Here is a 57,227-nt window from a genome sequence, read left to right on the forward strand (position 1 = left end):
ATAGTCTAGTGGCGATAGCGAAAAGGTCACACCCGTTCCCATCCCGAACACGGAAGTTAAGCTTTTCAGCGCCGATGGTAGTTAGGGGCTGTCCCCTTGTGAGAGTAGGACGTCGCTAGGCAATCTAAAGAACATCGTAGAGATGTTCTTTTTTTGTGTACAAAATACTTTAATAATAAATAAAGAAGGAATACCCTTTTTAAATTGATTATCTTAATAGTGTTATAAAGCGTGTTTTGCAAATTCTCTATCGAAAATGATCACTATGGAAGAATCATGGCTCATGTTTTTAAGATCCCTATCGGAACGGTTAGCATGAAAGGCTCATGGCTCGTATTTAATAAGGCCCCCTTAAAAGCTTACCATAAACTCTTCATGAAGCTTATTTTTCTTGTTTTAACACGAGATGCTCACTATGAACCCCTCCCAAAGCCCTCATTTTCCATCTATCCTATCTTAAACACTCACAATGAACATCCAATAATAAAAACAATCTACAGGTTTGAGAACGAAAAAAAGGGGGAAAATTAATAACATCTGTTAATTGCAACGAAATATATACTTATGTATAATTAAAGTCAAATATAGTCAAAGTCAGATTTTGGGGGGAGGAGTATTGAGGAATATCTCAGATATTATTGAAGATTATCTTAAAAAGGTTCTAGAAATGAGCGAAAGGGAAATCGTTGAAATAAAAAGAAGTGAAATTGCGGATAAATTCCAATGTGTTCCGTCGCAGATCAATTATGTAATTAATACGAGATTTACAATAGAAAAGGGCTACGCAGTCGAAAGTAAGCGCGGTGGCGGCGGATATATACGAATTATGAAGGTGCAATCTCATGATGACGCTCATTTAATCGAACAATTATTGTCGTTAATTCAAAGTCGATTGGCCCAGAGTAGTGCGGAGGATGTTATTTTTCGTCTTGTTGAAGAGGGGATTATTACTGAGAGGGAAGCAAAAATTATGCTAAGTGTCATTGATCGCTCAGTGCTCTATATTGATCTCCCATTTCGCGATGAACTTCGTGCAAGAATATTAAAAGCTATGTTAACGACTTTAAAATATAAATAAAGCGCGAGCTGGAGAGGTGAAGACATGATATGCCAAGAATGTAATCAAAGGCCGGCAACGCTTCATTTTACAAAAATATTGAATGGAGAGAAGGCTGAGTACCATTTGTGTGAAAAGTGCGCCCAGGAAAAGGGCGAAATGTTCATGTTAAGTGGGGCGCCTGGTTTTTCGATTAATAACTTGTTAGCTGGTTTGCTAAATATTGATGCGACCTTCCAAAAGACGAAGCAAGATCCTTTTAAGCAGGAGGAAATTCTTCAATGTGAGCAGTGTAAAATGACCTTTCAGCAATTTATTAAGGTAGGGAGATTTGGCTGTGCAAATTGTTATCATGCTTTTGGTGAGCAGCTTGATCCAATCTTGAGAAGGCTTCATAGTGGAAATTCGGCTCATCATGGGAAAATTCCAGTAAGAATTGGCGGAAGTATTCATTTAAGAAAAAGCATTGAAGCACTAAAACAAAGCTTAAAGGATTCCATTAATCGTGAGGAATTCGAACAAGCAGCAGAAATAAGAGATGAAATTCGATTACTAGAAAGCAAATTAAGCTCTGGTCATGAGGGAGGGATGTAAGCTTGTCACTAGAACATTTCATTTCTCAAGCTATCAGCTCCTGGATGAGTGCAGAAGGTCCAGACTCAGATATCATATTAAGCTCGAGAATCAGGCTGGCCCGAAATGTAAAGAAATACAAGTTTCCTACATTATTTACGAATGACGAAGCCAAGTCTGTTATTCATATAATAAAAAAGAGGCTAGACGATTTTTCTTTTGCAGGCCTTGAAAATTTAGAGCTATTGTTAATGGATGAGCTTCAGCCACTACAAAAGAGAGTATTAATGGAGAAGCATTTAATTAGTCCTCATCTCGCGGAAAATTCATCATTCGGTGCTTGTGTGTTATCCGAAAATGAGGAATTGAGCATTATGATTAATGAAGAGGATCATATCCGAATTCAATGCCTTTTCCCAGGATTTCAATTATCAGAGGCTTTAAATATGGCCAATCAAGTAGATGACTGGCTTGAAGAGGAAATAGACTATGCATATGATGAGCATGTTGGTTATTTAACAAGCTGCCCGACAAATGTTGGAACAGGATTAAGAGCTTCAGTCATGGTGCATTTACCAGGGCTAGTTCTAACGCAGCAAATGAATCGAATTATTCCAGCTATTAATCAACTTGGATTAGTTGTAAGAGGAATTTACGGTGAAGGCAGCGAAGCTTTAGGGAATATCTTTCAAGTCTCTAATCAAATGACCCTTGGCAAGTCCGAAAAAGATATCGTTGAAGATTTAAAAAGTGTTGTCAGTCAGCTGATCTCACAAGAAAGGTCAGCACGGGAAGCATTAGCAAAAACTTCTAACATACAATTAGAAGACAGAGTCTTCCGCTCTTATGGGATCCTATCAAACTGCCGAATCATTGAATCAAAAGAAGCTGCAAGATGTTTATCAGATGTTCGGCTTGGGATTGATATGAAATATATTAAAAATATTTCTAAAAACATTTTAAATGAATTAATGATCCTTACACAGCCAGGGTTTTTACAACAGTATGCAGGAGGTCCATTAAGGCCTCATGAACGGGATATTCGCAGGGCGTCATTAATAAGAGAAAGAATGAATATGGAAAACGAAGAGACAGGAGGATGAGAATATGATGTTCGGTCGATTTACTGAAAGAGCACAAAAGGTATTAGCATTAGCTCAAGAGGAAGCTATTCGTTTAGGTCATAACAATATTGGAACAGAGCATATTTTACTTGGGCTTGTGCGTGAAGGAGAAGGCATTGCTGCAAAGGCTCTCCATGCATTAGGTTTAGGTTCAGACAAAATTCAAAAAGAAGTAGAGAACTTAATTGGCAGAGGGCAGGATGCAACACAAACGATTCACTACACTCCTAGAGCGAAAAAAGTGATTGAGCTTTCAATGGATGAGGCCCGTAAATTAGGTCATTCCTATGTAGGGACAGAACATATTCTGCTCGGACTTATTCGTGAGGGTGAGGGCGTCGCTGCTAGAGTTCTAAATAATCTTGGCGTAAGCTTGAATAAAGCCCGCCAGCAAGTATTGCAGTTATTAGGAAGCAATGAGTCAGGCGGGCATCAAGGTGGATCTTCGGCAAATGCAAATACGCCAACGCTTGATGGATTAGCGAGAGATTTAACAGCAATTGCCCGTGAAGGAAGCCTAGATCCGGTTATTGGCCGCGGCAAGGAAATTCAGCGTGTCATTGAAGTGTTAAGCCGCCGGACAAAAAACAATCCCGTATTAATTGGGGAACCTGGAGTAGGGAAAACAGCAATTGCCGAGGGCTTAGCGCAGCAAATTATTAATAATGAAGTACCGGAAACACTCCGTGATAAAAGAGTCATGACCCTCGATATGGGTACAGTTGTTGCGGGTACAAAATACCGCGGTGAATTTGAGGATCGTTTAAAGAAAGTTATGGATGAAATTCGCCAAGCGGGAAATATTATTTTATTCATCGATGAGCTTCATACACTCATTGGAGCTGGGGGAGCTGAAGGAGCGATTGATGCTTCAAATATCCTTAAGCCTTCACTAGCTAGAGGAGAATTGCAATGTATCGGTGCAACGACCCTTGATGAATACCGTAAATATATTGAAAAAGATGCAGCACTTGAACGACGTTTTCAGCCAATCAGTGTGGATGAGCCAACTGCTGAAGAATCTATTCAAATTTTACAAGGGCTGCGTGACCGCTATGAAGCTCATCACCGTGTAACGATTACAGATGAGGCGATTGAGGCGGCGGTTAAATTATCTGATCGCTATATATCAGACCGCTTCCTACCAGACAAAGCGATTGATTTAATTGATGAAGCAGGCTCCAAAGTAAGACTGCGTTCCTATACAACTCCTCCTAATTTAAAGGAATTAGAATTAAAGCTAGAGGACGTGCGTAAGGAAAAGGATGCGGCTGTTCAAAGTCAGGAATTTGAAAAGGCTGCCTCTTTAAGGGATACAGAACAGCGTCTTCGCGAACAGCTTGAGGAGACGAAAAAATCATGGAAAGAAAAGCAAGGAAAAGAAAACAGTGAAGTGACAGTCGATGATATTGCAAGTGTAGTTTCAAGCTGGACTAGAATTCCGGTTACAAAGCTAGCAGAAACGGAAACGCAAAAGCTTCTTAATCTTGAAGAGCTTTTACACTCAAGAGTTATCGGCCAAGAGGAAGCTGTCAAAGCAATCTCGAAAGCAGTTCGCCGCGCGCGTGCTGGCTTAAAGGATCCGAAGAGACCAATTGGTTCCTTTGTCTTCCTTGGACCAACAGGGGTAGGGAAAACAGAGCTTGCCCGTGCACTAGCTGAGTCGATGTTTGGCGATGAGGATGCAATGATTCGAATTGATATGTCTGAATACATGGAGAAGCATTCCACATCAAGATTAGTAGGCTCCCCTCCAGGCTATGTTGGATATGAAGAAGGCGGACAATTAACGGAAAAGGTACGTAGAAAACCGTATTCTGTTGTTCTTTTAGATGAAATTGAAAAAGCGCATCCAGATGTATTTAATATTCTATTACAGGTACTAGAGGATGGGCGTTTAACGGATTCGAAAGGAAGAACAGTAGACTTCCGGAATACCGTCTTAATAATGACTTCCAATGTTGGCGCAGAAGCGCTAAGAAGAAATAAATATGTAGGCTTCAATATCCAGGATGGAGAGCAGGATTATAAAGATATGAAAGGAAAAGTAATGGAGGAACTGAAAAAATCATTCCGCCCAGAATTCCTTAACCGTATTGATGAAATCATTGTCTTCCACGCATTAGAGAAGAAGCATCTGGCAGAGATTGTGACGCTTATGTCTGATCAATTAACGAAACGATTAAAAGAGCAAAATATCGATCTTTCATTAACAGATGCTGCGAAAGAAAAAATTGCAGCGGAAGGCTATGACCCAGAATATGGGGCGAGACCGATTCGCAGAGCTATTCAAAAGCATATTGAGGATCGCTTATCTGAAGAGCTTCTGAAAGGTAAGGTACTTACTGGTCAGAGTGTGGTCATTGATGTCCAGGATGGAGAGTTTGTCGTCGAAACGGCAAAAAATAAGCCTGAGGCAACTTTGCAGAAATAGTTGAGCAATAAGGTTTTTTATAAATAAAGTATAACATTTCTCGAATTTGAGAAATGTCTAGCTCTAGCGCCTACCCCCGACGTACAGGACGTACTAGTGTCGACAATGCGACAGGATGTCGCGCTTTTGTCGACCTCGTGGTTTCCTTGTCGGGGGTGAGCACAAAGGAAAGCTTCTGTGATTAATCATCGCAGGAACAATAGTCCTTTGATTGTTCGGAAGACGCTTGCGCTTTTCTATGAGGGTACACGTAAAGAACGTGTGCCTTCTTTGGCTAATTGGAATGTCAACTTTGAAAAACACATATGGTATTTTTAGGACCAAATTAAAAAAGAGGTAGAAACAGGTATGGTTAAAAGGAAAACAAAATTTATGTGTCAGGAATGCGGGTATGAGTCTCCAAAATGGATGGGGAAGTGCCCGGGTTGCGGTGTATGGAATAAGATGGTAGAGGAAGTGGAGAAGCCTACCTCTAGAAGAGGAGCCTTTATTCACTCGCAAGGATCGGCTATTGCTTCTAAAGCAACCCCTATTACTTCTATCGAGACTGTCAGTGAACCACGCATTTATACAGACTTGAATGAACTGAACAGGGTACTTGGAGGAGGTATTGTCAGAGGATCGTTAGTACTGATTGGCGGGGACCCTGGGATCGGAAAATCGACCTTGCTCCTGCAAGTTTCCTCGCAATTAGCTAATAAAAAGCATTCGGTCTTATATATATCTGGCGAGGAATCATTGAGACAGACAAAATTACGTGCAGATCGGTTAGGTGTTTCTTCCGAGCATTTATTAGTCTATTCGGAAACGAGCCTAGACGAAATAAGCCGGACAATTGATAGTGTCAATCCTAGCTTTGTAATCATCGATTCGATCCAGACGATTTTTCATCCAGAAGTCACATCTGCTCCAGGGAGTGTCTCGCAAGTAAGAGAGTGTACAGCAGAACTCATGAGAATTGGAAAAACGAAAGGTATTGCGATTTTCATCGTCGGGCATGTTACAAAGGAAGGCTCTATTGCGGGTCCAAGACTATTAGAACATATGGTCGATACCGTTTTATATTTTGAAGGAGAGCGTCATCATACATACCGAATTTTGCGGGCGGTTAAAAATCGCTTTGGATCTACGAATGAGATGGGAATCTTTGAAATGAAGGAACTCGGTTTGGAGGAAGTGGCGAATCCGTCAGAAATATTTTTAGAGGAACGTTCCCAAGGAGCGGCAGGCTCAACAGTAGTTGCTTCTATGGAAGGAACCCGTCCAGTTCTTGTAGAAATTCAAGCGCTGATTTCCCCAACGAGCTTTGGGAACCCGCGAAGAATGGCGACAGGAATAGATCATAATCGCGTTCCACTTTTAATGGCAGTGCTTGAAAAACGGGTAGGCATGCTTTTGCAAAATCAAGACGCTTATTTAAAAGTAGCGGGCGGAGTAAAGCTGGATGAGCCTGCCATCGATTTAGCGATTGCTGTCAGCATTGCTTCAAGCTTCCGTGACAAGCCTACAAGACCTACTGACTGCATTATAGGAGAAGTAGGTTTAACAGGAGAGGTTCGGAGGGTATCAAGGATAGAGCAGCGTGTACAGGAAGCAGCAAAGCTTGGTTTCGAACGAGTGATTTTACCTGCGAATAATCTTGGAGGATGGTCAGGCCCTAAAGGAATTGAGCTTGTTGGAGTCGGTTCTGTAAGCGAGGCATTAATTGCAACATTAGGAGGATAGAGTATGGAAAACAAAAAGCTTGGTGAAAAAACGATGAGTGAAATTCTGCAGTTTATGGCTCCAGGTACGCCTATACGTGAAGGAATTGACAATGTGTTAAGAGCTAATACAGGCGGTCTAATTGTGCTAGGGAGCAAGGATAAGATTACCCATATCGTTGATGGGGGCTTTGTCATTAATGCTCCATTCTCACCAAGCTATTTGTACGAATTGGCAAAAATGGACGGTGCTATCATATTAAATCAAGACGGCAATAAAATATTGATTGCGAATGCTCAATTAGCTCCGGATCCAACCATTCCTTCTTCAGAAACGGGCATGCGTCACCGAACGGCTGAAAGGGTGGCTAAACAAACAGGGGAGCTCGTAATCGCGATTTCCCAAAGAAGAAATGTAATTACCTTATATAAAAGTCATTTTCGCTATGCGCTTAAAGATATTGGCGTTATTCTTACGAAAGCGAATGTTGCCTTACAAACCCTTGAAAAATATAAGATGGTTTTAGAAGAAGACATAGCCAATTTAAGTGTATTGGAGTTTGAAGAGGTTGTTACATATAATGATCTTTTAAATGTGTTTCATAGCATTGAAATGGTTCTAAGAATAAAGAATGAACTACTTATTTACTTAAGTGAGCTAGGAATTGAAGGAAGATTAATTCGCTTACAGATGAACGAACTATTAGAGGATATTGTGAGAGAAGTGGAGTTAATTATTAAGGACTATGCTCAGTCGAAAGAAGCTCGTACAAAAGAAATCTTTGATAAATTGCAGGAGCTGTCTATTGGAAAAATGGTAGAGGATACGGTCATATTAAAGCTATTAGGATATAACGGCTATGTCCATACGGATGAATATAAATGTCCGCGAGGCTACCGAATGTTATCGAAAATTCCACGATTGCCGCCAATTATTATAGAAAATCTAATCCTTCGATTTAAGGACCTTCCTGCCATTGTGGCCTCATCAGTTGAAGAGTTGGATGAGGTGGAAGGAATTGGAGAAGTGAGAGCTAAAAAGATTAAAGAAGGCCTAAAATTGATCAAAAAACAGCTTTTAGCTGACCGTCCGCTATAAGTGACCATTGAACTATATGGACCGGTGTGATAAAATAGTCGGTTATTTGTTTCATTTGACACTCGATTACCAATGGTGCTACCCTTGTCTGTAAGAGATTCCTTTTTTATGAAGGACAAGAGCTTTATTTTTTCTGACTTCAAAGGTTTCAATTTGTAAAATTTGTTTATAATGAATAAAAGGAGGTGAAGGTATGTTAAAACGTATAGTTCAAGCATGCTTTCTTATTATCGGTATTACGCTTGGGATTTTTCTTATCCCAGAATTATTAACCTTATTATCCCTTGATGACATGACCCTATTAAATAATCCATATTTATCCGCCTTGTTAGGTGCTATTATTTTTTATCTTATTTCTTTTTGGGCGGTTGACTATGTTGTGAATGTTGTCAAATGGGTGGAAGAATCCCTCGTAAAAGCGCCAATAACAGATATTATTTTTGGAAGTGTTGGATTAGTTTTTGGGTTAATTATTGCTTTTTTAATCGGTTATGCTTTAACGACCATTGAAGTACCTGTTTTAAATACAGTGGCTCCTATTGTTCTAACGCTCATTTTTGGTTATTTAGGATTTCAAGTAGGCTTTAAAAAGCGTGATGAGCTATTAACTTTATTTTCAAACAGAAAGAAAAAGAGTGCAGAAGAGGAGTCTGAGGCGGAACCGAAAAATGTATTGAAATTATTGGATACAAGTGTCATTATTGATGGCAGAATCGCCGATATTTGCCAAACGGGGTTTTTGGAAGGAACAATCGTCATCCCGCAGTTTGTGCTAGAGGAGCTCCAGCATATTGCTGATTCTTCCGATGTTTTAAAGCGGAATAGAGGGCGAAGAGGGCTAGATATACTAAATCGTATTCAAAAGGAGCTTTCGATTAAAGTAGAAATCTATGAGGGTGACTTTGAAGAGATTCAGGAAGTAGACAGCAAGCTCGTAAAGTTAGCAAAAGTAACGAACGGGATCGTCGTAACAAATGATTTTAATTTAAATAAAGTTTGTGAATTTCAAGGTGTATCCGTTTTAAATATTAATGATCTAGCCAATGCCGTGAAACCGGTCGTTCTTCCTGGCGAAGAAATGAAGGTACAGGTTATTAAGGACGGGAAAGAGCAAAATCAAGGAATTGCCTATTTGGATGATGGCACAATGATTGTTGTCGAAGATGGGCGCGATTATATCGGCAAGCATATTGATGTACTTGTAACAAGTGTGCTGCAAACCTCTGCTGGCCGAATGATTTTTGCGAAACCGAAGCTATTAGAAAAAGCGTTATAAAGTGAAACTTCATTCAGTGGGAAAGGGATTTTATTCCCCGCTAAATGTTAGTTGAACTTATCACGCTCAAAAAGCCACATCCTCCCAAAAGCTCTGCTTTTGGTCGTGCGATGTATCGCTTCCGTAGTATTCCTTATCCTGTGGCTTTCGCCTGACTAGGACATCCTGTCCGTCGTCGGGCCTTTACGGGCTGTTGGATCTCCCACTTAGAATTTTATGTTTCCGTAACTTATTGAGGTGGGAGTCTTACAGCCCGTTAATCCGCGATAATACTATGACTGGAAATACTTTGTGAGAAATGAGGTTTGAAGATAGGAAGTCGGCTCAGCTGCCGGCTTCCTTCCATCTTACCTCTCACCTCTAGAATGGAGTTTGTTTTGCATGGCTTATCAAGTCATCATTCCTGCTGCGGGCCAAGGAAAAAGAATGGGAGCGGGCAGGAATAAAGTGTTATTAGAACTAAATCAGACGCCGGTTTTTATACATACATTAAAAGTCTTTGAAATGGACGAGGATTGCGAAGGGATTTACCTTGCCATTAATCCGCTAGAACAGGATGAGATGGAGGCGCTTCTTAAGGAGCATCATATAACGAAGGTAATGGCTTTTGCTCCAGGTGGAAGTGAAAGGCAGCATAGCATCTATAATGCATTAAAATGTGTAAAGCAAGAAGGAATTGTCCTTGTTCATGATGCTGCTCGGCCATTTATTGATAAAAAACTTCTCCGTCCTTTAGTAGAAGCGGCAAAAGAAGACGGCGCTGCCATATTAGCCGTACCAGTAAAAGATACAGTAAAAAAAGTTGCTGGAAATATGGTGACAGAAACGGTCGAACGAACCAGCTTGTGGGCTGTTCAAACCCCACAGGCTTTTCGTTTTGCTATTTTATTAGATGCGTATAAACAAGCGGAAGCGGATGATTTCCTTGGTACGGATGATGCCAGTTTAGTGGAGCGCATCGGGAAGAATGTTATCATAGTAGAAGGCCGTTATGACAATATTAAATTAACCACTCCTGAGGACTTATATTTTGCAGAAGCAATCATACACAAACGCCGGAAGGAACAGCAATTTTAATATTTTTGAAAAAGAGGGGACATACATGTTTCGAATTGGACAAGGGTTTGATGTACATCAATTAACGGAAGGGCGTCCGCTGATCATTGGCGGAATTGAAATTCCATATGAAAAAGGATTATTAGGACATTCCGATGCAGATGTTTTATTACATACGGTTGCGGATGCCTGTCTCGGAGCAATCGGTGAAGGCGATATTGGCAGACATTTTCCTGATACTGATCCTGAGTTCAAGGATGCCGATTCAGCCAAACTATTAGAGCATGTTTGGCAGCTTGTGAAGGATAAAGGGTATGAGCTTGTAAACGCCGATTGCACAATTATTGCCCAAAAACCTAAAATGGCTCCTTATGTTGGGCAAATGCGTGAAAGAATCGCTGAGCTATTAGAAACCTCTATCGAAAATATCAATGTGAAAGCTACAACGACAGAAAAACTAGGATTTACTGGCCGGGGTGAAGGAATTGCCTCACAGGTAGCTGTTTTATTACAGAAAAAGAACTGATAAAATAAAGTAGAGGCAAAGTTGTAATTATATTGTTGAGTATAGCTCTATGCGTGCATGCGAACGGGTTTTATTCGGGACGAATAACGTAGAGAGCAGACACGCATTGGGGAGGTTATACGTCAATCAATTGTTTTAACATAGCCAGTTAATAAAAGATCGATTTTTTGAGGAGGACAAGAGCAACATGTCAAATGATATTCGCGTACGTTATGCCCCTAGTCCAACAGGACATTTACATATTGGGAATGCTCGTACAGCCTTATTTAACTATTTATTTGCCAGAAATCAAGGCGGGAAATTTATTATCCGCATTGAGGATACCGACAAGAAACGCAATATTGCAGGTGGAGAAGAAAGCCAGCTTAAGTATTTATCATGGCTTGGCATTGACTGGGACGAAAGCGTTGATAAGGATGGTGGCTTTGGACCTTATCGCCAGTCTGAAAGAAATGAGATTTATGAAAAGTATTATCATGAGTTGCTTGAAAAGGGTCATGCATATAAATGTTACTGTACGGAAGAAGAATTAGAGGCTGACAGAGAAGCTCAAATGGCTAAAGGGGAAACCCCAATATATTCAGGGAAATGCCGTCATTTGTCACCTGAAGAGCGGGCAAAGCTTGAGGCAGAGGACAGACAGCCTAGCATTCGTTTCTTAGTTCCTCAGGGAAAAGTCTATGCTTTTGATGATATGGTCAAAGGGACTGTTTCCTTCGAATCAGATGGAATTGGTGACCACGTTATTATAAAAAAGGATGGCACACCGACATATAATTTTGCTGTAACGGTCGATGACTATTTAATGCAGATTTCCCATGTTTTAAGAGGAGATGACCACATCTCAAATACGCCGAAGCAATTAATGATTTATGATGCATTAGGCTGGGAAGCGCCAATTTTTGGCCATATGACTTTAATTGTCAATGAAAGCCGCAAGAAATTAAGTAAGCGTGATGAATCAATTATTCAATTTATTGAGCAATATGAAGAGCTCGGCTATTTGCCGGAAGCACTGTTTAACTTTATTGGTCTATTAGGCTGGTCACCATCTGGAGAAGAAGAAATCTTCTCGAAGGATGAGTTCATTAATATTTTTGATGCTAATCGTCTTTCGAAATCACCAGCTTTATTTGATAAGCAGAAGCTAACATGGATGAACAATCAATATATGAAAACAATTGATCTTGACAGACTTGTAGCTATTTCACAGCCGCATCTTGTAAAAGCTGGCCGCATTGGAGAGAACTTGTCAGAAGAGGAAACAGAGTGGGTGCGCAGCTTAATTGCTCTTTATCAGGAAAAAATGAGCTTTGGAGCGGAAATTGTTGAGCTGTCTGAAATGTTCTTTACCGAGAAAATGGAAATGGATGAAGAGGCAAAGGCTGTGATCGAAGAGGACCAGGTTCCGGAAGTGCTGTCTGCTTTCTTAACTGAAATTGACAATCTATCGGAGTTTAAAGCAGATGAAATTAAGGCAGCAATGAAGGCTGTTCAAAAATCTACTGGCCATAAAGGGAAAAAGCTCTTTATGCCAATCCGTGTTGCGATTACAGGCCAAACTCACGGGCCAGATCTTCCGCAAGCGATTGCGCTTTTCGGAAAGGAAAAAGTAAAAAATCAATTATTGAGTATTTTAGGTTAACATATTGCTCAAAATGTAATATAGTAATAAATAAATGTAAGTTCAAAAAGGAGGACAAAAAGAGCCGAGAAGTTCAAGCAAGCTGACGCCGAAATTCGACAGCTATTTTCCCCGGACTTTTTGAACAACTTAAATAACTTCATAATTGAAAGTGTAGAAGAGGAAAAGTAAGTTCATGATGCTTTTTAGAGAGAACCATCACCGGCTGAAAGTGGTTTAAGCCTCTCATCGTTCTGAAGTGCCCCTCTGAGCCTCATTTCGAATGGTCATCACTATTTAGTACGCAAGTGCTGGAGTGGGTTTCCTAGTAGGAGTGAGCGGAACTAATCCGTTAACAAGTAAAAGTTGAGGCATATTATTGTGTCTAAACAGAGTGGAACCGCGTGTTAAACGTCTCTGTCATTCGTGACAGGGGCGTTTTTTTATTGGTTAAAAAAGCTTTGGAAATATAAGATTTCCCGGAAAATACTATTCGGAAAAAACTTATTTTGAACAAAGCTAATCCTCTGGCGCAAATACGCCAAAGTGAATTAGATAGAAACAATGACAAAAGGGGAGGGGAATTGGCAGTGTTTAAAAATCTGAAAGAAGATATCGAGGTAATTTTTGAACAGGACCCTGCAGCAAGAAGTTATCTAGAGGTCATCTTAACGTATTCAGGTTTGCATTCTATATGGGCACATCGAATTGCCCATGCGCTCTTTAAAAGAAAGTTTTTCTTTCTCGCTAGAGCCATTTCGCAAATCAGCCGCTTTTTCACGGGGATTGAGATTCATCCAGGTGCAACAATTGGAAGAAGGCTCTTCATTGACCATGGAATGGGTGTCGTAATTGGAGAGACTTGTGAAATAGGCGATAATGTTACCATTTTCCAAGGGGTCACGCTAGGGGGCACAGGGAAAGAAAAAGGAAAGCGCCATCCGACTATTAAGGATAATGCCCTTATTGCTACAGGTGCAAAGGTTCTTGGGTCCATTACAATTGGCGAAAATTCAAAAATTGGAGCGGGGTCTGTTGTTTTACACGAAGTTCCGCCAAATTCAACGGTCGTAGGAATTCCTGGTAGAGTGAAAGTGCAAGATGGGGTAAAAATTAAAAAGGATTTAAATCACAGCGATCTTCCCGATCCAATTGCTGACCGATTTAAAGATTTAGAAAATGAAATTGCTAAATTAAGCTTTGAATTAGAGGAGTTAAGAAAAGAAAGGAGCATGGTTAATGGCCATTCAAATTTATAATACATTAACAAGACAAAAAGAGCCTTTTATTCCTTTAGAAGAAGGAAAGGTTAAAATGTATGTGTGCGGTCCTACGGTTTATAATTATATTCATATAGGAAATGCTAGACCACCTATCGTGTTTGACACAGTGAGAAGATATTTTCAATATCGAGGCTATGATATTAAATATATTTCTAACTTTACAGACGTTGATGATAAATTAATTCGTGCCGCCAATGAGCTCGGGGAAGAGGTACCGGTAATTGCTGAACGCTTTATCGATGCTTATTTTGCTGATGTTTCTGCCCTTGGATGCAAACGTGCAGATGCTCACCCGCGCGTGACAGAAAGTATGGATATTATTATCGAGTTTATCGAAGCTTTAATTGAAAAAGGTTATGCTTATGAGTCAGAGGGTGATGTCTATTACCATACCCGTAAGTTCGAAGAATATGGCAAGCTTTCTCACCAATCGATCGATGAACTTCGCTCAGGTGCCCGTATTGCTGTTGGAGAAAAGAAGGAAGATGCTCTTGATTTTGCCCTGTGGAAGGCAGCGAAAGAAGGAGAAATTTATTGGGATAGCCCATGGGGAACAGGACGGCCTGGCTGGCATATTGAGTGCTCGGCGATGGCCAAAAAATACTTAGGCGAGACGATCGATATTCATGCTGGCGGCCAGGACTTAGCTTTCCCTCACCATGAGAATGAAATTGCTCAATCAGAAGCGGTAAGCGGAAAAACCTTTGCCCGTTATTGGATGCATAACGGTTATATTAATATCAACAATGAAAAAATGTCTAAATCACTTGGCAACTTTATTCTCGTTCACGATATTATTAAAAAGCATGATCCGCAAGTACTGCGATTCTTCATGCTATCTGTTCACTATCGCAATCCAATTAACTACAGTGATGAGTTGCTGGAGAATACGCGTGCGGGACTAGAGAGAATAAAAACGTCTTATCATAACTTGAAGCACCGTCAAGAAACTAGTGCAAACTTAACTGATAATAACGAAGAATGGCTTGAGAAAATTTCAGCACTTCACGAAGAGTTCATCAAAGAGATGGATGATGATTTTAATACAGCTAACGGCATTTCGGTTCTTTTTGAGCTTTCAAAACTAGCCAATTATTATGTAATGGAGAGAAACACTTCAGTAACAGTCATTGAAGCATTTACTAAGGAATTTGAAGATCTTTTCCAAGTGCTTGGACTTACTTTAGAGTCTGAGAAAGAGGAACTGCTCGATGAAGACATCGAACGTTTAATTGGGGAGCGGATTCAAGCTCGGAAGGATCGCAACTTTAAGCGAGCTGACGAAATCCGTGATCAACTGAAAGACATGAACATCATCCTTGAAGATACCCCTCAAGGCATTAGATGGAAAAGAGGCTAAAGAATGCTTCAATACGAAAATAAAATTGATGAAAAACAATTAAACAGCCTCGCCCTTGCATATATGGGCGATGCTGTTTTTGAAGTCTATGTTAGAAGGCATCTGATTCAGCATGGAAAGGTTAGACCGAATCATTTGCATAGAGAAGCCACCTCCTATGTTTCCGCGAAAGCTCAATCTGCGGTTATTCACCAATTATTGGATTCAGATACGCTGTCAGTAGAGGAAGTAGCGGTTGTAAAAAGGGGCAGAAATGCAAAATCAGGCTCTATTCCTAAAAATACAGATGTACAAACATACCGATATAGTACTGCGTTTGAAGCGCTAATTGGCTACCTGCATTTATCAGGGAATGAGGAGCGGCTAGAAGAAATTATACGCGCTGCTTTTCAATTAGTGGAAGAAAAGAAAGGAGGACATTCAAAATGAGTCAAGATTTTATTATGGGAAAAAACCCTGTAATGGAAGCACTGAAATCAGGTCGTGATATTAACAAAATTTTTATAGCAGAAGGTTCCCAAGGTGGACAGATGCAGCAGGTGATTGGGCTTGCCAAAGCTTCCAATGTATTTGTTCAGTTTGTGCCGAAAAAGAAATTAGATCAGATGGTAGAAGGAAATCATCAAGGAGTAGTGGCGCAAGTTGCTGCTTATCAGTACGCAGAAATAGAAGATTTATTCGCTGCTGCCGAAAAAAGAAATGAAGCACCGTTTTTCTTATTGTTAGATGAAATTGAAGATCCGCACAATTTAGGCTCCATCATGAGAACAGCAGATGCTGTAGGAGCTCATGGAATTATTATTCCGAAGCGCAGAGCGGTAGGTTTAACTGCGACAGTTGCTAAAGCTTCAACCGGTGCGATTGAGCATATCCCTGTTGTCCGTGTGACAAATATGGCGAGAACTATTGATGAATTAAAGGAAAAAGGTGTCTGGATTGCGGGGACAGACGCAAAGGGCAGTGAAGATTACCGCCGTTTTGATGGCACACTTCCTTTAGGATTGGTCATTGGAAGTGAAGGAAAAGGAATGGGTAGATTGATTCGGGAAAAATGTGATTTCTTAATTCATTTACCGATGGCTGGCCATGTAACTTCTTTAAATGCATCTGTTGCAGCAGCTCTTTTAATGTATGAGGTTTACCGAAAGCGACATCCTCTTGAGGGATAGAAATGGACATCCTACTTGTCGACGGTTATAACGTCATTGGTGCTTGGCCAGAGTTAAGAGAGCTTAAGAAAAAAGATTTGTCAGCTGCCAGGGACCGATTGATTGAAAAAATGGCAGAGTACCAAGGGTATTCTGGATATCGAGTGATCGTTGTTTTCGATGCCCATTTTGTAAAGGGTACAGAAAAAAAATATAAAGATTCAAAGGTTGAAGTGATTTTTACAAGAACAAATGAGACGGCTGATGAGAGAATTGAAAAACTTGCCATCAGCCTGAATAACATCAAAACACAAGTTCATGTAGCAACTTCCGATTTCACTGAACAATGGGCGATATTTGGCCAAGGCGCTTTAAGAAAATCTTCAAGAGAATTATTAAATGAAATGAATTCAATTGAGGGGAGAATAGAGAAAAGGGTCAAGAAAATTCAAGAAAATAAGCCATTCTCGAAGATTCCGCTTAGTAAAGAAATGGCAGAAATTTTTGAAAAATGGCGCCGCGGGGACCAATGAATGGTTGACGCTGGAAAAAACCCTACTGTATAATATTTCTATCTATGCTTGTGCGGTCGGGGGGATCTTAGTGGATACTGACTTGAAAACAATCGATGAAAATTTAGATTACATGCAGCTTGAAGATGAGGAATTGATTGATTTAGTACACAAAGGTGAAAGCGAAGCGTTGGATTATTTAATTCATAAGTATCGCAACTTTGTGCGGGCCAAAGCAAGATCATACTTTTTAATTGGTGCAGATAAGGAAGACATTGTTCAAGAGGGAATGATTGGCTTATTTAAGGCGATTCGTGACTTTAAAGAGGACAAGCTATCTTCATTTAAAGCGTTTGCAGAACTGTGCATTACAAGGCAAATTATCACAGCCATTAAAACCGCAACAAGACAAAAGCACATTCCGTTGAATTCATATGTGTCACTGGACAAGCCGATCTATGACGAAGAATCGGACCGGACATTGATGGATGTTATTTCGGGTGCGAAAGTAATGGATCCCGAGGAATTGATTATTAATCAAGAGGAGTTCGACCATATTGAAGTGAAAATGTCTGAGCTTCTCAGTGATCTCGAACGAAAGGTGCTTTCCCTATACTTAGATGGACAATCATATCAGGAAATTTCGGAAGAATTAAACAGACATGTGAAGTCCATTGATAATGCTCTGCAACGGGTAAAGAGAAAGCTCGAAAGGTATTTGGAGGTTCGTGAAATCACTTTGTAAGAAGGATAAAATTAGTGCTCACTCTTTCTTCCGGCTTTCACTGTCATTGACATCATGCCATGACCATGATAAAGTTTTAAGGACGTAAATGTATTTTTAGTAGGTGGAATCATGAGGAAAAAAGTTGTACTAGCTTGCGGTGAGTGTGGATCGAGAAATTATTCAACAATGAATAATAAAGACTCCGAACGATTAGAGCTTAAGAAATATTGCAAAACATGCAGTAATCATACAATCCATCGTGAAACAAAGTAATTTTTTGAAATGCATTTCTTTTGTTTACTTAAATAATAGCGATTTGATAGAGATATAATTGTTTTTATCTATAATACATTATTAAATTTACTTAGACCATAAGTAAGTTGGGGGTTACAAAATGCAACGCATCTTGAATTTTTTCCGCGATATTGGACGTGAAATGAGAAAGGTCAGTTGGCCAAAGCGTAAAGAAATGACTACTTATACAATTACTGTTCTTGCAACTGTAGCGTTTTTTGCGATTTTCTTTGGAGTGGTTGACTTAGGTATTTCTGAATTGATTCGTTTAATTCTTGAATAACCCCTGTATTTCCATGGTATAATGGAGAATAACGCAGGAAAACATTTGCAAAGCCCGGAAACGGGTTTTTTATTTGGTTAAAAACAGTATTTTTTTATGGGATATATCGAGTGAGTCCAGGTAAATCTGGCTGCAAATATTCTCGAAGCGCGAATATGAAATATAGGGAGGGAAGGACGCTTTAGTCCCCTTGAATGGAAAAGAATTGGTATGTTGTTCATACGTATTCCGGTTATGAAAATAAAGTAAAGGCAAACCTAGAGAAGCGTGTAGAATCTATGGGTATGCAAGATAAGATCTTCCGCGTAATTGTACCGGAAGAAGAAGAAACTGATTTTAAAAATGGCAAGAAGAAGGTAGTAAAGCGGAAAGTATTCCCTGGATATGTCCTCGTTGAAATTGTAATGACAGACGATTCATGGTATGTCGTTCGCAATACACCAGGTGTTACGGGATTCGTTGGTTCGGCTGGTTCAGGCTCGAAGCCGACACCGTTATTACCTGAAGAAGTCAATGTAATCTTGAAGCGTATGGGTGTCGATGAAAAACGAGTGGATATTAATTTCGAAATCGGTGAAGTTGTTCAGGTGAAAGAAGGTCCATTTGCTAACTTCACAGGGTCAATTGAAGAAATTGACAAAGACAAGGCGAAAATTAAAGTTCTTGTTAATATGTTTGGTCGCGATACTCCTGTAGAGCTTGATTACTCACAGATTGAAAGGATTTAAGAGGAAAAACCTTTAGAGTGTTTAAAGTTAGGAAGTATGTTCTAGCTCTAAAAGCTTCTCTCTCTATTTTTTGAAAAAAACTTGAAATTGACTTTGAAAAGTGATAATATTTCAAAGGTCAGTATGTCTCAATTTTTGAGACCGGACAATGTAGTTTTCTTTATCTTGATATAAAGACTATAAGTTGAGTGGGAGGGGACCCCAACAGTCACTAAGGCCCCAATTACCACATCACGGACTTTAAGGAGGTGTGTCTCGTGGCTAAAAAAGTAATCAAACTTGTAAAGTTACAAATTCCAGCAGGTAAAGCTAACCCTGCGCCACCAGTAGGACCTGCACTAGGTCAAGCGGGTGTTAACATCATGGGATTCTGTAAGGAATTTAACGCACGTACAGCTGAACAAGCTGGCCTAATCATTCCTGTTGAAATTACGGTTTTTGAAGACCGTTCATTTACATTTATTACGAAAACTCCTCCTGCTGCAGTTCTTCTTAAGAAAGCGGCTGGAATCGAGTCTGGTTCTGGTGAACCAAACCGTAATAAAGTAGCAACAGTCAAGCGTGACAAGGTACGCGAGATTGCTGAAACAAAAATGCCTGACCTAAACGCTGCTAGCGTTGAAGCTGCAATGCTTATGGTTGAAGGTACTGCACGCAGCATGGGTATCACGATCGAAGACTAATCCATGTTACGGAGCTTTAGGTTGTTAATGGGGTTGCGTCGTTGAATTTGGTTTCACACGCAACCTTTGTTCTGTCTAATGATGATGTCGAATGCTAAGTCGTAACAAAAATTCGACTTCTGGCATCCGACATTAGAAAAACGCTTAGCGTTTTTCGTAAGTGGGAGGATATCCGCTAAAACCACAATCAAGGAGGAAATTATAATGGCTAAAAAAGGTAAGAAGTTTTTAGAAGCTGCAAAGCTTGTAGATCGTACGAAAGCTTATCCAATTGAAGAAGCGATTGATCTTGCAAAGAAAACAAATTTCACTAAATTCGATGCAACTGTAGAAGTTGCTTTTCGCTTAGGAATTGATCCTAAGAAAGCTGACCAAAACATCCGTGGAGCAGTTGTTCTTCCAAACGGAACTGGTAAAACTCAACGCGTTCTAGTATTCGCGAAGGGTGAAAAAGCAAAGGAAGCAGAAGCTGCTGGCGCAGATTATGTAGGCGATTCAGAGTTCATCAACAAAATCAACCAAGGTTGGTTTGAGTTTGATGTAATCGTTGCTACTCCTGATATGATGGGTGAAGTTGGTAAGCTTGGTCGTGTATTAGGACCAAAAGGTTTAATGCCAAACCCTAAAACTGGCACTGTTACATTTGATGTAGAAAAAGCTATTAACGAAATCAAAGCAGGTAAAGTTGAATACCGTACTGATAAAGCTGGTAACATCCATGTTCCAATCGGTAAAGCATCATTCGAAAACGAAAAGCTTGTTGAAAACTTCAACACAATTTTCGAAACAATGCTTAAAGTGAAGCCTTCAGCTGCAAAAGGTACTTACATGAAGAACGTATCTGTTACTTCTACTATGGGACCTGGCGTTAAAGTAGATCCTTCAACGGTTACAGTTAAGTAATAATTGGAAATTACCTAATAAGATTGACAAACAAAATCACATTCTGTAATATGTATTTTGTTGTTAATATATATATACATTTGTACCGTAGACAGCAGGTGCCCATGCTTAATATCCTGCCGAGGTCATACGATAGATTTTCAGTTTGCCTATTGTATACTCCCTCCATGTCTACTTGATGTGGAGGTTTATTATTGAACGGTATAAGTGCAGAAAATTCTACAGGAGGTGTAAAGATGAGCAGCGCTATCGAACAAAAGAAACAAATCGTCGAAGATATTGCTGATAAACTAAAAGGTAGTGTATCAACAGTTGTTGTTGACTACCGTGGTTTAACTGTTACTCAAGTAACTGAACTTCGTAAACAGCTTCGCGAAGCTGGTGTTGAATTCAAAGTATACAAAAATACTTTAACACGCCGTGCTGCGGAAGTTGCTGAACTAACTGGTTTAAACGAAGTGTTAACTGGTCCAAATGCGATTGCATTCAGTACTGAAGATGTAATTGCTCCAGCAAAAATCATTAATGATTTTGCTAAAAAGAATGATGCACTTGAAATTAAAGCAGGTGTAATTGAAGGAAATGTTGCATCAGCAGAGGAAATTAAAGCTCTTGCAGAACTACCATCTCGCGAAGGCTTACTATCTATGCTACTCAGCGTACTTCAAGCACCTATCCGCAATCTTGCTCTTGCTGCAAAAGCTGTTGCAGATCAAAAAGAAGAACAAAGCGCGTAAGCTAGTTTTAATATAATCAAAATTTATTAACCAAATTTAAGGAGGAAACTTTATCATGACTCAAGAACAAATCATTGAAGCGGTTAAAAATATGACTGTTTTAGAATTAAACGACTTAGTAAAAGCTATCGAAGAAGAATTTGGTGTAACTGCTGCAGCTCCTGTGGCTGTTATGGGCGGAGCTGCTGCTGGCGCTGTTGAAGAAAAAACTGATTTTGATGTAATCCTTGCTTCTGCAGGCGATCAAAAAATCAAAGTTATCAAAGTTGTTCGTGAAATCACAGGTCTTGGTCTTAAAGAAGCAAAAGAACTTGTTGACAACACTCCAAAAGCAATCAAAGAAGGCGCTTCTAAAGAGGAAGCTGAAGAAATCAAAGCTAAACTTGAAGAAGTTGGAGCTGGCGTTGAAGTTAAGTAATATAGATTTAAGAAAGCCCGCTGTATAGCGGGCTTTTTTTAACCTCTCATTATTTCTGCAACCAAATCCCCGATTGGAGGTGATATGTCATGTCAGAACATTACTATTCCAAAACACAAAGTACAGAAAGTAACCCGAAATATTGGAGTTTTACCTTAAAGAATCATCCGTTCCGTTTTAAGACGGATAATGGAGTTTTTTCAAAAAATGAAGTTGATTTTGGTTCAAGATTACTGATAGAGACATTTGAACATCCGGCTATCGAAGGGAATATACTTGATGTTGGCTGTGGGTACGGACCGATTGGGCTATCTATTGCGAAGCATATGGAAGACCGCCTTGTCCACATGGTAGATGTCAATTCAAGAGCCTTATCTCTCGCACGTGAAAATGCAGAGTTAAATCAAATTAAAAATGTCACTATTTATGAAAGTGATCGTCTTGAAAATGTAAAGGATGCCAAGTTTGCGGCGATATTAACGAATCCTCCCATCCGGGCGGGAAAAAAGGTTGTCCATGATATTTTTGAGCAAAGCTATCATAAGTTGCAACAAGACGGAGACCTTTGGGTAGTGATACAGAAAAAACAAGGAGCCCCGTCAGCTATTGAAAAATTATCAGAGTTATTTAGTGAAGTAGAAACAGTGGAAAAGAAAAAAGGCTATTATATTTTGCGAGCAAAAAAATATTGACTTGACTTTTTGTGTGTGTTAGCATTATATAATGCCAACATAATATACTCCGACTATTTACTAAAATAGACAAAAGTTGTATAAAATTGGTTTTTAGTGGAAAAGATAACAAAATAATAGTCGTAATGTGAAAATGTGGTTTTTTGAACTAAAAACCCTTTTTTCTTTTTGTCTTAAGATAGGACAGTTTGTTCTATTTGAGAATACATTATTGCCATTAAGCTTGATTTGAGGGGTGAATCAGTTGATAGGTCAACTTGTTCAGTATGGACGACACCGCCAACGTAGGAGTTACGCACGAATCAGTGAAGTTTTAGAATTACCAAATCTAATCGAAATCCAAACCTCTTCTTATCAATGGTTTCTTGATGAGGGTTTACGCGAAATGTTCCAAGATATTTCGCCGATTGAAGACTTTACTGGTAATTTGTCGCTTGAATTTATTGATTACAGCCTTGGCGAGCCAAAATATTCCGTTGAGGAATCGAAAGAAAGAGATGTTACATACTCAGCACCATTGCGAGTGAAAGTACGTCTTGTAAACAAAGAAACAGGCGAAGTTAAAGACCAGGATGTCTTTATGGGTGACTTCCCGCTTATGACAGAAACAGGTACATTTGTGATCAACGGAGCAGAGCGTGTAATTGTTTCTCAGCTTGTTCGTTCACCAAGTGTATACTATAGTGGAAAAATAGATAAAAACGGGAAAAAGGGCTTTACAGCAACTGTAATCCCGAACCGCGGCGCTTGGCTTGAGTATGAAACAGATGCCAAGGATGTCGTGTACGTTAGAATAGATCGTACTCGGAAACTGCCCGTTACGGTTCTTTTGCGTTCGCTTGGGTTCGGATCTGATCAAGAAATCATTGATTTGATTGGAGACAATGAATACATTCGCAATACGTTGGAGAAAGACAATACAGAAGGGACAGATAAGGCATTATTAGAAATTTATGAGCGCCTTCGTCCTGGTGAACCACCAACAGTAGAAAACGCAAAAAGCTTATTAGTATCTAGATTTTTTGACCCTAAGCGTTATGATTTAGCGAACGTAGGACGATACAAAATTAACAAAAAGCTTCATATTAAAAATAGATTATTCGGACAAAAACTTGCCGAAACGCTAGTAGATCCGGAAACAGGCGAGATTATCGCTGAAAAAGGAGTAACCCTTGATCGACGTACACTCGATCGTATCCTTCCAAACTTAGAGAACAACATTGGTTTCAAAAAAGTGAGTCTAGTTGCCGGGGTGCTAGAAGAGGATGTTACTCTTCAATCAATTAAAATTTATGCTCCAAACGAAGATGGAGAAAAGGCCATTAATGTTATAGGGAATGCGTATGTTGAAGAGGCTGTGAAGAATATTTCACCTTCTGATATTATCGCCTCTATTAGCTATTTCTTTAATCTGCTTCATTCAGTTGGGGATACGGATGATATTGACCATCTTGGAAATAGACGTTTACGCTCTGTTGGAGAGCTGTTGCAAAACCAGTTCCGTATTGGTCTTTCAAGAATGGAACGTGTTGTTCGCGAAAGAATGTCAATTCAAGATACCAATACAATTACTCCACAGCAATTAATTAATATTCGACCGGTTATCGCGTCGATTAAAGAGTTCTTCGGAAGCTCGCAGTTATCGCAATTCATGGATCAAACGAATCCACTTGCAGAATTAACGCATAAACGCCGGTTATCTGCCCTTGGACCAGGGGGATTAACTCGTGAGCGTGCAGGGTTTGAAGTGCGTGACGTTCACTACTCCCACTATGGGCGTATGTGTCCGATTGAGACTCCTGAGGGACCGAATATCGGTTTGATTAACTCATTATCATCCTTTGCAAAGGTTAACAGATTTGGTTTTATTGAAACTCCTTATCGCCGTGTTGACCCAGAAACAGGAAAAGTAACCGCTCGTATTGATTATTTAACAGCCGATGAAGAAGACAACTATGTAGTTGCACAAGCAAACGTATTACTTGGTGATGATGGCTCCTTCCTAGAAGAGGAAGTTGTTGCTCGTTTCAAAGGTGAAAACACTGTTGTCGCTCGTGATCGTGTCGACTATATGGACGTTTCACCGAAGCAAGTTGTGTCTGCTGCGACCGCGTGTATTCCGTTCCTAGAAAATGATGACTCTAACCGTGCGTTAATGGGTGCGAACATGCAACGTCAGGCTGTACCGTTGATGCAGCCAGAAGCACCAAGAGTAGGAACAGGGATGGAATATGTTTCAGGGAAAGATTCCGGTGCTGCAGTTATCTGTAAGCATGATGGAATTATAGAGCATGTTGAAGCCCGTGAAGTATGGGTCCGTAGAATTGTAAATGTAGATGGCCAAGAGACAAAAGGCGATCTTGATAAATACAGAATGCTGAAGTTTATCCGTTCGAATCAGGGTACTTGTTATAACCAGCGTCCGATTGTTGCAGAAGGAAACCGTGTAACAAAAGGTGAAATTCTTGCTGATGGTCCATCTATGGAGCTTGGAGAATTAGCACTTGGACGTAACGTATTAGTAGCGTTTATGACTTGGGATGGATATAACTATGAAGATGCTATCATTATGAGCGAACGTCTTGTGAAGGACGATGTGTATACTTCGATTCATATTGAAGAATACGAGTCTGAATCACGAGATACGAAGCTTGGACCTGAAGAGATTACTCGCGATATTCCAAACGTTGGAGAGGATGCTCTCCGCAACTTGGATGAGAGAGGAATTATCCGAACGGGTGCTGAGGTTAAGGATGGCGATCTTCTAGTAGGAAAAGTGACGCCTAAAGGTGTGACTGAACTTACAGCTGAAGAAAGACTATTGCATGCAATCTTCGGAGAAAAAGCACGAGAAGTTCGTGATACTTCCCTTCGTGTTCCGCACGGCGGCGGTGGTATTGTTCTGGACGTTAAAGTCTTCAACCGAGAAGATGGAGATGAGCTTCCACCAGGAGTAAATCAGCTTGTCCGTGTATACATTGTTCAAAAACGTAAAATCTCTGAAGGGGATAAAATGGCGGGCCGACATGGTAACAAAGGGGTTATCTCGCGAATTTTACCGGAAGAGGATATGCCTTATATGCCAGACGGAACACCAGTTGACATCATGTTAAACCCATTAGGGGTTCCATCTCGTATGAACATCGGACAGGTGCTTGAGCTTCATCTGGGAATGGCAGCAAGATCTCTAGGCATTCATGTCGCATCACCTGTATTTGACGGTGCGACTGAAGAAGATGTTTGGAGTACGATTGAAGAAGCAGGCATGGCCCGTGATGCGAAGACAGTTCTTTATGATGGACGTTCAGGAGAACCGTTTGATAACCGTGTATCTGTTGGTGTCATGTACATGATCAAGCTCGCTCACATGGTTGATGACAAGCTTCATGCTCGTTCTACAGGACCATACTCTCTTGTTACTCAACAGCCGTTGGGCGGTAAAGCTCAATTTGGCGGTCAGCGTTTCGGAGAGATGGAGGTTTGGGCGCTTGAGGCCTACGGTGCTGCATATACATTGCAGGAAATCTTAACCGTTAAATCGGATGACGTCGTAGGACGTGTGAAAACATATGAAGCAATCGTTAAAGGTGAGAACGTTCCAGAGCCAGGTGTCCCTGAGTCGTTTAAAGTATTAATTAAAGAACTTCAAAGCTTAGGTATGGACGTTAAGATTTTATCGGGTGATGAAAAAGAAATCGAAATGCGCGATACTGAGGATGATGAAGATATCCAGCAAGCTGAATCCTTCACAATCACACCTGAACCACAAAACTCAGAACCTGAGGAAGTTGTGACAAAAGAGTAGATACATTTGTTTAAAATTTGTTCCCAGCCTTCGCTAATAAATTAAGAGAAGGCTGATTGGAACCATTAAATTTGCACCCAAATTGCTTTCTATGGGCAAAATGGGCATAGCCCGGAGATTAAAAGGGAGGTAGGCCCCTTGCTAGATGTAAACAATTTTGAGTATATGAAAATCGGTCTTGCTTCACCAGATAAAATACGTTCATGGTCACATGGTGAGGTTAAAAAACCTGAAACGATTAACTATCGTACATTAAAGCCAGAAAAAGACGGTTTATTCTGCGAGCGTATTTTTGGACCAACAAAAGATTGGGAATGTCATTGTGGAAAGTACAAACGTGTTCGCTATAAAGGTGTAGTTTGTGATCGATGCGGAGTTGAAGTAACGCGTGCAAAGGTACGCCGTGAAAGAATGGGCCATATCGAGCTTGCTGCTCCTGTTTCTCACATTTGGTATTTCAAAGGCATTCCAAGCAGAATGGGACTTGTTCTAGATATGTCTCCTCGTGCGCTTGAAGAAGTCATTTATTTTGCATCTTACGTAGTAACTGATGCTGGTGATACAGCCCTTGAGAAAAAGCAGTTGCTTTCGGAAAAAGAATATCGGGCATATCGTGAAAAATACGGAAGTAAGTTCCAAGCTTCCATGGGTGCTGAGTCTATTAAAAAGCTTCTTACGGATATCGATTTGAATAAAGAAGTTGATATCTTAAAAGAAGAACTTAGAACAGCGCAAGGACAGAGAAGAACTCGTGCGATTAAGCGCCTAGAAGTTCTAGAAGCCTTCCGTGGTTCAGGCAACGAGCCATCTTGGATGATTCTTGATGTGCTTCCTGTTATTCCACCAGAGCTTCGTCCGATGGTTCAGCTTGATGGCGGCCGTTTCGCGACATCTGACCTGAATGATTTATACCGCCGTGTAATCAACAGAAATAATCGTTTAAAACGTTTATTGGATCTTGGTGCACCGAGCATTATCGTTCAAAACGAAAAACGTATGTTGCAGGAAGCTGTGGACGCTTTGATTGATAATGGACGTCGCGGCAGACCTGTTACGGGTCCTGGTAACAGACCATTAAAGTCACTTTCTCACATGCTGAAAGGAAAGCAAGGACGCTTCCGTCAGAACTTATTAGGAAAACGTGTTGACTACTCTGGACGTTCGGTTATTGTTGTAGGACCGAATTTAAAAATGTATCAATGCGGACTTCCGAAAGAAATGGCATTAGAGCTCTTTAAACCATTTGTTATGAAAGAGTTAGTCGAGAAGGGTCTATCACATAATATTAAATCAGCCAAACGTAAAATTGAGCGAGTGCAGCCAGAAGTTTGGGATGTGTTAGAAAGCGTCATTAAAGAGCATCCGGTTCTTCTAAACCGCGCCCCTACTCTTCATAGATTAGGAATTCAGGCGTTTGAACCAACACTAGTAGAAGGCCGTGCGATCCGTCTTCATCCACTTGTATGTACAGCTTACAACGCGGACTTCGATGGAGACCAAATGGCTGTTCACGTACCGCTTTCGGCAGAAGCTCAAGCTGAAGCTAGGCTTTTAATGCTTGCAGCACAAAACATTCTGAATCCGAAAGATGGTAAACCAGTTGTTACTCCTTCTCAGGATATGGTATTAGGTAACTATTACTTAACATTAGAAAGAGATGGCGTTGTTGGGGAAGGAATGATCTTTAAGGATACGAATGAAGCGTTACTTGCATATCAAAATGGATATGTTCATCTCCATACTCGTGTAGCGGTTCATGCTGGTTCCTTGAAAAACCCAACATTTACACCTGAGCAAAATCAAAAGCTTCTCATTACAACAGTAGGGAAACTAATCTTTAATGAGATTTTACCAACGTCATTCCCGTATATTAATGAGCCTACTAGACAAAATCTTGAAGAAGAAACTCCTGCTAAGTATTTTGTGGATAAAGGCCAAGAAGTACTTTCAATTATTCGTGAAATGCCGCTTGTGGATCCATTTAAGAAGAAGATCCTAGGAAATATTATTGCTGAAGTATTTAAACGCTACAAAATTACCGAAACATCTAAGATGCTTGACCGCATGAAAGATCTCGGATTCAAATACTCAACTAAAGCCGGTATTACCGTTGGTGTATCTGATATCGTAGTACTAGGTGAGAAAGAGCAAATTATTCAAGAAGCTCAAACTAAAGTTGATAATGTAATGAAGCAATTTAGACGTGGTCTCATTACAGAAGATGAACGTTATGATCGGGTTATTTCGATCTGGAGTGCGGCTAAAGATACGATTCAAGAGAAAATTATGAAGTCTCTTGATCGTTCAAACCCTATCTTCATGATGAGTGACTCTGGTGCCCGTGGTAACGCATCTAACTTCACTCAATTAGCGGGTATGCGAGGCCTGATGGCCAACCCGGCTGGACGTATTATTGAACTTCCAATTCGCTCAAGCTTCCGCGAAGGTTTAACGGTGTTAGAATACTTTATTTCAACACACGGTGCTCGTAAAGGTCTTGCCGATACAGCCCTTAAAACAGCCGACTCTGGTTATTTAACTCGTCGTCTAGTTGACGTGGCGCAAGATGTCATTGTCCGTGAAGATGACTGTGGAACAGACCGTGGCTTGCTAATTAGTGCGTTGAAAGATGGTACTGAAATCATTGAAACACTTGAAGAGCGTTTAATTGGTCGTCATGCAAGAAGGGCAATCCGCCATCCGGAAACTAAAGAGGTTATTATACCTGAAAACGGATTAATCACGGAAGATCTTGCTGAAGTAGTAGCAAAAGCCAATGTTGAACAAGTTTGGATTCGCTCTGCATTTACTTGTAACACTCGCCATGGCGTATGTAAGAAGTGCTACGGCCGCAACTTAGCAACAGGCCAAGAAGTTGAAGTAGGGGAAGCAGTAGGAATTATCGCTGCTCAGTCGATCGGTGAGCCTGGAACGCAGTTAACGATGCGTACTTTCCATACAGGTGGAGTTGCGGGAGACGATATTACACAAGGTTTGCCGCGTATCCAAGAGCTGTTTGAAGCACGTAATCCGAAAGGTGTGGCTGTTATTTCTGAAATTGAAGGTGTCGTAGTAGGCATTAACGAAGGAAGAGATCGCCAGCATGAAATTGTGATCCAAGGTGAAGTAGAGTCACGCACATATAATGCGCCTTACACTGCCCGTCTAAAAGTAGCAATAAATGACCATGTGGAGCGCGGACAAGAGTTAACGGAAGGTTCCATCGATCCAAAAGAGTTAATTCGCGTGAAGGACGTGACAGCTGTTCAAGAATACTTATTGCGTGAAGTTCAGAAGGTTTATCGTATGCAAGGGGTTGAAATTGGTGACAAGCATATCGAAGTAATGGTACGCCAAATGCTTCGTAAAGTACGTGTCATCGATGCGGCAGAAACAGATGTACTACCAGGTACATTGCTTGATATACATCAGTTTACAGATGCGAACGAAAAAGCCCTTCTTGCTGGTAAGCTGCCTGCAACAGGTCGTCCGGTATTACTTGGAATTACGAAAGCGTCTCTTGAAACAGATTCATTCCTATCTGCTGCTTCCTTCCAAGAAACAACAAGAGTTCTTACAGATGCGGCAATTAAAGGAAAACGCGATGAATTACTTGGATTAAAAGAAAATGTAATTATTGGTAAACTTGTTCCAGCTGGTACGGGAATGCAGCGTTATCGCAGAGCTGAACCATACACGAATGAAGAAACAGCTGAAGACACTGTTACCGTAGAATAGAGTCCTATTTCGGTACTGACTAACTTGCTTAGTCAGTGCCGTTTATAATAATGAATACAAATCAATTAACTCAATGAGGACATAGATTCATAAATGTTTTTCAAAAAATATATGAGATTGATTGTTGACATCGGAAAATGAAGATGTTACTATATCAAAGGTGCTCCTATTAACTGTATACTTTGGAGGATGTCACTTATGTCTTATGAAAAAGTATTGCAGGCAAAAGAACTTGTAATAGGAACGAAGCAAACAGTGAAAGCAATGAAATCAGGTGCGACAAATGCAATTGTAATTGCTAAAGATGCAGATCAAAAAGTAATTACAAGTGTTATAACTGTGGCCACAGAATTAAATGTACCTGTTTTATATGTTGATTCAATGAAAAAGCTTGGAAAAGCGTGTGGAATTGAAGTTGGCGCAGCAACTGTTGCAATAATTATTTAAAACTGTTTTTGTAGATGTACTGCAAAGACATTGTTTTTTACATTTAAATGAACCACCTGGATGTGTGGGCTTAAACAAATAACGAAGGGAGGACAATTCAATGCCTACTATTAACCAATTAGTGCGTAAACCTCGTCAAACTAAAGAGGAAAAGTCAAAATCACCAGCACTAAACAAAGGATACAACAGCTTCAAAAAAGCACAAACAAATGTTTCTTCACCTCAAAAACGTGGTGTATGTACTCGTGTTGGTACAATGACTCCGAAAAAACCAAACTCAGCATTACGTAAATACGCTCGTGTACGTTTATCTAACGGAATCGAGGTTAATGCTTACATTCCTGGTATCGGTCATAACCTTCAAGAGCACAGCGTTGTTCTAATCCGTGGCGGACGTGTTAAGGACTTACCGGGGGTACGTTACCACATCGTTCGTGGAGCATTAGACACAGCTGGTGTTGCTAACCGTATGCAAAGTCGTTCTAAATATGGTCAGAAGAGACCAAAAGCAGCGAAAAAATAATTTCAATAAAAATAAAGAAAAGAATTTCTGAAAGGAGGAAATAATATGCCACGTAAAGGTCCTGTAGCAAAAAGAGACGTATTACCGGATCCGATTTACAACTCAAAGCTTGTTAGCAAACTTATCAACAAAATGATGGTTGACGGTAAGAGAGGTAAATCTCAAGCAATTCTTTACTCAGCATTTAATATTATTAGCGAACGCGCTGGAAAAGAGCCAATGGAAGTTTTCGACCAAGCGCTTAAAAACATCATGCCTGTACTTGAAGTAAAAGCACGCCGTGTCGGCGGATCTAACTACCAAGTACCAGTAGAGGTGCGTCCAGATCGTCGTACAACTCTTGGTCTTCGCTGGTTAGTAAACTACTCTCGTCTACGTGGAGAAAAGACGATGGAAGAGCGTTTAGCTAACGAAATTCTAGATGCTGCTAACAATACTGGTGCATCTGTTAAGAAACGTGAAGACACTCACAAAATGGCAGAAGCTAACAAAGCATTTGCTCACTATCGTTGGTAGGATTTATACCCAATACAAAATATTACTCATACTAGGAAGGAGAAAGACCCAATGGCAAGAGAGTTCTCCTTAGAAAATACTCGTAATATCGGAATCATGGCTCATATTGATGCCGGTAAAACAACAACTACTGAGCGTATCCTGTACTACACAGGAAAAATCCACAAAATCGGTGAAACACACGAAGGTGGAGCTCAGATGGACTGGATGGAGCAAGAGCAGGAGCGCGGAATCACAATTACATCTGCAGCAACAACTGCACAATGGAAAGGTCACCGCGTAAACATCATTGATACACCTGGACACGTAGACTTCACAGTTGAAGTTGAACGTTCTCTTCGTGTACTTGATGGTGCTGTTACTGTACTTGATGCTCAATCTGGGGTAGAACCACAAACTGAAACAGTATGGCGCCAAGCAACAACTTACGGCGTGCCACGTATTGTTTTCGTTAACAAAATGGATAAACTCGGTGCAGACTTCTTGTATTCTGTGAAAACTCTGCATGATCGTCTTCAAGCGAATGCTGCTCCAATTCAATTACCAATCGGTGCTGAAGATCAATTCAGGGGCATCATTGACTTAGTTGAAATGGATGCTACATTCTACAACAACGATCTTGGAACTGATATTCAAGTTGGGGAAATCCCAGAAGAATTTCAAGCTCAAGCTGAAGAATACCGTGAAAAGTTAATTGAGGCAGTAGCTGAACTTGATGAAGAACTAATGGAAAAGTACCTTGGTGGGGAAGAAATCACTAAGGATGAGTTAAAAGCTGCTATCCGTAAAGCAACTCTTAGCGTTGAATTCTATCCAGTAATGTGCGGAACTGCTTTCAAAAACAAAGGTGTTCAGAAAATGCTAGACGCAGCAATCGACTATCTTCCATCTCCAATGGATATCCCAGCTATTAATGGTGTAAATCCAGAAACAGAAGAAGAAACAGAGCGTCATGCAGATGACAGCGAGCCGTTCTCAGCTCTTGCTTTTAAAGTTATGACTGACCCTTATGTTGGTAAACTTACATTCTTCCGTGTTTACTCTGGTACATTAAACTCAGGTTCATATGTACAAAACTCTACGAAAGGTAAGCGTGAGCGTGTAGGACGTATCCTACAAATGCATGCTAACTCTCGTGAAGAGATTTCAATTGTACACGCTGGAGACATCGCAGCAGCAGTAGGTCTGAAGGATACAACTACAGGGGATACACTTTGCGATGAGAAAGCACCTGTAATCTTAGAATCAATGGAATTCCCAGAGCCAGTTATCCAATTATCTATTGAGCCAAAAACTAAGGCTGACCAAGATAAAATGACAACTGCTCTTCAAAAACTTCAAGAAGAAGATCCAACATTCCGCGCACATACTGACCAGGAAACTGGAGAAGTAATCATTGCGGGTATGGGTGAGCTTCACCTTGATATCCTTGTTGACCGTATGCGTCGTGAATTTAAAGTGGAAGCTAACGTTGGTGCACCTCAGGTTGCATACCGTGAAACATTCCGCGCTTCAGCTTCAGTTGAAGGTAAATTCGCTCGCCAATCTGGTGGACGCGGACAATATGGTCACGTTTGGATTGAATTCTCTCCAAACGAAGAAGGTAAAGGTTTTGAGTTTGTAAATGGAATCGTTGGTGGAGTTGTTCCTCGTGAATATATTGCTCCTGTACAAGCTGGTCTTGAAGATGCTCTTGATAGAGGGGTACTTGCTGGCTTCCCATTGGTTGACATTAAAGCGAGATTATTTGATGGATCATACCATGATGTTGACTCATCAGAAATGGCGTTTAAAATTGCTGCATCTATGGCATTGAAAAACGCAGCATCTAAATGTAGCCCTGTAATTCTTGAGCCGGTAATGAAGGTCGAAGTTATTATCCCTGAAGAATACATGGGAGATATTATGGGTAACGTTACTTCACGCCGTGGTCGCGTTGAAGGTATGGAAGCTCGCGGCAACGCTCAAGTTGTACGTGCAATGGTTCCACTTTCAGAAATGTTTGGTTATGCTACTTCATTACGTTCAAGCACGCAAGGTCGTGGTGTGTTCTCAATGACATTTGATCATTATGAAGAAGTACCAAAATCAATTTCTGAAGAAATCATCAAAAAACACAAAGGTGAATAAAAGTAATTGATTTTACCTTTTTAATCAAGTATAACTACTATTGTAAGCATCATAGCTGCGACGAGAATTCTCTTCGCAGCTCAAAAAATACTTAATTTTCATATATTAAAGGAGGATTTTCCTAATGGCAAAAGCTAAATTTGACCGTTCAAAACCCCATGTTAACATTGGTACAATCGGACACGTTGACCATGGTAAAACTACTTTAACTGCTGCTATCACTACTGTACTTGCAAAATCAATGGGTGGCGAAGCAAAAGGGTACGACCAAATCGATAACGCTCCAGAAGAAAAAGAGCGTGGAATCACAATCTCAACTTCTCACGTTGAGTACGAAACAGCTAACCGTCACTATGCACACGTTGACTGCCCAGGACACGCTGACTACGTTAAAAACATGATCACTGGTGCTGCTCAAATGGACGGCGGAATCCTAGTAGTATCTGCTGCTGATGGCCCAATGCCACAAACTCGTGAGCACATCCTTCTTTCTCGTCAAGTAGGTGTACCTTTCCTAGTTGTATTCATGAACAAATGTGACATGGTTGATGACGAAGAGCTTCTTGAATTAGTAGAAATGGAAATCCGTGATCTATTATCAGAATACGACTTCCCTGGCGACGACATTCCAGTTGTTAAAGGTTCTGCTCTTAAAGCTCTTGAAGGAGAGCCTGAGTGGGAAGAAAAAGTACTTGAGCTTATGGCTGCTGTTGATGAGTACATTCCAAACCCAACTCGTGACACTGACAAACCATTCATGATGCCAGTTGAGGACGTATTCTCAATCACTGGTCGTGGAACAGTTGCTACTGGTCGTGTTGAGCGTGGAGTAGTTAAAGTTGGTGACGTTATTGAAATCACTGGTTTCACAGAAGAGCCAAAATCAACTACAGTTACTGGAGTTGAAATGTTCCGTAAATTATTAGATTACGCTGAAGCTGGAGATAACATCGGTGCTCTTCTTCGTGGTGTAGCTCGTGAAGATATCCAACGTGGACAAGTACTTGCTAAACCAGGTACTATCAAGCCACATACAACTTTCAAAGCTGAAGTTTACGTATTATCTAAAGAAGAAGGTGGACGTCATACTCCATTCTTCACAAACTACCGTCCTCAGTTCTACTTCCGTACAACTGACGTAACTGGTATTTGTAATCTTCCAGAAGGCGTAGAAATGGTTATGCCTGGAGATAACATCGAAATGCACGTTGAGCTTATCGCTCCAATCGCTATCGAAGAAGGAACTAAGTTCTCTATTCGTGAAGGTGGACGTACAGTAGGCGCTGGCGTTGTTGCAACAATCATTGAATAATTAAAGAAATAACATATAGAACCAGATGGGTGACGATCCATCTGGTTTTTCTTTTGATTTATGTAATAAATGGATTCTTTATATCATGCTTGAAAAACAAAATAAATGCCGCTATAATAATACGAGTGTAAGAGACATAAAGAAATTACAATAGTTTTTCTTGCAATCCACTTGTGGTTTCTGTATAATAGACAATGTTGGTCTTTGACTGCGATGATGTGAAAGGTTGCTGACACACCCGGCCGCTTTGCCATGGCGAGTGTGTGGGAAATTTTCACGGAGAATGTCTATTTAAAAATAGGCGAAAAGGAGGGAAAATAATGGCAAAACAAAAAATTCGTATTCGTTTAAAAGCGTATGATCACAGAATTCTTGATCAATCTGCTGAAAAGATTGTAGAAACTGCAAAACGTTCTGGTGCGGCTGTATCTGGTCCGATTCCACTACCAACTGAAAAGTCTATCTACACAATCCTTCGTGCGGTTCATAAGTACAAAGATTCTCGTGAGCAATTCGAAATGCGTACGCATAAGCGTCTAATCGACATTGTTAACCCAACACCACAAACGGTAGATTCTCTAATGCGTTTAGATTTACCATCAGGTGTAGATATCGAAATCAAACTTTAATGAAATAAATTAATTAAACATTCTAGGAGGTGTGACTGAAATGACCAAAGGAATCTTAGGAAGAAAGATTGGTATGACTCAAGTGTTTGCTGAAAACGGAGAACTTATCCCAGTAACAGTTGTTGAGGCAGCTGCTAACGTTGTTCTTCAAATGAAATCAGTTGAAACTGATGGCTACGAAGCAATCCAAATTGGATTCGAAGACAAACGCGAAAAGCTATCTAACAAACCTGAAAAGGGCCATGTTGCAAAAGCTAACACTGCTCCTAAGCGCTTCGTTCGTGAGTTACGTGGAGTTACTTTAGGAGATTATGAAGTTGGTCAAGAAGTCAAAGTTGATATTTTTGCAGCAGGTGAAACTGTTGATGTAACAGGAATCTCAAAGGGTAAAGGTTTCCAAGGTGCAATTAAGCGTCACGGACAATCTCGCGGACCTATGTCTCACGGTTCTCGTTACCACCGTCGCCCTGGTTCAATGGGTCCTGTAGCTCCAAACCGCGTATTCAAAGGTAAATTACTACCTGGACGTATGGGTGGAGAGCAAGTTACAGTACAAAACCTTGAAATTGTAAAAGTTGACGTTGAACGTAACCTTTTATTAATTAAAGGAAATGTACCTGGAGCTAAAAAAGCAATGTTAAAAATCAAAAGTGCGGTTAAAGCATAGTAATAAGTCGGAAAGGAGGAATTAAGAATGCCGAAAGTAGCATTATTTAACCAAAGCGGATCTCAAGTTGGTGAAATCGAGCTTAATGAAACGATCTTTGGTATCGAGCCTAATAACCACGTTCTATTTGAAGCGGTTGTTATGCAAAGAGCTTCTTTACGTCAAGGAACTCATAAAACAAAAATTCGTTCTGAAGTAGCGGGCGGCGGTCGCAAACCATGGCGTCAAAAAGGCACAGGACGTGCTCGTCAAGGTTCAATCCGTTCACCACAATGGCGCGGCGGTGGAACTGTATTCGGTCCTGTACCACGCAGCTATAGCTACAAACTTCCTAAAAAGGTTCGTCGCTTAGCGATCAAATCTGCATTATCTTCTAAAGTGTTAGCAGAAAACATTTTAGTATTAGAAAGCCTTGCTTTCGAAACTCCAAAAACAAAAGACTTTAAAGGTGTGTTAAAAGGTCTTTCTGTTGAAACTAAAGCATTAATTGTAACAGCTGACCTAGATGAAAACGTAGCATTATCAGCTCGTAACATCCCTGGTGTAACTGTTGTTACTGCTACAGGAATCAACGTTCTGGATGTTTTAAATCATGATAAGTTAATCATGACGAAAGCAGCAGTTGAAAAAGTAGAGGAGGTGCTTGCATAATGGATGCACGCGATATCATTAAGCGCCCCGTAATTACTGAAGCTTCTTCTGATTTAATGGCCGATAAAAAATATACTTTTGAAGTTGACGTTAGAGCTAATAAAACTCAAGTAAAAGACGCTGTAGAAACAATCTTCGGTGTTAAAGTTGAGAAAGTTAACGTTATGAACTACAAAGGAAAGTTTAAGCGTATGGGACGTTTTGGTGGCTACACTAACAAGCGTCGTAAAGCAATTGTTAAATTAACAGCTGATAGCAAAGAAATCGAATTCTTTGAAGCTTAATATTAATTGAAGAGGAGGGAATAAAATGGCGATTAAAAAGTATAAACCTACCTCTAATGGTCGTCGCGGAATGACAGGTTTCACTTTCGAAGAAATCACTACTGATAAACCCGAAAAATCCCTGTTAGCTCCATTGAATAAAAAAGCAGGCCGCAACAACCAAGGTAAAATAACTGTTCGTCATCAAGCCGGCGGTCATAAACGCCAGTATCGTATTATTGACTTTAAACGTAACAAAGATGGCATTCCAGGACGCGTTGCTACGATCGAGTACGATCCAAACCGTTCATCGAGAATTGCTCTAATCAACTATGTAGATGGTGAAAAGCGCTACATCCTTGCTCCTAAAAACCTAGAAGTAGGTATGGAAGTAATGTCTGGTCCAGAAGCTGACATTAAAGTGGGTAACGCTCTACCATTAGTAAACATTCCAATGGGTACTGTAATCCATAACATCGAGTTAAAACCTGGTAAAGGTGGACAATTAGTTCGTTCTGCAGGTACATCTGCTCAAGTTCTTGGTAAAGAAGGCAAATATGTTCTTGTTCGCTTAAACTCTGGCGAAGTACGTATGATCCTTGCTACTTGCCGAGCAACAATCGGTCAAGTAGGTAACGAACAACATGAGTTAATTAACATCGGTAAAGCAGGACGTTCCCGCTGGTTAGGTAAGCGCCCAACTGTTCGTGGATCTGTAATGAACCCTAACGATCACCCACACGGTGGTGGTGAAGGACGTTCACCAATCGGACGTAAGTCTCCAATGACTCCTTGGGGCAAACCAACACTTGGTTTCAAAACGCGCAAGAAAACAAACAAGTCGGATAAGTTTATTGTTCGTCGCCGTAAAAAATAACGGGATTGTCCTACGGTTCACAAGAACCGTAGATCAATTGCGAAGGGAGGTTCAATCATGGGTCGCAGCTTAAAAAAAGGACCTTTTGTTGATGATCATTTAATTACAAAGATCGAAAAGCTAAATGAAACTGATGGTAAACAAGTTATCAAAACTTGGTCTCGCCGTTCTACGATCTTCCCGCAATTCATCGGACACACAATTGCAGTTTACGATGGTCGTAAACACGTGCCTGTATATGTTACTGAAGACATGGTAGGCCACAAACTTGGAGAATTCGCTCCAACACGTGCGTACAAAGGGCATGGCAATGATGATAAGAAAACAAGACGTTAATGAGAGGAGGGCTTCCTATGCAAGCTAAAGCTGTTGCAAGAACAGTTCGTATTGCTCCTCGTAAAGCTCGTTTAGTCGTAGATTTAATTCGAGGTAAGCAAGTAGGTGAAGCAGTAGCGATTTTGAACTTAACTCCAAAAGCTGCTTCTCCAATCGTAGAAAAGGTTTTAAAGTCTGCATTAGCAAACGCTGAGCACAACTACGAAATGGACGTTAACAACTTAGTAGTTGCTCAAGCATTCGTTGACGAAGGACCAACGTTAAAACGTTTCCGTCCACGTGCACAAGGCCGTGCGAGCCAAATTAACAAACGCACTAGCCATATCACTATCGTGTTATCAGAAAAGAAGGAGGGATAATCAGTGGGTCAAAAAGTAAATCCAGTCGGTTTGCGTGTTGGAATCATCCGTGATTGGGAATCAAGATGGTACGCAGATAAAGACTATGCTGATCTTTTACACGAAGACCTTAAAGTTCGTGAGTACATCACTAAGCGTCTAAAGGATGCTTCTGTATCGAAAGTTGAAATCGAACGTGCAGCAAATCGTTTAAACATCACTATTCACACTGCCAAGCCAGGTATGGTTATTGGTAAAGGTGGTACTGAAGTTGAAGCACTTCGTAAAGCACTTAACTCACTTACTGGCAAACGTGTTCACATTAACATTCTTGAAATCAAAAAAGCTGATATCGATGCGAAATTAGTTGCGGAAAATATTGCTCGTCAATTAGAAAACCGCGTATCTTTCCGTCGTGCTCAAAAACAAACAATTCAACGTGCAATGCGCGCTGGTGCTAAAGGTATCAAAACAATGGTATCTGGACGCCTAGGCGGTGCTGATATCGCTCGTTCTGAATCATACAGCGAAGGAACAGTTCCACTTCATACTCTTCGTGCTGATATCGATTACGCTACAGCTGAAGCAGATACTACTTACGGTAAGCTTGGTGTGAAAGTATGGATTTATCGTGGAGAGGTCCTTCCTACGAAGAAGAAATCTGAGGAAGGAGGCAAATAATATGTTACTGCCTAAACGCGTGAAATACCGTCGTGTGCACCGTGGAAAAATGCGCGGTCAATCAAAAGGCGGCACAGAAGTGAATTTCGGTGAATTCGGTCTACAAGCTACAGAAGCTTCATGGATCACGAACCGTCAAATCGAAGCAGCCCGTATCGCTATGACTCGTTACATGAAACGTGGCGGTAAAGTATGGATTAATATATTCCCACATAAGCCTTACACAGCTAAACCTCTAGAGGTCCGAATGGGTTCCGGTAAGGGTGCTCCAGAAGGATGGGTAGCAGTTGTTAAGCCTGGGAAAGTAATGTTCGAAATTGCAGGTGTTTCTGAAGAAATCGCTCGTGAAGCTCTTCGCCTTGCAGCACACAAGCTTCCTGTTAAGTGTAAGTTTGTAAAACGAGAAGAAATTGGTGGTGAATCTAATGAAAGCTAATGATATTCGTGACCTTACCACTGCCGAAATTGAACAAAAAGTCAAATCATTAAAAGAAGAATTATTCAATCTTCGCTTTCAATTAGCGACTGGACAACTTGAAAACACAGCTCGCATTCGTGAAGTACGCAAATCAATCGCTCGTATGAAAACAGTGATTCGTGAAAGAGAAATTGGTTTTTCAAAGTGATATTGAGAGGAGGTTCGCACAATGAGTGAACGCAACCAACGCAAAGTTTACACTGGGCGTGTTGTTTCTGACAAAATGGATAAGACTGTTACTGTCCTAGTTGAAACTTATAAAAAGGCCCCTTTATACGGTAAACGCGTTAAGTACTCTAAAAAATTCAAAGCTCATGATGAGCAAAACGTAGCGAAAACTGGCGATATCGTCCGTATTATGGAAACTCGTCCGCTTTCAGCGACAAAACGCTTCCGTTTAGTAGAAGTAGTAGAAAAAGCAGTTATTATCTAATTGTTCGGAAATGAGTTTAATTCCGAAGGGAGGTTACACACATGATCCAACAGGAATCACGTTTGAAAGTTGCTGACAACTCAGGTGCTCGTGAAGTACTTACTATTAAAGTTCTTGGTGGTACTGGGCGCAAATACGCTAACATCGGTGATATTATTGTTTGTACAGTGAAACAAGCAACACCAGGTGGCGTTGTTAAAAAAGGTGACGTTGTTAGAGCAGTTGTTGTTCGTACAAAGAGCGGTGTGCGCCGCAATGACGGTACTTACATTCGTTTTGATGAAAACGCATGTGTAATTATTCGTGACGATAAGAGCCCTCGTGGTACTCGTATCTTCGGACCAGTTGCTCGTGAACTACGCGACAGCAACTTCATGAAAATTATTTCTTTAGCTCCAGAAGTTCTATAATTTTAAACTAAATTGCCTTTAAGGAGGTGCTTACTGATGCATGTGAAAAAAGGTGACAAAGTTTTGGTCATCTCTGGTAAGGATAAAGGCAAAACAGGAATCATTCTTGCAGCGTTCCCAAAACAAGACCGTGTACTTGTTGAAGGTGTAAATATCGTGAAGAAGCATTCCAAGCCATCCCAAGTGAATCCGCAAGGCGGAATCATTAGCCAAGAGGCTCCGATTCATGTATCAAACGTTATGCCTGTCGACCCTAAGTCTGGTAACCCAACACGCGTAGGCTACAAAACGGTTGATGGCAAAAAAGTACGTGTAGCAAAAAAATCCGGTGAAGTTCTAGATAAATAGTTTATATAAGAAGGGAGGTACAATGAATGAGCCGCCTAAAAGAAAAATATGTAAAAGAAATTACTCCTGCTTTAATGAGCAAATTCAACTATAAATCAGTTATGCAAGTACCTGCGATTGATAAAATCGTTATCAACATGGGTGTTGGTGATGCTGTTCAAAACGCTAAAGCATTAGATAAAGCGGTTGAAGAGTTAGCACTTCTCTCTGGTCAAAAGCCAGTTGTAACTCGTGCGAAAAACTCAATCGCTGGCTTCCGTCTTCGTGAAGGTATGCCAATCGGTGCTAAAGTTACACTTCGTGGAGAGCGTATGTACGAGTTCTTCGATAAGTTAGTCTCTGTATCACTTCCACGTGTACGTGACTTCCGCGGTATCTCTAAAAAGTCATTTGACGGACGTGGAAACTATACTTTAGGTGTTAAAGAACAGTTAATCTTCCCTGAAATTGATTACGATAAAGTAAACAAAGTTCGTGGTATGGATATCGTTATCGTAACTACAGCTAATACTGATGAAGAGGCTCGTGAACTTTTAACTCAATTTGGAATGCCGTTCCAAAAGTAATCGCTAAATAGAGGGAGGCGAAAACGTGGCTAAAAAGTCAATGATTGCGAAACAAAAACGCACGCCTAAATTCAAGGTACAAGAATACACACGCTGCGAACGTTGCGGACGTCCACATTCTGTTTACCGTAAATTTAAGCTTTGCCGTATCTGTTTCCGTGAATTAGCATATAAAGGTCAAATTCCTGGCGTGAAAAAAGCTAGCTGGTAAACCTACAGATTTAGGAAGGAGGTAAAAACAATGGTCATGACAGATCCAATTGCAGATTTGCTAACTCGCATCCGTAATGCGAACATGGTACGTCACGAAAAATTAGAAGTTCCTGCTTCTAATATTAAAAAGGAAATCGCTGATATCCTTAAGCGCGAAGGTTTCGTACGCGATGTTGAGCTAATTGAAGACAACAAACAAGGGATCATCCGTATTTTCTTAAAATATGGTTCAAACAACGAACGTGTAATCACTGGTCTTAAGCGTATCAGCAAACCTGGACTTCGTGTATATGCAAAAGCTGACGAAGTTCCACGCGTGCTTAACGGCCTTGGAATTGCATTAGTTTCTACTTCTCAAGGAGTTCTTACAGATAAAGAAGCTCGCGCTAAACAAGTTGGCGGAGAAGTTTTAGCATACGTTTGGTAATAGAGTTTCTTAAGAATGGAGGTGCAATAAATGTCTCGTATAGGTAAAAAACCAATTGAAGTTCCAACAGGTGTTACGATTACGATCGATAACAAAAACACTGTTACTGTAAAGGGTCCTAAAGGTGAACTTACTCGTTCATTCAGCCCTGATATGAAGATTCAACAGGAAGAAAACGTATTAACTGTAATTCGTCCATCTGAATCAAAAGAACACCGTACTTTACACGGAACAACTCGTGCTTTACTTTCTAACATGGTTGAAGGTGTATCTAAAGGCTTTGAAAAAGGTCTTGAGTTAATCGGGGTCGGTTACCGTGCTCAAAAACAAGGAAACAAACTTGTCCTTAACGTAGGATACTCTCACCCTGTTGAGATCCAACCTGAAACTGGCGTGGAAGTTGAAGTTCCATCAAACACTAAGATCATTGTTAAAGGAATTAACAAAGAGCGTGTTGGTGCTTTAGCAGCTAACATTCGTGATGTTCGTCCTCCAGAGCCTTACAAAGGAAAAGGTATCCGTTATGAAGGCGAATATGTGCGTCGTAAAGAAGGTAAAACTGGTAAGTAATGCCGCATAAGTAAACGAAAGGAGTGACATAAATGATTACGAAGGCTGACAAAAACGCAGTTCGTAAGAAAAGACATGGCCGTGTTCGTGCTAAGCTTTCTGGAACTGAAACTCGTCCTCGTTTAAATGTGTTCCGTTCTAATAAGCATATTTATGCTCAATTAGTTGACGATGTAACAGGAGTTACTTTAGCAAGTGCTTCTACATTAGATAAAGAAGTAAATCTTGATTCTACAGGCAATGTTGATGCAGCAACTAAGGTCGGAGAATTAGTTGCAAAGCGTGCTGTTGAAAAAGGAGTTAAAGCTGTCGTATTTGACCGTGGGGGCTACCTTTATCATGGCCGCGTTAAAGCATTAGCTGATGCTGCTCGCGAAAACGGCTTAGAATTTTAATAGACAAAGGAGGGACACAAAAAGATGCGTCGTATTGATCCAAACAAACTTGAACTTGAAGAACGCGTAGTTACGGTTAATCGTGTAGCAAAGGTTGTTAAAGGTGGACGTCGTTTTCGTTTCTCTGCTCTTGTAGTAGTTGGTGACAAAAACGGTCATGTCGGCTTTGGAACTGGTAAAGCACAAGAAGTACCAGAAGCAATCCGCAAAGCGATTGAAGATGCGAAGAAAAACTTAATCGAAGTACCAATGGTTGGAACAACTATTCCTCACCAAGTGATTGGGAACTTCGGTGCAGGGAATGTTTTATTAAAACCTGCTTATGAAGGTACTGGAGTTATCGCTGGTGGACCAGTTCGTGCGGTACTTGAATTAGCTGGTGTTGGTGATATCTTATCTAAATCTTTAGGTACAAACACACCAATTAACATGGTTCGTGCTACTTTGAACGGTTTAACTCAATTAAAACGTGCTGAGGACGTAGCTAAATTACGTGGTAAATCAGTAGAAGAACTGTTAGGATAAGGAGGGAAATTAAATGGCGAATAAACTAGAAATTACCCTCACTCGCAGTGTGATTGGTCGTCCACAAGATCAAAAGGATACAGTCAAAGCTCTTGGTTTACGTAAAACTCATCAAACAGTTGAGCAACAAGATAATCCTGCTATTCGCGGTATGATCAATAAAGTTGCTCACCTTGTTACGGTAAAAGAAATATAATTTCCACTCTTCTATAAAATAAGGAGGTGCCAACATGAAACTTCATGAATTAAAACCTGCAGAGGGTTCACGTCAAGATCGTAAACGTAAAGGACGTGGAATCGGTTCTGGTAATGGTAAAACTGCTGGTAAAGGTCATAAAGGTCAAAACGCTCGTTCAGGCGGCGGTGTACGCCCAGGCTTCGAGGGTGGTCAAACACCTTTATTCCAACGTTTACCGAAACGTGGTTTTACAAACATTAACCGTAAAGAATATGCGGTAGTGAACCTTGACGCTCTTAATCGTTTTGAAGAAGGAACGGAAGTAACTCCTGCACTTCTTATCGAAACAGGTGTCGTAAGCAAGGAACTAGCAGGAATCAAAATTCTTGCAAAAGGCAAAGTTGAGAAAAAGCTTACTGTAAAAGCTCATAAATTCTCCTCTGCTGCGAAGGAAGCGATTGAAGCTGCCGGCGGTCAAACTGAGGTGATTTAATGTTTCAGACAATCTCCAATTTTATGCGCGTTGGTGATATAAGAAGAAAGATCATATTCACTCTTTTAATGCTGGTTGTATTCCGCATCGGTACTTTCATTCCTGTGCCGGGCGTGAATGCTGAGCTTTTAAAGGCTCAAGATGAGTTTAACGTATTTGGGCTTCTAAATACTTTTGGAGGCGGGGCGCTCCGTAACTTCTCCATCCTTGCAATGGGAATCATGCCGTATATTACAGCATCCATTATCATTCAGTTATTGCAAATGGACGTTGTTCCTAAGTTTACTGAATGGTCAAAGCAAGGAGAAGTTGGACGCCGTAAGTTAGCTCAGTTTACCCGTTATTTTACGATCGTACTTGGGTTCATTCAAGCTTTTGGAATGTCCTATGGTTTTAATAACCTAGCAGGCGGTCAATTAATTGTTAATCCTGGGATTGGAAGTTATCTTCTAATCGCAACGGTATTAACTGCTGGAACTGCGTTTTTAATGTGGTTAGGTGAACAAATTACTGCTAAAGGTGTAGGGAATGGAATCTCAATCATTATCTTTGCTGGGATCGTAGCTAGTATTCCGTCAACAATTAATCAAATCTACGCTCAGCAATTTGAAAATGCTGGAGAGCAGCTATTCCTTCGCATCGTTACAGTGTTGTTAATTCTAATTGCTGTTGTTGCTATCGTTGTAGGTACTATTTTTATTCAGCAAGCTTTAAGGAAAATTCCTATTCAGTATGCAAAAAGAATGGTCGCAGGCAATAGCTCTGTCGGTGGGCAATCCTCACACTTACCTTTAAAAGTAAACGCAGCTGGTGTTATTCCAGTTATCTTTGCAGTTTCTTTTATTGTTACTCCGAGAACGATTGCTTCGTTTTTTGAGCAAAACGATGTAACACTTTGGATTGAACGAGTATTTGATTACTCACATCCAATTGGAATGATAATGTACAGTGCTCTTATCATTGCCTTTACTTATTTCTACGCTTTTATTCAAGTCAATCCTGAACAGGTTTCAGATAACTTGAAGAAACAAGGCGGCTATGTTCCTGGTATTCGTCCAGGAAAGAATACTCAAGAGTATTTAACACGCGTTCTTTACCGTTTAACATTTGTTGGTGCTCTCTTCCTTACAGCTATTGCCATTTTGCCAGTACTATTTACTAGTCTTGCTGGATTACCGCAATCAGCTCAAATTGGCGGAACAAGCTTACTCATTGTTATTGGTGTTGCACTAGAAACAATGAAGCAGCTTGAATCTCAACTTGTTAAACGTCACTATAAAGGCTTTATTAAATAACCTGGTTTTTAGGGAACCACGAAGGTCCCTAAAAGCCAATTAGATATAGGGGGATTTCGCATGAACCTAGTATTAATGGGACTCCCTGGTGCTGGTAAAGGTACACAAGCTGAAAAGATTGTCGAGAAATACGGCATTCCTCATATCTCTACTGGAGATATGTTTCGTGCGGCCATTAAGGATCAAACGGAGCTTGGCCTTCAGGCAAAGTCGTTCATGGATAAAGGTGAACTTGTTCCTGATGATGTAACAATCGGCATTGTCCGTGAAAGATTAGCCAAGGATGACTGTGAAAAAGGCTTCCTGCTCGATGGCTTTCCTCGTACTGTTGCTCAAGCAGAAGCATTAGAAAATATCCTTGCACAATTGAACAAAAAAATTAATTACGTGATTAATATTGATGTTGATAACAGCATTCTGATGGAGCGCTTAACAGGGCGCCGCATCTGTAAAGATTGTGGAGCAACATATCATCTAGTTTTCAATCCTCCAGCTAAAGAGGGAGTGTGCGATCGCTGTAACGGTGAGCTGTATCAGCGTGCGGATGATAATGAGGCAACTGTAAAGAATCGCTTAGACGTTAATATTAAACAAACGAAACCGCTGCTCGATTTTTATGAAACAAAAGGTTATTTGCGCAATATTGATGGACAGCAGGAAATCGGTCAAGTATTTGCTGATGTGGATCAATTACTCGAGGGCTTGCAATAATGATTATTTGCAAGACACCGCGTGAAATTGACATCATGCGCAAAGCTGGAAAAATTGTAGCACTTACTCATAAAGAGCTGAAGAAGCATATTGCGCCAGGCATTACAACTTTAGAATTGGATGCGATTGCTGAAAAGTTTATTCGTAAGCATCACGCTATTCCATCCTTTAAAAATTATAATGGCTTTCCAGGCAGCATATGTGCATCAGTTAATAATGAACTTGTCCATGGCATTCCTAGTAATCGGGTATTAAAAAATGGCGATATTATTAGCGTTGATATCGGTGCTAAATATAACGGTTATCATGGTGATTCTGCTTGGACGTATCCAGTAGGTTCAATTAGTCAGGAAACACAGCGTCTTCTCGATGTGACTGAAGAGTCCTTATATAAAGGCCTAATGGAAGCTGCTCCGGGGATACGTCTATCGAACATCTCACATGCGATTCAAACGTATGCGGAATTAAATGGTTTTTCCATTGTACGCGAGTATGTGGGACATGGAATTGGGCAAAACTTACATGAGGATCCACAAGTTCCTCATTACGGTCCCCCAAACATAGGCCCACGCTTAAAGCCGGGGATGGTTCTTTGTATTGAGCCGATGGTGAATGCAGGAAGCCGATATGTAAAAACGTTAGAAGATAATTGGACGGTTGTAACGGTTGACGGAAAGATGTGTGCCCACTTCGAGCACACGATTGCGATCACAGAAACGGGCTACGAGATTCTTACGAAAGTATAATTGAGTTAGTTCTTCAATCTGTTCAACTTTTAATATAATCTGTATTGCTTCTTTGCGGACTTGATGCTAAACATTGTGTTATAATAATAAGGTTGTTGGCATTGCCAGAAGTTCAGGAAGATTACAAGAAGCCGGTTGTGTAACAATTGGAAATGAACTTTGCTTATTAGCGAAGAATGCATAAAGAATTCGTATATGAATGAAAAGGGGGATATGTTCGATGGCGAAAGACGATGTAATTGAAATAGAAGGTACTGTTGTTGACACGTTGCCAAATGCCATGTTTAAAGTAGAATTAGAGAATGGCCATACTGTTTTAGCACACGTTTCTGGGAAGATCCGCATGCACTTTATTCGGATTCTGCCTGGAGATAAAGTAACAGTTGAGCTTTCTCCATATGATTTAACTCGCGGAAGAATCACTTATCGTTTTAAATAACCACTGCACTCCGTACTACTAAGGAGGTTAGGATAATGAAAGTAAGACCATCAGTAAAGCCAATCTGCGAAAAGTGTAAAGTGATCCGCAGACGTGGTAAAGTTATGGTTATCTGTGAAAACCCTAAACATAAACAAAAACAAGGTTAATAACAAGGAGGTGCGCAAAGAATGGCACGTATTGCTGGTGTAGATATTCCACGTGAAAAACGTATAGTTATCTCTTTAACTTACATCTTTGGAATTGGTAAAGAAACGGCTAAAAAAGTTTTAGCAGAAGCTGGTGTTTCAGAAGACACTCGTGTTCGTGATTTAACAGAAGACGAACTAAATAAAATTCGTGAAGTAATCGATAAATTAAAAGTTGAAGGTGACCTTCGTCGTGAAGTTTCACTTAACATCAAACGTTTAATGGAAATCGGTTGCTACCGCGGACTTCGTCACCGTCGTGGTTTACCTGTTCGTGGACAAAATACTAAAAACAACGCTCGTACACGCAAAGGTCCTCGTAAGACTGTAGCGAACAAGAAGAAATAATCAGTAAAGGAGGTACTTTAAATGGCACGCAAAACGAATACACGTAAACGCCGTGTAAAAAAGAATATTGAACAAGGTGTTGCACATATCCGTTCAACATTTAATAACACAATTGTAACTATTACTGATGCACATGGAAATGCACTTTCATGGTCAAGTGCTGGTGCGCTAGGATTCAAAGGTTCACGTAAATCTACTCCTTTCGCAGCACAAATGGCAGCTGAAACTGCAGCAAAGTCTTCTATGGAGCATGGTATGAAAACTCTTGAAGTAACTGTTAAAGGACCTGGTGCTGGACGTGAAGCGGCTATCCGTGCACTACAAGCTGCAGGTTTAGAAGTTACAGCAATCAGAGACGTTACTCCAGTTCCTCATAATGGATGCCGTCCACCAAAACGTCGCCGTGTATAATTTTTCTGTATAAAATTTGTATCCTTGTCTATAATGGGATATGATGGAAAAGTTTCTCGCTTTTATACAGACTTCTTAATCAAGTTGTTGTGCGCAAAACGGGAACGTATACTGGGGAATTTCGGTTAGATTTTATAGCCGGGGTTTCGACGTTTTGAAGGAGGGTGTATTTTCATGATCGAAATAGAAAAACCAAAAATCGAAACGGTTGAGATCAGCGATGATGCCAAGTACGGGAAGTTCGTTGTAGAGCCACTTGAGCGTGGATATGGTACAACTTTGGGTAACTCCTTACGTCGTATCCTTTTATCCTCACTTCCTGGAGCCGCAGTCACAGCTATTCAAATTGATGGGGTACTTCATGAGTTCTCAACAATTGAAGGCGTCGTTGAAGATGTAACATCTATCATTTTAAACATCAAAAAGCTTGCACTAAAAATCTACTCTGATGAGGAGAAAACGCTCGAAATTGATGTACAGGGTGAAGGTGTAGTCAAAGCAGCTGATATTACTCATGACAGTGATGTTGAAATTCTTAACCCGGATCTTCACATTGCTACGCTTGGATCAAATGGTCATTTGCGTATGCGTTTAACTGCTAAACGCGGCCGCGGATATACGCCTGCTGTCCAAAACAAACGAGAAGATCAGCCGATCGGTGTGATTCCAATCGACTCTATCTATACGCCAGTTTCACGTGTTTCTTTCCAAGTAGAAAATACACGCGTTGGTCAAATGACTAACTATGATAAGTTAACGTTTGACGTTTGGACAGATGGTAGTACAGGTCCTCAAGATGCGGTTGCACTTGGTGCAAAGGTTTTAACTGAGCATTTAAATATCTTTGTTGGTCTAACCGATGAAGCACAAAATGCTGAGATTATGGTTGAAAAAGAAGAAGATCAAAAAGAGAAAGTACTTGAGATGACAATTGAAGAACTAGATTTATCTGTTCGTTCATATAACTGTTTAAAACGTGCTGGAATTAATACCGTCCAAGAATTAGCTAATAAGACGGAAGAAGATATGATGAAGGTTCGTAACTTAGGCAGAAAGTCTCTTGAGGAAGTTAAACACAAACTAGAGGAGCTTGGATTAGGCCTGCGTAAAGATGACTGATTAACTACATCACGAGATTTTTTACGTGGCGATCTAAAGCCTTTATGAATGACTTCAACAAAGGAGGGAAACTTTCATGGGATACAGAAAGTTAGGACGTACTAGCTCTCAACGTAAAGCTATGCTACGTGACTTAGCAACAGACTTAATCATCAACGAACGTATTGAAACAACTGAAGCTCGTGCGAAAGAACTTCGTTCAGTTGTTGAGAAATTGATTACGCTTGGAAAGCGTGGCGATTTACATGCTCGTCGTCAAGCTGCATCATACGTACGCAACGAGGTAGCTAACGCTGAAACGAATCAAGATGCTGTACAAAAATTATTCAGCGATATCGCTTCTCGCTTTGAAGAGCGTCAAGGTGGATATACTCGTATTATGAAACTTGGACCTCGTCGTGGAGACGGTGCACCAATGGTTATCATCGAGTTAGTATAATTTTTTAACAGAAGGGGGCGAGAGACAGTTTTTTCAGAACTTGTTCATTGCCCTTTTTCTGTAAAGTTGTTGCTTGTCTATTTATGGAAGCAACAATGTTTTATGTAAAAAGTTGAGCGTTACGATGAGCGTATGAAGCAACAATTATGCTTTTGGCATTAGCCTTTGGTATGTGTTTTTTTGTATACCTTATATATGTCTCGTCTAGCTCTTGCACCTTTCCGAGTCTTTGCTTGCGTATAACAGGTGGGGCCTGTTCTTTTCGGGAAGGTGCATGCTTTTTTAAAGAAAAAAGTTAATGGATTACTGAGCTAGAATAGAGAGGCAGCTTTGATATTTTCTACAGCTCACATAGTAGATTTTTTCGATCTTTTTACGGGAAAAGTTGTTTCTATAATATTTGTTATCAGCTATATATATCCACTGCCATACTATTTGTGCTCGCCAATGATGGCGGGTTTTTTATTAGGCAAAAATGACATATAATAGTTTTGAATTGTATTGATTGTCCAGCAGAACAGTTTAGAATAGAGAGAAGAGAGAAGATGAGAGGAGGAACAACCATGAGCAAGAAACCGCTAGTCCAATTAAAGAATGTCTCATTTCAATATGATGTTCAGGCCCCTTATGCGCTACAAGACGTATCTTTCGAGATCTATGAAGGGGAATGGCTTGCTATTGTAGGTCATAATGGCTCTGGAAAATCCACGTTAGCCAAGCTCTTAAATGGTTTGCAATTTGCGCAAGTTGGTTCCATAACTGTAGATGGAATGCTGTTAACGGAAGAGACGGTTTGGGATACTAGAAAGGTAATTGGAATGGTTTTTCAAAATCCGGACAATCAATTTGTCGGAACAACGGTTCAGGATGATGTGGCTTTTGGTTTAGAAAACAACGGAATTGCCAGAGCTGAAATGATAGAGAGAGTAACTAGTTCCTTAGAAAAAGTGAAAATGGCGCAATTTCTTGATCAAGAGCCGCACCATCTTTCAGGTGGTCAGAAGCAAAGAGTGGCAATTGCGGGCGTTATAGCCTTAAGGCCATCGATTATCATTCTAGATGAAGCGACATCAATGCTCGACCCACGAGGTCGGGAAGAGGTTTTAGAAACTGTTAGAGAATTAAAAGAAACACATAATATGACCGTTATTTCTATTACACATGATTTAGAGGAAGCTGCGAAAGCGGACAGAATTATAGTGATGAATAAAGGCAAGCTTTATAAAGAGGGGACACCAGCGGAGATTTTTCAAATGGATGAAGAGCTGGTGAAGCTCGGTTTGGACATTCCTTTTCCTGTGAAAATAAGCAAGCTATTAAAGGAGCAAGGAATTTCCCTATCGAGACATTTCTTATCGGAAGAAGAGTTGGTGACAGAGTTATGGACATCTCACTGCAAAAAGTAGAGTATCGCTATCAAGTAAATACCCCTTTTGAACATTTAGCTATTAAGGATGTATCCATTGATATTCCGGCGGGAACCTTTCTCGCAATCATCGGACATACCGGCTCTGGGAAATCAACGGTTCTTCAGCATTTGAATGCTTTGCTTAAGCCGACAGCAGGGAAAGTCATTATTGGCGATAAAGAGATTACATCGGGTAAGAAGCAAAAAAATCTCAAAGACGTTCGGCAAAAGGTGGGAATCGTCTTTCAATTTCCTGAACATCAATTGTTTGAAGAAACGGTTGAAAAGGATATTTGCTTTGGGCCGATGAATTTCGGCGTTTCCGAGGAAGAGGCGAAGAAAAGAGCTAGAATTGCGATTAAGCAAGTTGGGCTTGCCGAAGAAATATTGGAAAAGTCTCCGTTTGATTTATCTGGAGGTCAAATGCGCCGAGTGGCCATTGCTGGAGTTCTCGCGATGGAACCAGATGTAATCGTGCTGGACGAGCCGACGGCAGGTCTTGATCCGAGAGGGCGGAAGGAAATTATGGAGATGTTCTATTCTCTTCATAAGGAAAGAAAGCTGTCGACGATTTTAGTCACCCATAGCATGGAAGACGCTTCCCGATATGCGGATCAAATTGTCATTATGCATAATGGTGAAGTGTATAAAAAGGGAACGCCAGCAGAGATTTTTTCCTCTCCTGAAGGCTTAATCGAGCTTGGCCTAGATGTTCCTGAAGTGGTTCGTTTCCAGCAAAAAGTAGAGCAAGCATTCCAAACCAAGTTTCCGAATACATGCTTATCTATAGAAAAGCTGACAGAGGAAATTGCAGCTGTCATAAAGAGGGGTGACCACACATGATGGAGAAGATGATCATTGGCCGCTATGTACCAGCACAGTCTCTCATTCACCGGATGGACCCTCGTTCCAAGCTTGTCATGGTTTTTCTATTCGTCTGTATCGTGTTTATCGCTAATAATAGTTTGACATATGGTGCTTTAGCTATTTACACCTTTACGATGGTTTCATTGTCTCGTGTTCCTTTGCGGTTTATCCTGTCAGGCTTGAGGCCAGTACTATGGCTCGTGTTGTTTACATTGCTTTTGCATTTATTTTTAACAAAAGAAGGGGAAATCCTGTTTCAGGCGGGCTGGTTTACGATATATGAAGAAGGATTAAGGCAAGGACTATTCATCTCCATGCGCTTCTTCCTGCTTATCTTAATGACGTCCATTCTGACTTTAACGACGACTCCGATTGAAATTACCGATGGCCTAGAAAGCTTGCTGCATCCATTAAATAAAATCAAATTCCCTGTACATGAGCTTGCTCTCATGATGTCCATCTCTCTCAGATTTATTCCAACCTTAATGCAAGAGACGGATAAAATTATGAAGGCGCAAACGGCTAGAGGGGTTGATTTTTCAGGCGGGCCGATTAAAGAAAGAGTAAAGGCGATTATCCCTCTTCTAATTCCTCTGTTTGTCAGCTCCTTTAAACGGGCTGAGGAGCTCGCAACGGCTATGGAAGCAAGAGGCTACCGTGGTGGCGAAGGAAGAACAAAGTATCGACAGCTAAGCTGGGGTATGAAAGATACTGTGATGATCCTGTTGCTTGGATTATTGACGATTGTTTTATTCCTAATGAGGACTTAATGATGAAAAGATTTAAGTGTTTAGTAGCCTATGATGGAACCTTATTCTCCGGCTATCAAGTGCAGCCGAATAAGCGGACAGTGCAAGGAGAATTAGAGAATGCCTTGCAAAAGCTTCATAAAGGAACAGAAGTAAAGGTTACCGCTTCCGGCAGAACTGATGCAGGAGTGCATGCAAAAAGGCAGGTTATTCATTTTGAATCAGAATTGAATATTCCACTCCCGAAATGGGATATTGCCCTCAATTCAATTTTGCCTGATGATATTGCCATTATGAGCACGGAAGAAGCATCAAGCGACTTCCATGCTCGGTTTGATGCGAAGGGGAAGGAATATCGTTATTTTTTGACCCTTTCCGCAAAGAGAGATCCGTTCACAAGGAACTATGCCTATCAGTATCCATATTCTTTGAATATACCTGCTATGAAGGAAGCAGCAGGCTATCTGATCGGCACTCATGACTTTACAAGTTTTTGTTCAGCGAAGACAGAAGTAGAGGATAAGATTCGGGAAGTAAGAGAAATTGAATTGATAGAGGATCGGGGTTCACTTGTATTCCGATTTGTTGGCAATGGCTTTCTTTATAATATGGTCAGGATTTTAGTTGGCACTTTACTAGAGGTTGGTTCTGGAGAAAGAGCCCCAGATTCTATGATCGATATTTTAGAGAAGAAAGATCGGTCTTTTGCAGGTAAAACTGCTCCGGCTCATGGGTTGTATTTGTGGAATGTTCATTATTTAGATTAAAGTTTTTTTCAAATTCCTGTAAGAACCACGCGGTGGCGTTGTGATGCACTTTTTATGAGCAATTTTTTCAAAACAACTAAACCTGGTGTAACATTTTATTGACATTAGCTGTATAAAAGTGTATCATAGCAAAGGTATTGTTATTAAAACCACGATAAGCCCCGGAACTTATTGTGTCTAAGATAAATGAAACCAATGAATTTAAGAAGATGGAATTTTTAGGAGGGAAAATCATGCGTACAACGTTTATGGCGAATGCAAACACTATCGAGCGTAAATGGTACGTGGTTGATGCAGAAGGCAAAACTTTAGGTCGTCTTGCTAGTGAAGTTGCATCAATTCTACGTGGTAAACATAAACCAACTTTTACACCACATGTTGACACTGGTGATCATGTAATTATTCTTAATGCAGCTAAGATCGAATTAACTGGTAATAAATTAAATGACAAAATTTACTACCGCCACACAAACCATCCAGGTGGTTTAAAACAAAGAACTGCTAATGAAATGCGTACGAACTATCCTGAGAGAATGTTAGAGCTTGCTATTAAAGGCATGCTTCCAAAGAACACTCTTGGTCGTCAAATGTTCAAGAAATTACACGTATATGCTGGCGCTGAACATAAGCAGCAAGCACAACAACCTGAAGTTTACGAACTTCGTGGATAATTTTTAGGGGAGGTTATTAACTTGGCACAGGTTCAATATATTGGCACTGGTCGTCGTAAGAGCTCCGTTGCGCGAGTTCGTTTAGTACCAGGCGATGGCAAAATCATTATCAATGGTCGTGAAATCGAAAACTACATTCCATTTGCAGCTTTACGCGCAGTTGTAAACCAACCGCTAGTAGCTACTGAAACTCAAGGTAGCTATGACATTCATGTAAATGTAAATGGTGGAGGCTACACTGGTCAAGCTGGCGCAATCCGCCACGGTATCGCTCGTGCGTTACTTCAAGCTGATCCAGAATACCGTCCAACATTAAAAGCTGCTGGTCTATTAACACGTGACGCTCGTATGAAAGAACGTAAAAAATACGGTCTTAAAGGCGCTCGTCGTGCACCTCAGTTCTCAAAACGTTAATTATTGCGTTCAAAAACTCTCAACCAATTTGGTTGGGGGTTTTTTTGTTTATTTTGGAAAAGCTTTGGCTTGTTAATAGTTTCATTTCCCGTGAGTAGGTAAACTGTTGGTTTACGGTAAAAGGAATGTAGTGCCATTGCCTGAAGATGAGAAAAAGGGCGTTCCACGGTAAAAGAAATGTAGTGCCATTACCCGTAGTTGGGTAAAAAGCTGTCCAGCGGTAAAAGGAGGGGCCCTCCATTGCTCGTGGCCGAGAAAAAAGGAATACCGCGGTAAAAGGGATTGCGCTCCATTTCCCGCGATCGAGGAAAAAGGTGAACCGCGGTAAAAGGGAAAGGCCAGAGAGAGAGGCCAATAATAAGCATAATCGCCATAGGCCACTCATAAAAGGCGGTTTACACAAAGTATCTTAGATGACTTTCACCCACTGATCTAAGGTTTTGAATTAGAATCCTTCTGATTGTTTTTTTAGATTTAATCACTTTGCACCATTCATGAACTCGTGTAGTGGTCAATTTCTTATCAGGAAAAAGAGTCTTCAATTCTTCAACATTACGTAGAACCGCAGAGTTAACATCTTCCACACAAGAACATTTATCACATACTATTTTCTTTTCCGCAATAACAGCAACTTCATAAGAATAACAGCTTATACAACTAATTCCCTTTTTCAGATGCTCATAATTATAAGTTGGCAAACGGGTATAGGGGGATTCGGTTTGATGCAATGAGATTAAAAGGTCAGCAAGCTTCTTGTGCTGATTACTAAGTTTTGAAGTCATCTCATTTAATGTTTTATTAAAACGATTAAGCTGCGTTGGTAAAATCATAGAAGTGTTTAATGGGGCTTGATATAAGGTGAACTCGGGGTTTACAAAAGTAACGTAGCCTTCTATTGGCTGATGTATCCCATGGAATTTTAGTAACGATCGGAGTAATGTCATACTACGCTTTAACTGGTCCAATGGGTTAGTTATTTCATAGTTTGATGAGACTCGGCGGAATACTTCCGGATCATAATGATAATCACCTTCATAATTTTTTATTTCGATAGGGAAAATTGTATTTTGAGAAATAATTAAAGTATCGATTTGAAAAACGGAGCGGTTAAACTCGAAGCATAAATCATTTAAAATATACACATCACATTGAAGTTTTGCCGTTAATTGATCAAAAATTGCTTCTCCTTGATAACCTTTTTCAAGGTTTAAATAATGCTTTCTATCTTTTGCTGGCAAATTCATTCGGATGTTTAAAGATCTTAGAATTTCTAATTCATTGGACACAGCACGAGGTTTTAAATACATAAATACCTTCATCTCCTGTCAATAAATAGTTGTGATTAGATATGAATATGTTTTAAAGGGAGTTAATAGAAAGTGGATTTATGAAGGGGGAATTAACTTTCCATTGGTGCAATATAATTGAGGGGCCTTTATAGCAAAGCGATTTTTTATTTCGGATGGATAGATACTCAAACAAGAGGAATTAAAAAGTACAGGCATACCTGCTAGCAAGTGCGATAACTTTAATTAATTATACACAATCCAGCATAACTTTTGGACTATAAAGTGTCCCAAGTAGGAAATATGATTTTATAAATCCAACGGAAGTATATGATTAAAACATAACTATATAAAATCTACTAGGCTCTCGGCCCTTCAGGGGTGTTAAGAGCCTTTTTTATTTTTCTATTCAAAAACAAATATATTATTCAAAATTGTATAAAAATTGCTCGGCATTTGATATAACTAGAGAATAAGGTAACTTTGCTCATCGATTATTCATTTTTGAATAATTAATGAACGATGAATAGCGGAAAAGGAGGAACTTATTTGACAGATGAAAAAAAAGTTTGGAATGAAAATGAAGCGATTCTTCACTCTCTGCAAGACGATATTTTAGTGACGAATACAGATGGCATTATTTTAAAGGTTAGTGAAGCAACAGAGGCGATATACAATATGAAATCAAAGGAGATGGTGGGGCGTTCGGTTTATGAACTTGAAAATGAGGGCGTGTTTACTCCGCTTTTAACCCCGATGGTTATTAAGGAAAAAAAGAAAATTACGTTTGTGCAAACAACTATGGAGGGAAAGAAGCTGCTTGTGACGGGGATTCCCGTATTCGACCCAGATCATAATCTTGTTCGCATCGTCAGTTATTCTCATGATGTGACAGAGCTGCTCAACATGAAAAAATACTTAACTGACATGGAAGATGAGATGGAGAGAGTGAAAGGTGAATTAGAAATGCTTCGAAACCTTCATTATACAGACGGCATGATTGCCACATGTGACGAAATGAAAAAGGTTTTGCATTTAGCCTTACAGGTGGCTGAAATCGATGTTAATGTACTGCTGCTTGGTGAATCGGGAGTGGGGAAATCTCACATTGCTAAATTTATTCATAAAAAGAGTAATCGAAACAAGGGGCCTTTTATTGAAGTCAATTGCGGAGCGATCC

Annotated in this window: 69 protein-coding genes, 1 rRNA gene and 2 other annotated features (1 of these 72 running past the window's edge); of the genes, 69 read left to right on the top strand and 1 reads right to left on the bottom strand. The window is 40.4% G+C overall.

Annotation, left to right across the window (positions count from 1 at the left end; translation table 11 throughout):
• Positions 1–4 precede the first annotated feature (4 nt).
• The 68 genes from rrf to rpsI all read left to right on the top strand — a co-directional run bounded on the left by rrf (position 5) and on the right by rpsI (position 54,761).
• Positions 5–121, top strand: a 5S ribosomal RNA gene (rrf, locus tag F7731_RS22720).
• Between the two features lie 495 nt (positions 122–616).
• The gene (locus F7731_RS22725) at positions 617–1,078 is read left to right on the top strand and encodes a CtsR family transcriptional regulator (RefSeq protein WP_151537085.1); all 462 of its coding nucleotides are present in this window, start codon (positions 617–619) and stop codon (positions 1,076–1,078) included.
• A gap of 24 nt (positions 1,079–1,102) precedes the next feature.
• Complete coding sequence (mcsA, locus tag F7731_RS22730; RefSeq protein WP_151537086.1) at positions 1,103–1,651, top strand: protein-arginine kinase activator protein McsA; 549 nt, start codon at positions 1,103–1,105, stop codon at positions 1,649–1,651.
• A 2-nt stretch (positions 1,652–1,653) separates the two neighbouring features.
• The gene (gene mcsB, locus F7731_RS22735; protein ID WP_151537087.1) at positions 1,654–2,733 is read left to right on the top strand and encodes a protein-arginine kinase McsB; all 1,080 of its coding nucleotides are present in this window, start codon (positions 1,654–1,656) and stop codon (positions 2,731–2,733) included.
• A 4-nt stretch (positions 2,734–2,737) separates the two neighbouring features.
• On the top strand, positions 2,738–5,188 hold the full coding sequence (gene clpC / locus F7731_RS22740; protein WP_151537088.1) for an ATP-dependent protease ATP-binding subunit ClpC: 2,451 nt from the start codon (positions 2,738–2,740) through the stop codon (positions 5,186–5,188).
• Positions 5,189–5,536: 348 nt separating this feature from the next.
• On the top strand, positions 5,537–6,913 hold the full coding sequence (radA, locus tag F7731_RS22745) for a DNA repair protein RadA (protein WP_151537089.1): 1,377 nt from the start codon (positions 5,537–5,539) through the stop codon (positions 6,911–6,913).
• Between the two features lie 3 nt (positions 6,914–6,916).
• Positions 6,917–7,990, top strand: coding sequence for a DNA integrity scanning diadenylate cyclase DisA (gene disA / locus F7731_RS22750; RefSeq protein ID WP_151537090.1), 1,074 nt, complete (start codon positions 6,917–6,919; stop codon positions 7,988–7,990).
• A gap of 193 nt (positions 7,991–8,183) precedes the next feature.
• Positions 8,184–9,266 (top strand): PIN/TRAM domain-containing protein, encoded by a 1,083-nt coding sequence (locus tag F7731_RS22755; protein ID WP_151537091.1) that lies wholly within the window; start codon positions 8,184–8,186, stop codon positions 9,264–9,266.
• Positions 9,267–9,647: 381 nt separating this feature from the next.
• Entirely contained in the window at positions 9,648–10,343 is a 696-nt protein-coding gene (gene ispD, locus F7731_RS22760) for a 2-C-methyl-D-erythritol 4-phosphate cytidylyltransferase (RefSeq protein ID WP_151537092.1), read from the top strand.
• Between the two features lie 25 nt (positions 10,344–10,368).
• Entirely contained in the window at positions 10,369–10,848 is a 480-nt protein-coding gene (gene ispF, locus F7731_RS22765) for a 2-C-methyl-D-erythritol 2,4-cyclodiphosphate synthase (protein WP_151537093.1), read from the top strand.
• 187 nt (positions 10,849–11,035) lie between these two features.
• A complete protein-coding gene (gene gltX, locus F7731_RS22770; RefSeq protein ID WP_151537094.1) occupies positions 11,036–12,493 on the top strand; it encodes a glutamate--tRNA ligase in 1,458 nt (485 codons plus the stop codon).
• A gap of 145 nt (positions 12,494–12,638) precedes the next feature.
• Positions 12,639–12,894: a binding site (T-box leader), on the top strand.
• Positions 12,895–13,062: 168 nt separating this feature from the next.
• Entirely contained in the window at positions 13,063–13,731 is a 669-nt protein-coding gene (gene cysE / locus F7731_RS22775; protein ID WP_151537095.1) for a serine O-acetyltransferase, read from the top strand.
• On the top strand, positions 13,712–15,115 hold the full coding sequence (gene cysS, locus F7731_RS22780) for a cysteine--tRNA ligase (RefSeq protein ID WP_151537096.1): 1,404 nt from the start codon (positions 13,712–13,714) through the stop codon (positions 15,113–15,115). Before cysE ends, cysS begins: the two co-directional genes overlap by 20 nt.
• A 3-nt stretch (positions 15,116–15,118) precedes the next feature.
• Positions 15,119–15,544 carry a Mini-ribonuclease 3 gene (locus F7731_RS22785; protein WP_151537097.1) on the top strand — a complete coding sequence of 142 codons (426 nt, stop codon included), beginning with the start codon at positions 15,119–15,121 and terminating at the stop codon, positions 15,542–15,544.
• Positions 15,541–16,284, top strand: coding sequence for a 23S rRNA (guanosine(2251)-2'-O)-methyltransferase RlmB (gene rlmB, locus F7731_RS22790; protein WP_151537098.1), 744 nt, complete (start codon positions 15,541–15,543; stop codon positions 16,282–16,284). Before F7731_RS22785 ends, rlmB begins: the two co-directional genes overlap by 4 nt.
• A gap of 2 nt (positions 16,285–16,286) precedes the next feature.
• A complete protein-coding gene (locus F7731_RS22795) occupies positions 16,287–16,796 on the top strand; it encodes an NYN domain-containing protein (protein WP_151537099.1) in 510 nt (169 codons plus the stop codon).
• Positions 16,797–16,800: 4 nt separating this feature from the next.
• The gene (gene sigH, locus F7731_RS22800; RefSeq protein ID WP_151537100.1) at positions 16,801–17,520 is read left to right on the top strand and encodes an RNA polymerase sporulation sigma factor SigH; all 720 of its coding nucleotides are present in this window, start codon (positions 16,801–16,803) and stop codon (positions 17,518–17,520) included.
• A gap of 111 nt (positions 17,521–17,631) precedes the next feature.
• Positions 17,632–17,775 carry a 50S ribosomal protein L33 gene (rpmG, locus tag F7731_RS22805; RefSeq protein WP_151537101.1) on the top strand — a complete coding sequence of 48 codons (144 nt, stop codon included), beginning with the start codon at positions 17,632–17,634 and terminating at the stop codon, positions 17,773–17,775.
• Between the two features lie 121 nt (positions 17,776–17,896).
• The gene (gene secE / locus F7731_RS22810; RefSeq protein ID WP_151537102.1) at positions 17,897–18,079 is read left to right on the top strand and encodes a preprotein translocase subunit SecE; all 183 of its coding nucleotides are present in this window, start codon (positions 17,897–17,899) and stop codon (positions 18,077–18,079) included.
• A gap of 194 nt (positions 18,080–18,273) precedes the next feature.
• Positions 18,274–18,807 (top strand): transcription termination/antitermination protein NusG, encoded by a 534-nt coding sequence (gene nusG / locus F7731_RS22815; protein WP_151537103.1) that lies wholly within the window; start codon positions 18,274–18,276, stop codon positions 18,805–18,807.
• Between the two features lie 257 nt (positions 18,808–19,064).
• Positions 19,065–19,490, top strand: a complete 426-nt coding sequence (rplK, locus tag F7731_RS22820) for a 50S ribosomal protein L11 (RefSeq protein ID WP_151537104.1) — start codon at positions 19,065–19,067, stop codon at positions 19,488–19,490.
• 204 nt (positions 19,491–19,694) lie between these two features.
• Positions 19,695–20,393, top strand: coding sequence for a 50S ribosomal protein L1 (gene rplA, locus F7731_RS22825; RefSeq protein WP_151537105.1), 699 nt, complete (start codon positions 19,695–19,697; stop codon positions 20,391–20,393).
• A 67-nt stretch (positions 20,394–20,460) separates the two neighbouring features.
• Positions 20,461–20,595: a sequence feature (ribosomal protein L10 leader region), on the top strand.
• 34 nt (positions 20,596–20,629) lie between these two features.
• Positions 20,630–21,130, top strand: coding sequence for a 50S ribosomal protein L10 (gene rplJ / locus F7731_RS22830; protein WP_151537106.1), 501 nt, complete (start codon positions 20,630–20,632; stop codon positions 21,128–21,130).
• 55 nt (positions 21,131–21,185) lie between these two features.
• A complete protein-coding gene (gene rplL / locus F7731_RS22835) occupies positions 21,186–21,548 on the top strand; it encodes a 50S ribosomal protein L7/L12 (RefSeq protein ID WP_151537107.1) in 363 nt (120 codons plus the stop codon).
• 89 nt (positions 21,549–21,637) lie between these two features.
• A complete protein-coding gene (locus tag F7731_RS22840) occupies positions 21,638–22,240 on the top strand; it encodes a class I SAM-dependent methyltransferase (protein WP_151537108.1) in 603 nt (200 codons plus the stop codon).
• A 244-nt stretch (positions 22,241–22,484) separates the two neighbouring features.
• Complete coding sequence (rpoB, locus tag F7731_RS22845) at positions 22,485–26,045, top strand: DNA-directed RNA polymerase subunit beta (RefSeq protein ID WP_151537109.1); 3,561 nt, start codon at positions 22,485–22,487, stop codon at positions 26,043–26,045.
• Between the two features lie 138 nt (positions 26,046–26,183).
• Positions 26,184–29,783: a DNA-directed RNA polymerase subunit beta' gene (gene rpoC / locus F7731_RS22850; protein ID WP_151537110.1), complete on the top strand. Its 3,600-nt coding sequence runs from the start codon at positions 26,184–26,186 to the stop codon at positions 29,781–29,783.
• A gap of 198 nt (positions 29,784–29,981) precedes the next feature.
• On the top strand, positions 29,982–30,230 hold the full coding sequence (locus tag F7731_RS22855) for a 50S ribosomal protein L7ae-like protein (RefSeq protein WP_151537111.1): 249 nt from the start codon (positions 29,982–29,984) through the stop codon (positions 30,228–30,230).
• Between the two features lie 100 nt (positions 30,231–30,330).
• On the top strand, positions 30,331–30,753 hold the full coding sequence (gene rpsL / locus F7731_RS22860) for a 30S ribosomal protein S12 (RefSeq protein ID WP_151537112.1): 423 nt from the start codon (positions 30,331–30,333) through the stop codon (positions 30,751–30,753).
• Between the two features lie 45 nt (positions 30,754–30,798).
• Positions 30,799–31,269 carry a 30S ribosomal protein S7 gene (gene rpsG / locus F7731_RS22865; protein ID WP_151537113.1) on the top strand — a complete coding sequence of 157 codons (471 nt, stop codon included), beginning with the start codon at positions 30,799–30,801 and terminating at the stop codon, positions 31,267–31,269.
• A gap of 51 nt (positions 31,270–31,320) precedes the next feature.
• Entirely contained in the window at positions 31,321–33,399 is a 2,079-nt protein-coding gene (gene fusA, locus F7731_RS22870; protein ID WP_151537114.1) for an elongation factor G, read from the top strand.
• Between the two features lie 124 nt (positions 33,400–33,523).
• Positions 33,524–34,711: an elongation factor Tu gene (gene tuf, locus F7731_RS22875; protein WP_151537115.1), complete on the top strand. Its 1,188-nt coding sequence runs from the start codon at positions 33,524–33,526 to the stop codon at positions 34,709–34,711.
• 320 nt (positions 34,712–35,031) lie between these two features.
• Complete coding sequence (gene rpsJ / locus F7731_RS22880; RefSeq protein WP_009336571.1) at positions 35,032–35,340, top strand: 30S ribosomal protein S10; 309 nt, start codon at positions 35,032–35,034, stop codon at positions 35,338–35,340.
• Positions 35,341–35,380: 40 nt separating this feature from the next.
• On the top strand, positions 35,381–36,007 hold the full coding sequence (gene rplC / locus F7731_RS22885; protein WP_151537116.1) for a 50S ribosomal protein L3: 627 nt from the start codon (positions 35,381–35,383) through the stop codon (positions 36,005–36,007).
• Between the two features lie 27 nt (positions 36,008–36,034).
• Positions 36,035–36,658, top strand: a complete 624-nt coding sequence (rplD, locus tag F7731_RS22890; protein ID WP_151537117.1) for a 50S ribosomal protein L4 — start codon at positions 36,035–36,037, stop codon at positions 36,656–36,658.
• Complete coding sequence (rplW, locus tag F7731_RS22895; protein ID WP_151537118.1) at positions 36,658–36,942, top strand: 50S ribosomal protein L23; 285 nt, start codon at positions 36,658–36,660, stop codon at positions 36,940–36,942. The genes rplD and rplW overlap by 1 nt, the downstream gene beginning before the upstream one ends.
• 25 nt (positions 36,943–36,967) lie before the next feature.
• Positions 36,968–37,798, top strand: coding sequence for a 50S ribosomal protein L2 (rplB, locus tag F7731_RS22900; RefSeq protein ID WP_151537119.1), 831 nt, complete (start codon positions 36,968–36,970; stop codon positions 37,796–37,798).
• Positions 37,799–37,855: 57 nt separating this feature from the next.
• Complete coding sequence (gene rpsS / locus F7731_RS22905) at positions 37,856–38,134, top strand: 30S ribosomal protein S19 (protein ID WP_151537120.1); 279 nt, start codon at positions 37,856–37,858, stop codon at positions 38,132–38,134.
• A 17-nt stretch (positions 38,135–38,151) separates the two neighbouring features.
• Entirely contained in the window at positions 38,152–38,493 is a 342-nt protein-coding gene (gene rplV / locus F7731_RS22910; RefSeq protein WP_066192195.1) for a 50S ribosomal protein L22, read from the top strand.
• A 3-nt stretch (positions 38,494–38,496) separates the two neighbouring features.
• Positions 38,497–39,153 (top strand): 30S ribosomal protein S3, encoded by a 657-nt coding sequence (gene rpsC, locus F7731_RS22915; protein ID WP_151537121.1) that lies wholly within the window; start codon positions 38,497–38,499, stop codon positions 39,151–39,153.
• A 1-nt stretch (position 39,154) separates the two neighbouring features.
• Positions 39,155–39,589 carry a 50S ribosomal protein L16 gene (gene rplP, locus F7731_RS22920; RefSeq protein ID WP_151537122.1) on the top strand — a complete coding sequence of 145 codons (435 nt, stop codon included), beginning with the start codon at positions 39,155–39,157 and terminating at the stop codon, positions 39,587–39,589.
• Positions 39,579–39,779: a 50S ribosomal protein L29 gene (rpmC, locus tag F7731_RS22925; protein WP_057776544.1), complete on the top strand. Its 201-nt coding sequence runs from the start codon at positions 39,579–39,581 to the stop codon at positions 39,777–39,779. Before rplP ends, rpmC begins: the two co-directional genes overlap by 11 nt.
• 21 nt (positions 39,780–39,800) lie before the next feature.
• A complete protein-coding gene (rpsQ, locus tag F7731_RS22930; protein WP_151537123.1) occupies positions 39,801–40,064 on the top strand; it encodes a 30S ribosomal protein S17 in 264 nt (87 codons plus the stop codon).
• A gap of 41 nt (positions 40,065–40,105) precedes the next feature.
• A complete protein-coding gene (rplN, locus tag F7731_RS22935) occupies positions 40,106–40,474 on the top strand; it encodes a 50S ribosomal protein L14 (RefSeq protein ID WP_151537124.1) in 369 nt (122 codons plus the stop codon).
• Between the two features lie 36 nt (positions 40,475–40,510).
• Positions 40,511–40,822 carry a 50S ribosomal protein L24 gene (rplX, locus tag F7731_RS22940; RefSeq protein WP_151537125.1) on the top strand — a complete coding sequence of 104 codons (312 nt, stop codon included), beginning with the start codon at positions 40,511–40,513 and terminating at the stop codon, positions 40,820–40,822.
• 26 nt (positions 40,823–40,848) lie between these two features.
• Complete coding sequence (rplE, locus tag F7731_RS22945; protein WP_151537126.1) at positions 40,849–41,388, top strand: 50S ribosomal protein L5; 540 nt, start codon at positions 40,849–40,851, stop codon at positions 41,386–41,388.
• A 25-nt stretch (positions 41,389–41,413) separates the two neighbouring features.
• Positions 41,414–41,599 carry a 30S ribosomal protein S14 gene (gene rpsN, locus F7731_RS22950; protein WP_001085700.1) on the top strand — a complete coding sequence of 62 codons (186 nt, stop codon included), beginning with the start codon at positions 41,414–41,416 and terminating at the stop codon, positions 41,597–41,599.
• 30 nt (positions 41,600–41,629) lie between these two features.
• Complete coding sequence (gene rpsH / locus F7731_RS22955) at positions 41,630–42,028, top strand: 30S ribosomal protein S8 (RefSeq protein WP_151537127.1); 399 nt, start codon at positions 41,630–41,632, stop codon at positions 42,026–42,028.
• Positions 42,029–42,058: 30 nt separating this feature from the next.
• Positions 42,059–42,598, top strand: coding sequence for a 50S ribosomal protein L6 (rplF, locus tag F7731_RS22960; protein WP_151537128.1), 540 nt, complete (start codon positions 42,059–42,061; stop codon positions 42,596–42,598).
• Between the two features lie 32 nt (positions 42,599–42,630).
• Complete coding sequence (rplR, locus tag F7731_RS22965; protein ID WP_151537129.1) at positions 42,631–42,993, top strand: 50S ribosomal protein L18; 363 nt, start codon at positions 42,631–42,633, stop codon at positions 42,991–42,993.
• A 24-nt stretch (positions 42,994–43,017) separates the two neighbouring features.
• Complete coding sequence (gene rpsE, locus F7731_RS22970) at positions 43,018–43,518, top strand: 30S ribosomal protein S5 (RefSeq protein ID WP_151537130.1); 501 nt, start codon at positions 43,018–43,020, stop codon at positions 43,516–43,518.
• A 13-nt stretch (positions 43,519–43,531) separates the two neighbouring features.
• Entirely contained in the window at positions 43,532–43,714 is a 183-nt protein-coding gene (rpmD, locus tag F7731_RS22975; protein WP_151537131.1) for a 50S ribosomal protein L30, read from the top strand.
• 34 nt (positions 43,715–43,748) lie between these two features.
• Positions 43,749–44,189, top strand: a complete 441-nt coding sequence (rplO, locus tag F7731_RS22980) for a 50S ribosomal protein L15 (RefSeq protein WP_151537132.1) — start codon at positions 43,749–43,751, stop codon at positions 44,187–44,189.
• Positions 44,189–45,484 (top strand): preprotein translocase subunit SecY, encoded by a 1,296-nt coding sequence (gene secY, locus F7731_RS22985; protein WP_151537133.1) that lies wholly within the window; start codon positions 44,189–44,191, stop codon positions 45,482–45,484. Before rplO ends, secY begins: the two co-directional genes overlap by 1 nt.
• 60 nt (positions 45,485–45,544) lie before the next feature.
• Positions 45,545–46,195 carry an adenylate kinase gene (locus F7731_RS22990; RefSeq protein ID WP_151537134.1) on the top strand — a complete coding sequence of 217 codons (651 nt, stop codon included), beginning with the start codon at positions 45,545–45,547 and terminating at the stop codon, positions 46,193–46,195.
• A complete protein-coding gene (gene map, locus F7731_RS22995) occupies positions 46,195–46,941 on the top strand; it encodes a type I methionyl aminopeptidase (RefSeq protein WP_151537135.1) in 747 nt (248 codons plus the stop codon). Before F7731_RS22990 ends, map begins: the two co-directional genes overlap by 1 nt.
• Before the next feature lie 220 nt (positions 46,942–47,161).
• Positions 47,162–47,380, top strand: coding sequence for a translation initiation factor IF-1 (gene infA / locus F7731_RS23000; RefSeq protein ID WP_009336604.1), 219 nt, complete (start codon positions 47,162–47,164; stop codon positions 47,378–47,380).
• Between the two features lie 35 nt (positions 47,381–47,415).
• Positions 47,416–47,529, top strand: coding sequence for a 50S ribosomal protein L36 (gene rpmJ / locus F7731_RS23005; RefSeq protein WP_000868344.1), 114 nt, complete (start codon positions 47,416–47,418; stop codon positions 47,527–47,529).
• Between the two features lie 21 nt (positions 47,530–47,550).
• Entirely contained in the window at positions 47,551–47,916 is a 366-nt protein-coding gene (gene rpsM / locus F7731_RS23010; RefSeq protein ID WP_151537136.1) for a 30S ribosomal protein S13, read from the top strand.
• A gap of 21 nt (positions 47,917–47,937) precedes the next feature.
• Positions 47,938–48,327 carry a 30S ribosomal protein S11 gene (gene rpsK, locus F7731_RS23015; RefSeq protein WP_151537137.1) on the top strand — a complete coding sequence of 130 codons (390 nt, stop codon included), beginning with the start codon at positions 47,938–47,940 and terminating at the stop codon, positions 48,325–48,327.
• A gap of 174 nt (positions 48,328–48,501) precedes the next feature.
• The gene (locus tag F7731_RS23020; protein WP_151537138.1) at positions 48,502–49,446 is read left to right on the top strand and encodes a DNA-directed RNA polymerase subunit alpha; all 945 of its coding nucleotides are present in this window, start codon (positions 48,502–48,504) and stop codon (positions 49,444–49,446) included.
• 76 nt (positions 49,447–49,522) lie between these two features.
• On the top strand, positions 49,523–49,885 hold the full coding sequence (gene rplQ, locus F7731_RS23025; protein WP_151537139.1) for a 50S ribosomal protein L17: 363 nt from the start codon (positions 49,523–49,525) through the stop codon (positions 49,883–49,885).
• A 563-nt stretch (positions 49,886–50,448) separates the two neighbouring features.
• Positions 50,449–51,291, top strand: a complete 843-nt coding sequence (locus F7731_RS23030; RefSeq protein ID WP_151537140.1) for an energy-coupling factor ABC transporter ATP-binding protein — start codon at positions 50,449–50,451, stop codon at positions 51,289–51,291.
• Positions 51,267–52,136: an energy-coupling factor ABC transporter ATP-binding protein gene (locus F7731_RS23035; protein ID WP_151537141.1), complete on the top strand. Its 870-nt coding sequence runs from the start codon at positions 51,267–51,269 to the stop codon at positions 52,134–52,136. Before F7731_RS23030 ends, F7731_RS23035 begins: the two co-directional genes overlap by 25 nt.
• Positions 52,133–52,930, top strand: a complete 798-nt coding sequence (locus F7731_RS23040) for an energy-coupling factor transporter transmembrane component T family protein (protein WP_151537142.1) — start codon at positions 52,133–52,135, stop codon at positions 52,928–52,930. Before F7731_RS23035 ends, F7731_RS23040 begins: the two co-directional genes overlap by 4 nt.
• 2 nt (positions 52,931–52,932) lie before the next feature.
• Entirely contained in the window at positions 52,933–53,676 is a 744-nt protein-coding gene (gene truA, locus F7731_RS23045; protein WP_151537143.1) for a tRNA pseudouridine(38-40) synthase TruA, read from the top strand.
• A 233-nt stretch (positions 53,677–53,909) separates the two neighbouring features.
• A complete protein-coding gene (rplM, locus tag F7731_RS23050) occupies positions 53,910–54,347 on the top strand; it encodes a 50S ribosomal protein L13 (RefSeq protein WP_151537144.1) in 438 nt (145 codons plus the stop codon).
• A 21-nt stretch (positions 54,348–54,368) separates the two neighbouring features.
• Complete coding sequence (gene rpsI / locus F7731_RS23055) at positions 54,369–54,761, top strand: 30S ribosomal protein S9 (protein WP_151537145.1); 393 nt, start codon at positions 54,369–54,371, stop codon at positions 54,759–54,761.
• A gap of 395 nt (positions 54,762–55,156) precedes the next feature.
• Here rpsI and F7731_RS23060 read toward each other — a convergent pair whose 3' ends face one another.
• On the bottom strand, positions 55,157–56,068 hold the full coding sequence (locus F7731_RS23060) for a nuclease-related domain-containing protein (RefSeq protein ID WP_151537146.1): 912 nt from the start codon (positions 56,066–56,068) through the stop codon (positions 55,157–55,159).
• A 501-nt stretch (positions 56,069–56,569) separates the two neighbouring features.
• Between F7731_RS23060 and F7731_RS23065 the strand changes: the two genes are divergently transcribed.
• Positions 56,570–57,227, top strand: the beginning of a protein-coding gene (locus tag F7731_RS23065; protein ID WP_151537147.1) for a sigma-54 interaction domain-containing protein. 746 nt of this gene lie beyond the right edge of the window; 658 of the gene's 1,404 nt are visible here — the first part of the coding sequence; the start codon lies at positions 56,570–56,572; its stop codon lies beyond the right edge, outside the window.

Source organism: Cytobacillus depressus (assembly GCF_008923245.1).
GTDB lineage: Bacteria > Bacillota > Bacilli > Bacillales > Cytobacillaceae > Cytobacillus > Cytobacillus depressus.

Coding starts and splice junctions, on each gene's coding strand:
- F7731_RS23020 (WP_151537138.1), top strand. CDS start 48,502: ATGATCGAAATAGAAAAACCAAAAATCGAAACGGTTGAGATCAGCGAT.
- rpsE (WP_151537130.1), top strand. CDS start 43,018: ATGCGTCGTATTGATCCAAACAAACTTGAACTTGAAGAACGCGTAGTT.
- rplR (WP_151537129.1), top strand. CDS start 42,631: ATGATTACGAAGGCTGACAAAAACGCAGTTCGTAAGAAAAGACATGGC.
- rplV (WP_066192195.1), top strand. CDS start 38,152: ATGCAAGCTAAAGCTGTTGCAAGAACAGTTCGTATTGCTCCTCGTAAA.
- rpmJ (WP_000868344.1), top strand. CDS start 47,416: ATGAAAGTAAGACCATCAGTAAAGCCAATCTGCGAAAAGTGTAAAGTG.
- F7731_RS23030 (WP_151537140.1), top strand. CDS start 50,449: ATGAGCAAGAAACCGCTAGTCCAATTAAAGAATGTCTCATTTCAATAT.
- F7731_RS22840 (WP_151537108.1), top strand. CDS start 21,638: ATGTCAGAACATTACTATTCCAAAACACAAAGTACAGAAAGTAACCCG.
- rplO (WP_151537132.1), top strand. CDS start 43,749: ATGAAACTTCATGAATTAAAACCTGCAGAGGGTTCACGTCAAGATCGT.
- rplC (WP_151537116.1), top strand. CDS start 35,381: ATGACCAAAGGAATCTTAGGAAGAAAGATTGGTATGACTCAAGTGTTT.
- rplL (WP_151537107.1), top strand. CDS start 21,186: ATGACTCAAGAACAAATCATTGAAGCGGTTAAAAATATGACTGTTTTA.
- rpsL (WP_151537112.1), top strand. CDS start 30,331: ATGCCTACTATTAACCAATTAGTGCGTAAACCTCGTCAAACTAAAGAG.
- F7731_RS23040 (WP_151537142.1), top strand. CDS start 52,133: ATGATGGAGAAGATGATCATTGGCCGCTATGTACCAGCACAGTCTCTC.
- rpsS (WP_151537120.1), top strand. CDS start 37,856: ATGGGTCGCAGCTTAAAAAAAGGACCTTTTGTTGATGATCATTTAATT.
- map (WP_151537135.1), top strand. CDS start 46,195: ATGATTATTTGCAAGACACCGCGTGAAATTGACATCATGCGCAAAGCT.
- F7731_RS22855 (WP_151537111.1), top strand. CDS start 29,982: ATGTCTTATGAAAAAGTATTGCAGGCAAAAGAACTTGTAATAGGAACG.
- rplF (WP_151537128.1), top strand. CDS start 42,059: ATGTCTCGTATAGGTAAAAAACCAATTGAAGTTCCAACAGGTGTTACG.
- rpsJ (WP_009336571.1), top strand. CDS start 35,032: ATGGCAAAACAAAAAATTCGTATTCGTTTAAAAGCGTATGATCACAGA.
- fusA (WP_151537114.1), top strand. CDS start 31,321: ATGGCAAGAGAGTTCTCCTTAGAAAATACTCGTAATATCGGAATCATG.
- rpsK (WP_151537137.1), top strand. CDS start 47,938: ATGGCACGCAAAACGAATACACGTAAACGCCGTGTAAAAAAGAATATT.
- rpsH (WP_151537127.1), top strand. CDS start 41,630: ATGGTCATGACAGATCCAATTGCAGATTTGCTAACTCGCATCCGTAAT.
- ispF (WP_151537093.1), top strand. CDS start 10,369: ATGTTTCGAATTGGACAAGGGTTTGATGTACATCAATTAACGGAAGGG.
- nusG (WP_151537103.1), top strand. CDS start 18,274: ATGGAAAAGAATTGGTATGTTGTTCATACGTATTCCGGTTATGAAAAT.
- rpmC (WP_057776544.1), top strand. CDS start 39,579: ATGAAAGCTAATGATATTCGTGACCTTACCACTGCCGAAATTGAACAA.
- F7731_RS22990 (WP_151537134.1), top strand. CDS start 45,545: ATGAACCTAGTATTAATGGGACTCCCTGGTGCTGGTAAAGGTACACAA.
- F7731_RS23060 (WP_151537146.1), bottom strand. CDS start 56,068: ATGTATTTAAAACCTCGTGCTGTGTCCAATGAATTAGAAATTCTAAGA.
- secY (WP_151537133.1), top strand. CDS start 44,189: ATGTTTCAGACAATCTCCAATTTTATGCGCGTTGGTGATATAAGAAGA.
- F7731_RS22755 (WP_151537091.1), top strand. CDS start 8,184: ATGTTAAAACGTATAGTTCAAGCATGCTTTCTTATTATCGGTATTACG.
- tuf (WP_151537115.1), top strand. CDS start 33,524: ATGGCAAAAGCTAAATTTGACCGTTCAAAACCCCATGTTAACATTGGT.
- mcsA (WP_151537086.1), top strand. CDS start 1,103: ATGATATGCCAAGAATGTAATCAAAGGCCGGCAACGCTTCATTTTACA.
- rpsM (WP_151537136.1), top strand. CDS start 47,551: ATGGCACGTATTGCTGGTGTAGATATTCCACGTGAAAAACGTATAGTT.
- rplD (WP_151537117.1), top strand. CDS start 36,035: ATGCCGAAAGTAGCATTATTTAACCAAAGCGGATCTCAAGTTGGTGAA.
- cysS (WP_151537096.1), top strand. CDS start 13,712: ATGGCCATTCAAATTTATAATACATTAACAAGACAAAAAGAGCCTTTT.
- rplN (WP_151537124.1), top strand. CDS start 40,106: ATGATCCAACAGGAATCACGTTTGAAAGTTGCTGACAACTCAGGTGCT.
- rplJ (WP_151537106.1), top strand. CDS start 20,630: ATGAGCAGCGCTATCGAACAAAAGAAACAAATCGTCGAAGATATTGCT.
- rpmG (WP_151537101.1), top strand. CDS start 17,632: ATGAGGAAAAAAGTTGTACTAGCTTGCGGTGAGTGTGGATCGAGAAAT.
- ispD (WP_151537092.1), top strand. CDS start 9,648: ATGGCTTATCAAGTCATCATTCCTGCTGCGGGCCAAGGAAAAAGAATG.
- rlmB (WP_151537098.1), top strand. CDS start 15,541: ATGAGTCAAGATTTTATTATGGGAAAAAACCCTGTAATGGAAGCACTG.
- secE (WP_151537102.1), top strand. CDS start 17,897: ATGCAACGCATCTTGAATTTTTTCCGCGATATTGGACGTGAAATGAGA.
- infA (WP_009336604.1), top strand. CDS start 47,162: ATGGCGAAAGACGATGTAATTGAAATAGAAGGTACTGTTGTTGACACG.
- F7731_RS23035 (WP_151537141.1), top strand. CDS start 51,267: ATGGACATCTCACTGCAAAAAGTAGAGTATCGCTATCAAGTAAATACC.
- F7731_RS22795 (WP_151537099.1), top strand. CDS start 16,287: ATGGACATCCTACTTGTCGACGGTTATAACGTCATTGGTGCTTGGCCA.
- rplE (WP_151537126.1), top strand. CDS start 40,849: ATGAGCCGCCTAAAAGAAAAATATGTAAAAGAAATTACTCCTGCTTTA.
- rplQ (WP_151537139.1), top strand. CDS start 49,523: ATGGGATACAGAAAGTTAGGACGTACTAGCTCTCAACGTAAAGCTATG.
- rplX (WP_151537125.1), top strand. CDS start 40,511: ATGCATGTGAAAAAAGGTGACAAAGTTTTGGTCATCTCTGGTAAGGAT.
- rplW (WP_151537118.1), top strand. CDS start 36,658: ATGGATGCACGCGATATCATTAAGCGCCCCGTAATTACTGAAGCTTCT.
- disA (WP_151537090.1), top strand. CDS start 6,917: ATGGAAAACAAAAAGCTTGGTGAAAAAACGATGAGTGAAATTCTGCAG.
- rpsQ (WP_151537123.1), top strand. CDS start 39,801: ATGAGTGAACGCAACCAACGCAAAGTTTACACTGGGCGTGTTGTTTCT.
- truA (WP_151537143.1), top strand. CDS start 52,933: ATGAAAAGATTTAAGTGTTTAGTAGCCTATGATGGAACCTTATTCTCC.
- rpmD (WP_151537131.1), top strand. CDS start 43,532: ATGGCGAATAAACTAGAAATTACCCTCACTCGCAGTGTGATTGGTCGT.
- radA (WP_151537089.1), top strand. CDS start 5,537: ATGGTTAAAAGGAAAACAAAATTTATGTGTCAGGAATGCGGGTATGAG.
- gltX (WP_151537094.1), top strand. CDS start 11,036: ATGTCAAATGATATTCGCGTACGTTATGCCCCTAGTCCAACAGGACAT.
- rpsG (WP_151537113.1), top strand. CDS start 30,799: ATGCCACGTAAAGGTCCTGTAGCAAAAAGAGACGTATTACCGGATCCG.
- rplP (WP_151537122.1), top strand. CDS start 39,155: ATGTTACTGCCTAAACGCGTGAAATACCGTCGTGTGCACCGTGGAAAA.
- rplB (WP_151537119.1), top strand. CDS start 36,968: ATGGCGATTAAAAAGTATAAACCTACCTCTAATGGTCGTCGCGGAATG.
- rplA (WP_151537105.1), top strand. CDS start 19,695: ATGGCTAAAAAAGGTAAGAAGTTTTTAGAAGCTGCAAAGCTTGTAGAT.
- F7731_RS22785 (WP_151537097.1), top strand. CDS start 15,119: ATGCTTCAATACGAAAATAAAATTGATGAAAAACAATTAAACAGCCTC.
- clpC (WP_151537088.1), top strand. CDS start 2,738: ATGATGTTCGGTCGATTTACTGAAAGAGCACAAAAGGTATTAGCATTA.
- rplM (WP_151537144.1), top strand. CDS start 53,910: ATGCGTACAACGTTTATGGCGAATGCAAACACTATCGAGCGTAAATGG.